Annotated in this window: 54 protein-coding genes, 1 tRNA gene and 3 pseudogenes (1 of these 58 cut by a window edge); 39 read left to right on the top strand and 19 right to left on the bottom strand. The window is 63.7% G+C overall.

Features of this window, described 5'->3' with window-relative positions; all coding sequences use genetic code 11:
- Positions 1–2,016 (top strand): annotated as a pseudogene (locus QJT78_RS15100) (ATP-binding protein) (it extends 377 nt beyond the left edge of the window).
- 332 nt (positions 2,017–2,348) lie between these two features.
- Positions 2,349–2,422 (top strand) — tRNA-Gly (locus QJT78_RS15095).
- 289 nt (positions 2,423–2,711) lie between these two features.
- Here the strand turns inward: QJT78_RS15095 and QJT78_RS15090 are convergent.
- Positions 2,712–3,677, bottom strand: a complete 966-nt coding sequence (locus tag QJT78_RS15090) for a hypothetical protein (protein ID WP_038942336.1) — start codon at positions 3,675–3,677, stop codon at positions 2,712–2,714.
- A gap of 110 nt (positions 3,678–3,787) precedes the next feature.
- On the opposite strand from QJT78_RS15090, the gene QJT78_RS15085 reads away from it, so the two are divergent.
- From QJT78_RS15085 to QJT78_RS15065, 5 genes are read left to right on the top strand one after another with little or no spacing between them, the layout of a single operon-like run.
- Positions 3,788–4,198, top strand: a complete 411-nt coding sequence (locus QJT78_RS15085; RefSeq protein ID WP_038942335.1) for a hypothetical protein — start codon at positions 3,788–3,790, stop codon at positions 4,196–4,198.
- The gene (locus QJT78_RS15080) at positions 4,195–4,491 is read left to right on the top strand and encodes a hypothetical protein (RefSeq protein ID WP_028149871.1); all 297 of its coding nucleotides are present in this window, start codon (positions 4,195–4,197) and stop codon (positions 4,489–4,491) included. Before QJT78_RS15085 ends, QJT78_RS15080 begins: the two co-directional genes overlap by 4 nt.
- Complete coding sequence (locus tag QJT78_RS15075; RefSeq protein WP_038953015.1) at positions 4,488–4,706, top strand: hypothetical protein; 219 nt, start codon at positions 4,488–4,490, stop codon at positions 4,704–4,706. Before QJT78_RS15080 ends, QJT78_RS15075 begins: the two co-directional genes overlap by 4 nt.
- Positions 4,707–4,721: 15 nt before the next feature.
- Positions 4,722–4,895 (top strand): hypothetical protein, encoded by a 174-nt coding sequence (locus QJT78_RS15070; protein WP_155257824.1) that lies wholly within the window; start codon positions 4,722–4,724, stop codon positions 4,893–4,895.
- Between the two features lie 21 nt (positions 4,896–4,916).
- Entirely contained in the window at positions 4,917–5,264 is a 348-nt protein-coding gene (locus QJT78_RS15065) for a hypothetical protein (protein ID WP_155257823.1), read from the top strand.
- 255 nt (positions 5,265–5,519) lie between these two features.
- Here QJT78_RS15065 and QJT78_RS15060 read toward each other — a convergent pair whose 3' ends face one another.
- The 3 genes from QJT78_RS15060 to QJT78_RS15050 form a co-directional block, all read right to left on the bottom strand.
- Entirely contained in the window at positions 5,520–5,774 is a 255-nt protein-coding gene (locus QJT78_RS15060; protein WP_038942334.1) for a hypothetical protein, read from the bottom strand.
- Between the two features lie 353 nt (positions 5,775–6,127).
- Positions 6,128–6,250, bottom strand: a complete 123-nt coding sequence (locus QJT78_RS15055; RefSeq protein ID WP_264653549.1) for a hypothetical protein — start codon at positions 6,248–6,250, stop codon at positions 6,128–6,130.
- A gap of 99 nt (positions 6,251–6,349) precedes the next feature.
- Positions 6,350–6,586 (bottom strand): hypothetical protein, encoded by a 237-nt coding sequence (locus tag QJT78_RS15050; protein ID WP_028149869.1) that lies wholly within the window; start codon positions 6,584–6,586, stop codon positions 6,350–6,352.
- Between the two features lie 167 nt (positions 6,587–6,753).
- Between QJT78_RS15050 and QJT78_RS15045 the strand changes: the two genes are divergently transcribed.
- Complete coding sequence (locus QJT78_RS15045) at positions 6,754–8,070, top strand: c-type cytochrome (RefSeq protein WP_080587000.1); 1,317 nt, start codon at positions 6,754–6,756, stop codon at positions 8,068–8,070.
- 31 nt (positions 8,071–8,101) lie between these two features.
- On the opposite strand, the gene QJT78_RS15040 is transcribed toward QJT78_RS15045, so the two are convergent.
- Positions 8,102–10,072: a 4Fe-4S binding protein gene (locus QJT78_RS15040; protein ID WP_028149867.1), complete on the bottom strand. Its 1,971-nt coding sequence runs from the start codon at positions 10,070–10,072 to the stop codon at positions 8,102–8,104.
- 147 nt (positions 10,073–10,219) lie between these two features.
- Here QJT78_RS15040 and QJT78_RS15035 point away from each other — a divergent pair, with 147 nt between their 5' ends.
- From QJT78_RS15035 to QJT78_RS14990, 10 genes are all read left to right on the top strand, one after another.
- The gene (locus QJT78_RS15035; RefSeq protein ID WP_244433400.1) at positions 10,220–10,975 is read left to right on the top strand and encodes a biotin/lipoate--protein ligase family protein; all 756 of its coding nucleotides are present in this window, start codon (positions 10,220–10,222) and stop codon (positions 10,973–10,975) included.
- Entirely contained in the window at positions 10,972–11,511 is a 540-nt protein-coding gene (locus QJT78_RS15030; protein ID WP_028149865.1) for a DUF6505 family protein, read from the top strand. The genes QJT78_RS15035 and QJT78_RS15030 overlap by 4 nt, the downstream gene beginning before the upstream one ends.
- The gene (locus QJT78_RS15025; protein ID WP_028149864.1) at positions 11,508–12,515 is read left to right on the top strand and encodes a DUF6352 family protein; all 1,008 of its coding nucleotides are present in this window, start codon (positions 11,508–11,510) and stop codon (positions 12,513–12,515) included. The genes QJT78_RS15030 and QJT78_RS15025 overlap by 4 nt, the downstream gene beginning before the upstream one ends.
- Positions 12,512–13,030 carry a DUF3305 domain-containing protein gene (locus QJT78_RS15020; protein WP_038942331.1) on the top strand — a complete coding sequence of 173 codons (519 nt, stop codon included), beginning with the start codon at positions 12,512–12,514 and terminating at the stop codon, positions 13,028–13,030. The genes QJT78_RS15025 and QJT78_RS15020 overlap by 4 nt, the downstream gene beginning before the upstream one ends.
- A complete protein-coding gene (locus tag QJT78_RS15015) occupies positions 13,008–13,667 on the top strand; it encodes a DUF3306 domain-containing protein (protein ID WP_312016876.1) in 660 nt (219 codons plus the stop codon). The genes QJT78_RS15020 and QJT78_RS15015 overlap by 23 nt, the downstream gene beginning before the upstream one ends.
- Positions 13,668–13,777: 110 nt before the next feature.
- Positions 13,778–14,557, top strand: a complete 780-nt coding sequence (locus tag QJT78_RS15010) for a molecular chaperone TorD family protein (RefSeq protein ID WP_028149861.1) — start codon at positions 13,778–13,780, stop codon at positions 14,555–14,557.
- A gap of 29 nt (positions 14,558–14,586) precedes the next feature.
- Positions 14,587–14,805, top strand: coding sequence for a twin-arginine translocation signal domain-containing protein (locus QJT78_RS15005; protein ID WP_028149860.1), 219 nt, complete (start codon positions 14,587–14,589; stop codon positions 14,803–14,805).
- 2 nt (positions 14,806–14,807) lie between these two features.
- The gene (locus tag QJT78_RS15000; RefSeq protein ID WP_028149859.1) at positions 14,808–17,750 is read left to right on the top strand and encodes a formate dehydrogenase subunit alpha; all 2,943 of its coding nucleotides are present in this window, start codon (positions 14,808–14,810) and stop codon (positions 17,748–17,750) included.
- An 11-nt stretch (positions 17,751–17,761) separates the two neighbouring features.
- A complete protein-coding gene (gene fdh3B, locus QJT78_RS14995; protein WP_028149858.1) occupies positions 17,762–18,358 on the top strand; it encodes a formate dehydrogenase FDH3 subunit beta in 597 nt (198 codons plus the stop codon).
- 35 nt (positions 18,359–18,393) lie between these two features.
- The gene (locus tag QJT78_RS14990) at positions 18,394–19,401 is read left to right on the top strand and encodes a formate dehydrogenase subunit gamma (protein ID WP_028149857.1); all 1,008 of its coding nucleotides are present in this window, start codon (positions 18,394–18,396) and stop codon (positions 19,399–19,401) included.
- A 220-nt stretch (positions 19,402–19,621) separates the two neighbouring features.
- Here the strand turns inward: QJT78_RS14990 and QJT78_RS14985 are convergent, their stop codons facing one another.
- The 8 genes from QJT78_RS14985 to QJT78_RS14950 form a co-directional block, all read right to left on the bottom strand.
- The gene (locus QJT78_RS14985) at positions 19,622–20,596 is read right to left on the bottom strand and encodes an HlyD family efflux transporter periplasmic adaptor subunit (RefSeq protein WP_028149856.1); all 975 of its coding nucleotides are present in this window, start codon (positions 20,594–20,596) and stop codon (positions 19,622–19,624) included.
- A complete protein-coding gene (locus QJT78_RS14980; RefSeq protein ID WP_028149855.1) occupies positions 20,583–22,913 on the bottom strand; it encodes an ABC transporter permease in 2,331 nt (776 codons plus the stop codon). The genes QJT78_RS14985 and QJT78_RS14980 overlap by 14 nt, the downstream gene beginning before the upstream one ends.
- The gene (locus QJT78_RS14975; protein WP_028149854.1) at positions 22,910–23,971 is read right to left on the bottom strand and encodes an efflux RND transporter periplasmic adaptor subunit; all 1,062 of its coding nucleotides are present in this window, start codon (positions 23,969–23,971) and stop codon (positions 22,910–22,912) included. Before QJT78_RS14975 ends, QJT78_RS14980 begins: the two co-directional genes overlap by 4 nt.
- A gap of 329 nt (positions 23,972–24,300) precedes the next feature.
- Entirely contained in the window at positions 24,301–24,576 is a 276-nt protein-coding gene (locus QJT78_RS14970; RefSeq protein WP_028149853.1) for an AraC family transcriptional regulator, read from the bottom strand.
- A gap of 21 nt (positions 24,577–24,597) precedes the next feature.
- Entirely contained in the window at positions 24,598–25,209 is a 612-nt protein-coding gene (locus QJT78_RS14965) for a HupE/UreJ family protein (protein WP_028149852.1), read from the bottom strand.
- A complete protein-coding gene (locus QJT78_RS14960; RefSeq protein WP_028149851.1) occupies positions 25,206–25,811 on the bottom strand; it encodes a HupE/UreJ family protein in 606 nt (201 codons plus the stop codon). The genes QJT78_RS14965 and QJT78_RS14960 overlap by 4 nt, the downstream gene beginning before the upstream one ends.
- 16 nt (positions 25,812–25,827) lie before the next feature.
- Positions 25,828–26,820 (bottom strand): HupE/UreJ family protein, encoded by a 993-nt coding sequence (locus tag QJT78_RS14955; RefSeq protein ID WP_038942328.1) that lies wholly within the window; start codon positions 26,818–26,820, stop codon positions 25,828–25,830.
- A complete protein-coding gene (locus QJT78_RS14950; RefSeq protein ID WP_240537507.1) occupies positions 26,817–27,590 on the bottom strand; it encodes a peptidylprolyl isomerase in 774 nt (257 codons plus the stop codon). Before QJT78_RS14950 ends, QJT78_RS14955 begins: the two co-directional genes overlap by 4 nt.
- Positions 27,591–28,012: 422 nt before the next feature.
- On the opposite strand from QJT78_RS14950, the gene QJT78_RS14945 reads away from it, so the two are divergent.
- The 3 genes from QJT78_RS14945 to QJT78_RS14935 all read left to right on the top strand — a co-directional run bounded on the left by QJT78_RS14945 (position 28,013) and on the right by QJT78_RS14935 (position 31,173).
- Positions 28,013–30,019: a hypothetical protein gene (locus QJT78_RS14945; protein WP_038942327.1), complete on the top strand. Its 2,007-nt coding sequence runs from the start codon at positions 28,013–28,015 to the stop codon at positions 30,017–30,019.
- Between the two features lie 36 nt (positions 30,020–30,055).
- Entirely contained in the window at positions 30,056–30,448 is a 393-nt protein-coding gene (locus tag QJT78_RS14940) for a hypothetical protein (RefSeq protein ID WP_312016848.1), read from the top strand.
- A 101-nt stretch (positions 30,449–30,549) separates the two neighbouring features.
- Positions 30,550–31,173 carry a putative 2OG-Fe(II) oxygenase gene (locus QJT78_RS14935; protein ID WP_038942325.1) on the top strand — a complete coding sequence of 208 codons (624 nt, stop codon included), beginning with the start codon at positions 30,550–30,552 and terminating at the stop codon, positions 31,171–31,173.
- 9 nt (positions 31,174–31,182) lie between these two features.
- Here the strand turns inward: QJT78_RS14935 and QJT78_RS14930 are convergent, their stop codons facing one another.
- Positions 31,183–33,813, bottom strand: coding sequence for a spermidine synthase (locus QJT78_RS14930; RefSeq protein WP_249151641.1), 2,631 nt, complete (start codon positions 33,811–33,813; stop codon positions 31,183–31,185).
- Positions 33,814–33,947: 134 nt separating this feature from the next.
- Entirely contained in the window at positions 33,948–35,831 is a 1,884-nt protein-coding gene (locus tag QJT78_RS14925) for a TonB-dependent receptor (RefSeq protein ID WP_240537505.1), read from the bottom strand.
- Positions 35,832–36,808: 977 nt separating this feature from the next.
- Here QJT78_RS14925 and QJT78_RS14920 point away from each other — a divergent pair.
- On the top strand, positions 36,809–37,114 hold the full coding sequence (locus QJT78_RS14920) for a hypothetical protein (protein WP_049807459.1): 306 nt from the start codon (positions 36,809–36,811) through the stop codon (positions 37,112–37,114).
- Between the two features lie 866 nt (positions 37,115–37,980).
- Here the strand turns inward: QJT78_RS14920 and QJT78_RS14915 are convergent.
- A complete protein-coding gene (locus QJT78_RS14915) occupies positions 37,981–38,115 on the bottom strand; it encodes a hypothetical protein (protein WP_264653548.1) in 135 nt (44 codons plus the stop codon).
- A 407-nt stretch (positions 38,116–38,522) separates the two neighbouring features.
- On the opposite strand from QJT78_RS14915, the gene QJT78_RS14910 reads away from it, so the two are divergent.
- The 14 genes and pseudogenes from QJT78_RS14910 to QJT78_RS14845 all read left to right on the top strand — a co-directional run bounded on the left by QJT78_RS14910 (position 38,523) and on the right by QJT78_RS14845 (position 50,792).
- Entirely contained in the window at positions 38,523–39,113 is a 591-nt protein-coding gene (locus QJT78_RS14910) for a sigma-70 family RNA polymerase sigma factor (RefSeq protein WP_028149845.1), read from the top strand.
- Entirely contained in the window at positions 39,103–41,250 is a 2,148-nt protein-coding gene (locus QJT78_RS14905) for a VWA domain-containing protein (protein WP_028149844.1), read from the top strand. Before QJT78_RS14910 ends, QJT78_RS14905 begins: the two co-directional genes overlap by 11 nt.
- A 54-nt stretch (positions 41,251–41,304) precedes the next feature.
- Positions 41,305–41,466 (top strand): annotated as a pseudogene (locus tag QJT78_RS14900) (GDP-L-fucose synthase); the annotation flags it as partial.
- A gap of 63 nt (positions 41,467–41,529) precedes the next feature.
- Complete coding sequence (locus QJT78_RS14895) at positions 41,530–41,982, top strand: DUF2231 domain-containing protein (protein WP_028149843.1); 453 nt, start codon at positions 41,530–41,532, stop codon at positions 41,980–41,982.
- Complete coding sequence (locus QJT78_RS14890; protein WP_028149842.1) at positions 41,979–43,313, top strand: sorbosone dehydrogenase family protein; 1,335 nt, start codon at positions 41,979–41,981, stop codon at positions 43,311–43,313. The genes QJT78_RS14895 and QJT78_RS14890 overlap by 4 nt, the downstream gene beginning before the upstream one ends.
- 18 nt (positions 43,314–43,331) lie before the next feature.
- On the top strand, positions 43,332–43,535 hold the full coding sequence (locus tag QJT78_RS14885; RefSeq protein WP_028149841.1) for a hypothetical protein: 204 nt from the start codon (positions 43,332–43,334) through the stop codon (positions 43,533–43,535).
- Between the two features lie 357 nt (positions 43,536–43,892).
- The gene (locus QJT78_RS14880; protein WP_028149840.1) at positions 43,893–45,290 is read left to right on the top strand and encodes an MFS transporter; all 1,398 of its coding nucleotides are present in this window, start codon (positions 43,893–43,895) and stop codon (positions 45,288–45,290) included.
- Positions 45,291–45,410: 120 nt separating this feature from the next.
- Complete coding sequence (locus QJT78_RS14875) at positions 45,411–46,238, top strand: 3-keto-5-aminohexanoate cleavage protein (RefSeq protein ID WP_028149839.1); 828 nt, start codon at positions 45,411–45,413, stop codon at positions 46,236–46,238.
- A gap of 145 nt (positions 46,239–46,383) precedes the next feature.
- Complete coding sequence (locus QJT78_RS14870) at positions 46,384–47,589, top strand: MFS transporter (RefSeq protein WP_028149838.1); 1,206 nt, start codon at positions 46,384–46,386, stop codon at positions 47,587–47,589.
- Positions 47,590–47,726: 137 nt separating this feature from the next.
- On the top strand, positions 47,727–48,152 hold the full coding sequence (locus tag QJT78_RS14865; RefSeq protein WP_281460260.1) for a hypothetical protein: 426 nt from the start codon (positions 47,727–47,729) through the stop codon (positions 48,150–48,152).
- Positions 48,149–48,415 (top strand): outer membrane beta-barrel protein, encoded by a 267-nt coding sequence (locus QJT78_RS14860; protein ID WP_281460259.1) that lies wholly within the window; start codon positions 48,149–48,151, stop codon positions 48,413–48,415. The genes QJT78_RS14865 and QJT78_RS14860 overlap by 4 nt, the downstream gene beginning before the upstream one ends.
- Positions 48,416–48,633: 218 nt before the next feature.
- Positions 48,634–49,863 carry a CaiB/BaiF CoA-transferase family protein gene (locus QJT78_RS14855; RefSeq protein WP_028149837.1) on the top strand — a complete coding sequence of 410 codons (1,230 nt, stop codon included), beginning with the start codon at positions 48,634–48,636 and terminating at the stop codon, positions 49,861–49,863.
- Positions 49,864–50,088: 225 nt separating this feature from the next.
- On the top strand, positions 50,089–50,304 hold the full coding sequence (locus QJT78_RS14850; RefSeq protein ID WP_028149836.1) for a hypothetical protein: 216 nt from the start codon (positions 50,089–50,091) through the stop codon (positions 50,302–50,304).
- 95 nt (positions 50,305–50,399) lie between these two features.
- Complete coding sequence (locus QJT78_RS14845) at positions 50,400–50,792, top strand: RidA family protein (RefSeq protein ID WP_038942317.1); 393 nt, start codon at positions 50,400–50,402, stop codon at positions 50,790–50,792.
- Positions 50,793–50,795: 3 nt separating this feature from the next.
- On the opposite strand, the gene QJT78_RS14840 is transcribed toward QJT78_RS14845, so the two are convergent.
- Complete coding sequence (locus QJT78_RS14840; protein ID WP_028149834.1) at positions 50,796–51,458, bottom strand: TetR/AcrR family transcriptional regulator; 663 nt, start codon at positions 51,456–51,458, stop codon at positions 50,796–50,798.
- Positions 51,459–51,667: 209 nt separating this feature from the next.
- Between QJT78_RS14840 and QJT78_RS14835 the strand changes: the two genes are divergently transcribed.
- Positions 51,668–52,903 carry an acyl-CoA dehydrogenase family protein gene (locus tag QJT78_RS14835; protein ID WP_014494478.1) on the top strand — a complete coding sequence of 412 codons (1,236 nt, stop codon included), beginning with the start codon at positions 51,668–51,670 and terminating at the stop codon, positions 52,901–52,903.
- 148 nt (positions 52,904–53,051) lie between these two features.
- The gene (locus QJT78_RS14830) at positions 53,052–54,110 is read left to right on the top strand and encodes a phosphotransferase family protein (RefSeq protein WP_028149833.1); all 1,059 of its coding nucleotides are present in this window, start codon (positions 53,052–53,054) and stop codon (positions 54,108–54,110) included.
- Positions 54,111–54,456: 346 nt separating this feature from the next.
- On the opposite strand, the gene QJT78_RS14825 is transcribed toward QJT78_RS14830, so the two are convergent.
- A complete protein-coding gene (locus tag QJT78_RS14825; protein WP_028149832.1) occupies positions 54,457–54,762 on the bottom strand; it encodes a hypothetical protein in 306 nt (101 codons plus the stop codon).
- Between the two features lie 192 nt (positions 54,763–54,954).
- Positions 54,955–56,142 carry an acetylornithine deacetylase gene (argE, locus tag QJT78_RS14820; RefSeq protein WP_028149831.1) on the bottom strand — a complete coding sequence of 396 codons (1,188 nt, stop codon included), beginning with the start codon at positions 56,140–56,142 and terminating at the stop codon, positions 54,955–54,957.
- A 199-nt stretch (positions 56,143–56,341) separates the two neighbouring features.
- Between argE and QJT78_RS14815 the strand changes: the two are divergent.
- A pseudogene (locus QJT78_RS14815) lies at positions 56,342–56,602 on the top strand (hypothetical protein); the annotation flags it as partial.

The raw sequence follows: 56,602 nt of genomic DNA, 5'->3' as shown, positions 1-56,602 counted from the left end.
CATCCGCGCCGCCGAGGTGCGCGAGATCGCCGATCGTCCCAATCCGATCCGTGTCGCGGTCGGCGAGCCGAGCACCCGCTCAGCCGTGACACGCGACTATCCGCTGAACTACAGCGTCCAGGGGACGTCACGCCCGATCGGCGTGCTCCATGTCGAGGCGACGCTGGCCGAGGTCTATCAGCAATTGCTGAACCGGGCCCTCATCATCCTGGCAAGCCAGGCCGCGAAGACCTTTGTCGTCTCGCTGTTCATCATCTACATGTTCCATCTGCTGGTGACGAGGCATCTGGCCGCCATCGCCGAGTTCGTCGGCCAATACAGCCTGTCGCGGCCGCCGCCGCCTTTGCACCTCGAGCGCCGGCCGCCCCGCGATCCCGATGAGCTGGACAAGGTGATCGACGCCTTCAACGGGATGTGCGCGAAGCTCGGGCGCGCCTCGCAAGTCTCGAGCGCGACCTGAATATCCGCCGGCGCGCCGAAGAGGACGCGCGTGCCAGTGAAGAGCGCTTCCGCGACTATGCCGAGACCGCGTCCGACTGGTTCTGGGAGACCGGACCGGATCATCGGTTCACCTACGTATCAGACCGGGCCGGCGCCTTCGGCATGGACAACAAGGCGCTGGTCGGCAAGCACCGCGTCGATGCCGCCTCCGACCGCGACGCCGAGCCTGAGAAATGGCGCGCGCACGTGGCGACGCTGGACCGCCACGAGCCGTTCCGGAAGTTCGAATATCGTGGGCGCGACGTTGCCGGCCGCATGCATCATTTCAACGTCAACGGCCAGCCGATCTTCGCCGCGGATGGACGCTTCATGGGCTATCGCGGGTCGGCCACCGACCTCACGGCGCAGCACGAGGCCGAGGAACGGCTGCGCCAATCCCAGAAGATGGACGCGATCGGTCAGCTCACCGGCGGCGTTGCTCACGACTTCAACAACGTGCTCACGGTCATCACCGGCACCATCGAGATCATCCAGGAGGGGCTTGCGGACAAGCCCGAGTTCGCCGCGATCGCACAGCTGATCGACGATGCGGCGGCGCGCGGCGCCGAGATCACCTCGCAGCTGCTGACCTTCGCGCGCCGCCAGCCGCTCGAGCCCCGCGACATCGACGTCAACGCACTCGTGGTCGAAACCGCGAAGCTGCTCAAGCCGATCCTCGGCGAGCATATCGAGATCGTGACCCGGCTCGCGGACGACGCCTGGTCCGCGATGGCAGATCCGTCGCAGCTCTCGTCCGCGATCGTCAATCTCGCCGTCAATGCGCGTGACGCGATGCCGGGCGGCGGCCGGCTCACGCTGGAGACCGCGAACCGCGAGCTCGACGGCACCAGCGGTGCCAGCGACGGCGACATCATGCACGGCGCCTTCGTGATGATCGCGGTGGCCGACACCGGTCACGGCATCCCGGCCGACATCCGCGAGCGGGTGTTCGAGCCGTTCTTCACCACCAAGGGCGTCGGCCGCGGCACCGGGCTTGGGCTGAGCATGGTCTACGGCTTTGCCCGCCAGACCGGCGGCACCGTCGTCATCGAGAGCGAGGAGGGGCGCGGCACGGTGATGCGGCTGTTCCTGCCGCGGTCGGAGGGCGAGGCGCCGGCCAGGACGGCGCCGGTTCAGCCGCCCGCATCGGCACGCGGGCACGAGACGATCCTCGTCGTCGAGGACGATCCGCTGGTGCAGGGCTATGTCATCGCCCAGCTCGGCACCCTCGGCTATCGCACGCTCGCCGCCAGCGACGGCGCAGCCGCGCTTGCGCTGGTCGACCAGGGCGTCAAGTTCGATCTCCTGTTCACGGACATCATCATGCCCGGCGGCATGAACGGTCGGGAATTGGCCGAAGCCGTCCGGCTCCGTCGGCCGGGGGCGAGCGTGCTCTACACCTCCGGCTACACCGACGACACCATCGTCCACGAGGGACATCTCGATCCCGGCCTGGCGCTGCTCAGGAAGCCGTACCGGAAATCGGAGCTGTCGCAGAAGATCCGCGAGGTGCTTGCAAGCGAGCCGCCGGCCTGAGCGGAGCTCATCCATGCGGGCGCCACCCACGAAAAAGGCGCGGCGGGGAGACCCCGTCGCGCCCGATTTCTTGCTCGCTGGTCCAGGGCTGAGAGCGCCCCGATGCCGGGCCTTTCGTCAAAGCCTAGCGGGCGATCCCAGCGAGGTGACAGCGCTTGAGATAAGACACTGGATCACCTCCTTTCGTTTGGTTTCGGGACTCTGAATATAGGACGAAATCCCGCCGCCGTTAAGAGGCGCCCCGGGGGCGGGAACTGGCCTGTCCGCAACACGGGAAAGACCGGTCCGGAGCAGTTGAGACTGCCGCCCGGTCGTGTTAGGGAGCCAGTAATGCGGGTGTAGCTCAATGGTAGAGCAGCAGCCTTCCAAGCTGAGAACGGCGGTTCGATTCCGCTCACCCGCTCCAATTTCCCCATCCCGAAAATCACTTACGATTCAATGAGTTGCACGGGGTGGAATCGTCGTCAAGAGTCCAAAATCAGACTGTCCACGACATTCTTAGGGCGCTCCTCGGGCGCACTCTAAATCGACTGCACGAACAACAACTTGCGCGCAGTTTTGTTTACAGAATTCCGAATCGACCTGTTTTCAAAGTGTTTGCGTGAAGTGCGATGATGTTCGTGTGCTTACATCAACAGATTAGGCGGCTGTTTTTGATTCGATGATGAGCGCGCGCATCGGCATCACTGCTTCAACTAAGGAAGAGACTTTTCAGACTCAGCCAGAAACAGAACTGTCGAAGCAGTCATGTGTAAGACGTAGGAAATGAGCTCATCAGGAATGACGGGGGCGGGTGCTGCTCCTGCGCCATGACCGCCTTGTCTATTGCGCGGCGTTGAAATTGCTGACTCCAATATGCTCCTGAGTCCTCCAATGTGCGTCTGCCAATACGGAGGGATTAGACCGTTGTCGAAAAGGATTCTAACCAGCTCTGAAACTGTTGCCCTGTTTGGATCGTAGGGCCAGTTTCGTTTGGTGCAGATCACTTTCATCGTGCTCTCGAAGCATTTGCAGCAGTCGACAAGTGCCTCTTCTTTATTGCCGTGCCGGAAGTGCTCGTACGCGCCCAAGAATTCTTCTTGGGCGTTCTTGAAGGCCGGATCTCGCAATACAGTCAGAGCGGGAATAACCGCTTCAGTGTGAATCAGTTGGGAATCGATGCGGATAATGCTTCCATCCGCGTATTGGTAGCCGACGCCGCTCTCTTTGAAGCGAATGTTCAACTCTGTAATTGCGTCCTTACAGATCTCAGCGCTGTTCCGCCGACGGGGTATATAATCGTTGCGCGAACAAATCCGCTCGATTGTTCTGGCAGTAATTTCAACTGCGTCCAAAACTCGATCAGTGTTGCTTTCGCTGAGGAACCATTGTTTCAGTTCGTCGAAAGCGTACTGCTCATCGTTGGGATCGCGTTTCGTTTGCAGCAAATTGAAAACCCGGTATTCACGCCGGAGAATTTTCACGATCTGCTGGTAAATTGATCGGATTTTCTGGCCCGTGCCATCGGGTCCAGGGGTGACAAAGGGGATACCAATAGCGTCTCCCCAGATGTGGATGATTTGGGTTCGAAGGCCTTCAGGAATTTCATCGTAGGTGAAAACGTCAGTGGCTTGCCCCAATTCGCGAGCACGCCGTTTTGAATACAGATCGTAAACCGGCATTCCTGTCCCTCAATCGCTTTTGTCGCGTCAGCGCGACACGAATTGCTCAAATCTGAGTTACAATACAACCTGAAATCAACCGAACAACTTAACACTCACAAGGGAGGTGTATGGATATCGATATTGATGCGCTGGAGGCTGCGGCGCTGGCGGCGACGCCGGGGCAGTGGGAGTGGAACGGCGACACATTGATGGCGGGAAAAGATTACGTGCTTTGGCCAGGCAACGTTCTGAACCCTATTGATGGCATCCCGCTGACTTGGGCTGAGCGGCTAGGCTCCTGTGGGGAAACAACGGAGTCGCGTGCCGAAGCTAACGCCCGCCTCATCGCCGCCGCTTCGCCGGCCGTGGTGCTGGAGCTGGTACGCCGGCTGAAGGCTGCCCGGTCGCTGCTGAGTGAGGTCGACGAACACAACGAGGCCTGCACTATCTATCTGCAAAGCCTAGGCATGGCCGGCATGAGCGAGCCGAAGCGTAATCTGGCTGACCGCCTGCATAACTTCCTGCAAGGAGGTGCATGATGACCACCGACCGCGAACTGCTGGAGCTGGCAGCGAAGGCCATCGGTCTGAATCTGCGCTACAATTATCTCGGCGGGCGTGACGCCAACCAGCCGTGGGATCCACTTACTGACGACGGCGACCGCTACCGGCTGATACGCGATCTCGGCATGTCGATTTGCTTCAAGGAATGTACCATCTACAAGCGCCAGATTAATGGCGACTTGATCCAGGAGTGGTGGGGCGGCGACTGCGGTGATGAGGAGCATGCCGTGCTGCGCGCCGCCGCCGAGATCGGTCGGAGCACGTCATGAACGACCGCGAACTTCTGGAGTTGGCGGTCAGTGCTCCACACGACGAGCTAGACCTACCTCGTTTCTGTCCCGAAGATGTGCGCAACTACCTTGGCGAGAGATCCGCATACGGCGAATTCCCCCGAGGCGACTGGAAGGAACGCGTATATGCAAAGGCTCGCCTGAAATGGGCAAAAGCAATTGTCGCCGAGATCGGCCGGAGGACGGCGTCGTGACCATATCCTTGCCCCATGATCCTCTTCCTAAAATCCTCCACCCCCGACGGCAGCAACAACAAGATGCCGCTGCACGACAAGCTGGTCCTGATCTTCAAGGAGCGGGTGGAGGAGGCTGAGGACGACCAGGACCGGGCGAGGGCGGAGCGGGATTTGGCGAAGCTGCAGGCCGTGGCCGGGGTCGACTGAAAATATCGAAAGGACAATAAAATGAGTGATACCTACCAAGCAGTTTATGATGCCGTTCGTAGCAAAATCAGTGGCGGGGATATCGGAAGTGCTGTGGAAAGTGCAGTTCGTGATGCCGGCATAGGGGATCAAGTTCATTCATGCCGCTTAGCTGTAGAGAATGCATTGGCATATTACGTAGACCCCAGTGTTCTATACCGACCAAAGCTCAGCGTTGATGGCAATCAGTGGTGTGCTTTGTACGGTGAAAACCTGCAAGATGGTATTGCTGGTTTCGGCGACAGCGTCGAATTGGCGATGCGCGATTTCAACAAGAACTGGAATGCGAAATTGTCAGTGCGTGTAGTCGGACAGGTTCCTGCTGCATAGAACCTAAAACGGCTGATAGAGTGCGAGGCGCCGGTTGACACGGCGCTTTTTTTATTGGCTGGCGCCGCCAAAAGTTCCGTTTTTCAGGGCGCTCCTCGGGCGCAATAGCCAGTGATTTGGGGGTGTTTTGGAGGATCTGGCGTGAAGTCTGGAATACAGGAAAGTGCTTGTTTTACGCTGTTTGGTGAACTTCGGTGATTTTGCGTGCTAGATATGGTTTTGACTTCCAAGCTGAATACGAGGGTTCGATTCCCTTCACCCGCTCCAATGATTCCAGTTACTTATATCAGTCTCCGTTTCCGTTCGGACAAGCACGCTGTTGTTGGGCTTTGGCCATGTCAGCCAGGGCAGGCGGCGGCCCCAATCACGGACCAACATCAACCCACCGATCCGCTCCCGTTTGATTGCGTCGAGTTCGCTCGTCAGCTCAGGATAGAGGGCTGCCCCGTCATCGTCGAAGAGCGGCACCCAGCCTTCGGCGCGAGTTTTCTCGTCGACGATCCTGACCATGTCCGACTTGTCTTGTGGCCTGTAGTGCGACACATCGAAGGTTGCGAAGATGTCGGTTTCGCGCTGGAGCTGGCGATATCAAATCTACTTAAGGTGCAGCCCTCGGCAGGCAGACCACCGAGGGCGTGTACTCATAAAAGCGGCCGGCGAGACCTCGGCATCGGTTCTGTCCGTATTTGACCCCCAGTGTCGGCCGTTAACTTACGTAAATGCCATCTCGCACTGGGGGGCCGAAACTTGAGCTATCACCGCAAGGCCCGCCTGGGCGGCTTGGAGAGTTGTGTCGCAAGGGTAGGGTGCTCGCGTACGACTTAGGGAGCTGATCGCGGTCTTCGCGCGCAGGGCGGACCCTCTTAGAGACGGACACCGGTTGTCGCGAACGCCTGGTCGACGGGTTCCTGCACTTGGTTCAAGATAGCCATTGCTGCAATTGCGATCACGATGGCTGCTGCGCAGCCGAGCAGGAAAGCCTTCATCTGCAAACTCCATTCTTCAAAGGCGGCGCGTATCTTACGATGTGGCCTGTCGCGAGCACCTCCGACGATCGATTCAAAGTTCGCCCCAGTTCGACCGGCTTAAGGACCTTTAAAGATCGGGGCAGCCGAAAACGAATCGCCCATCAACCCCCAGGACTCAAGGTCGGCGCTGTGCAGGTCCACTTCCAGGATTGCAAGCAGCAGCGCGAGCACAATCGTTGTGAAGACCAGGAGAGGCGAAGCTTCTCGCGCGGCCGAATCTGGCGCGGTCATGAACGCGCGAGCGGCGCATAGCCGCGCGATCATCCGCAGCAATGGTCTCGATCGCCCCTGCATGTCGTCTTCCTTGACGCGACGAGCAAAGACGTAACGTGAAAAGGCTAGGACTCGCGCCGCCGGCATTCAAGCGAAGAATGTCTGAATGAGTCCTGATGCAGCGCACACAATAGGCGTAATCGCCGCGGACATTTATCTTGGTTATCCTGTCGGGCATTCTCGAGACCATGGACCAGGGCCGGCAAAGATCGATCGCACGGGCGTCCGGCGCATGGGCTGCGGCCGCCTTCTTGGCGACTGTTTTTGTTGCGTCAGCGTCGCAGGCGCAGCTGGCAGGTCACGGCGGACCCATCCGGGCACTCGCGGTTTCGCCGGACGGTGACAGTCTGCTGTCAGGGAGCTTCGACACCGCCGCCATTCACTGGTCGCTGAAGAGTGACACGGCCACTGAGGTGCTGCGGTATCATGCTGATGCCGTTGATGCGGTCGCCTTCCTGAAGGACGGTCGGATGGTAACCGCCGGTGCCGACGCGCGGATCGCGGTCTGGACCGCAGGCCAGCAGCAGCCCGACCTCCTCCTGGAAGGGCATTCCGGTCCGGTCGTCGCGCTGGCGGTCTCGCCGGACGGATCAAAGCTCGCCTCGGCCTCCTGGGATCACAGCGTGCGACTCTGGTCACTGACGGATGGTGCGGCCCGCGTGCTTGAAGGTCACCAACAGAATGTGAACGGTGTCGCGTTCGCGCCAGACGGCATGTCACTCGTAAGCGTCGGCTATGATCTTGCGTTGCGCATCTGGCGCCTACCTGACGGTCAGCCCGAAGTGGTGACGTTGCCCGCGCCGTTGAACGCGGTCACGGTCGCGCCCGATGGCGAGATCGTCGCCGGCGGATCGGATGGCAAGCTGCGTATGCTGACGACGGATGGAAAGCTGTCCGGTGAGATGGCGGCAGGCTCGAAACCGATCGTTGCCTTGGCGCTTTCCGATGATGAGGCACTGATCGCCGCCGCAGGCATCGACGGCACGGTCACCATTGTCGAACGCAAGTCCCGGAGTGTACTGCGGACATTCGTGGTCCCCGGTTCCCCGGTCTGGTCACTCGTCTTCCTCCATGATGCCACGACGCTCGTGACCGGAGGCGCGGAGGGGAAGATCCGGCGATGGAATGTGCAGAACGGAGAGCCGGTCGGCTCGAACCAGTTCGGGACGCCAGTGGATTCGCTCGCCGCCTATGCGGGAGACCATGGTGCCGAGGTCTTTCGCGCCTGCGTTGCCTGTCACACGCTCTCGGCGAAGGGGGTACAACGCGCGGGGCCGACGCTTGCCGGATTGTTCGGTCGGAAGATGGCTTCACTTCCCGGCTATCGGTTTTCCGAGGCTCTCAAGAAGATGGATATTATTTGGACGCCCGAGACCCTCGCAAAGATGTTTGAAGTGGGCCCCAATGCCTACACGCCGGGAACGAAGATGCCGGAGCAGCGTATCGGCTCGGCCGAAGACCGCCGTGCGCTAACGGACTTCCTGGCTCGGGCGACCTTGCAATGAGAGCTGCAATCGGATCGAGCAGGTTCGCATCCTAAGACTTGCCGTTCCGCCCTCGCAGATAGTCCTCGGTGGTTCGAGGCGGCGCGCGTTCCGGAACGGACTGGAACGGATCGAACTGCTGCTCGCTCATCACGGTCACGCGGCAATCTGCGCACATCCTGATTGCGTCGAGACGCTTGTCGCCGGCCGGATACATCCAATGCCGGCCCTCCAGCTTCGCTGCGATCCGATCGATCGTACTCTTGACGCCGAATGCGGCACCGCAGCGGATGCAGAGCGCAGGCTCCTCCTCCTTGATCACTTGTGCCGGCGCGCGGCCGGCGCGGAAATCAATCTGCGGCTTGAGCGTGATAACCTTCTCGGGGCAGGTGCTCTGGCACAGCCCACATTGCACGCAGGCATCTTCGACGAATCTGAGCACCGGACGCTCGGGATCGTCGCGCAGCGCGCCGGTCGGACAGGCGGAGACGCAGGAGAGGCACAACGTGCAACCATCCGTATCGACGCTCACCGCGCCGATCGGCGCGCCTGGCGGCAGGGCGATCACGTCGACGGGCTTGGGCGCCAGGCGGTGCAATTCGCTCAAGGCAAATCGCAGCAGGTCGCGCCGCTTGCCGACTGTCTTGAAGGTTGCCGGCGTCGCGACGGAGGCAAGCATCTCGAGCCCGCGCAGTTGCCCGCCGAGCGCGTCGGGATCGTCGGTTTCGATCGTGGTCACACGGTGCCCGTCAAATCCGAGGCCCGCAAGAATGGCCTCGGCGAAGGCGATCGTCTGCGACAGCCCGGTCACCTCGTGCCGAGGCTTTGCGCGCAGCAGGAACCGCACCGCGGACGCGCCGTAGGCGAACGCAGCGATGACCGTTTCCAACCCGACCTGTGTCAGCTCATTAACGGCGAGGGGAAGCACGTTGGCCGGCAGTCCGTCGCCGTGCCGGGCGAGCGCGTCGATCAGCGCGGTGCCGTGTGGACCGTCATGCAGCAGCAGCACCGGATGCGTGCCGCCGGCCTCGCGATAGGCGAGCAGGATGGCACGCACGATCTGCAACTGGGTGTCGGGCGGTGGCAGCGCGTAGGACGCCGCACCCGTGGGGCAGGCGGCTGCGCACTGCCCGCAGCCAGCGCAGATTTCCGCATTGACAGCGACATGGTCGCCGGCCGGCGTGATCGCACCCGTCGGACACAGATCGAGGCAGCGACGGCACCCGGTCAGCTTCGAGCGCGAATGCGCACAAAGGCTGGGCGTGAAGTCGACATATTTTGGCTTGTCGAAGCTGCCGACGAGATCGCGCGCGGCGAGCACGGCGCGCAGCACGGCGGCGGGATCTCTGGGGTCCGCGCGCTGGTAGCCGTCGCGCAGGTCGTGCGCGGGAAATAGGGGCATCTCGCCGGAGAGGTCGAGCACGAGATCGCAGCGCGAGGTCGCCCCGTTGCGCGGAGCTTCGAATATGAAGCGGTCGCGCGAAGACGGGCGTGGCTGGGCGTAGTCGTCGATGATGAGTTCAAAGGCGCCAAAGTGTCCACGCGCGCTGCGGATCGTGCCCTTCACGATCGGGAAGTCCGTCGCCGTCGGCGGCGCGATGTCTGCCGGCTGCTTGAGCATAACGGTGACATCGAGGTGGTCCGCGAGCAGCCGGCCGGCGTCGATCGCGGCGTCGTCGCGCCCGTAGATCAGGATGATGCCGTCGCTCGATAGCGTGACCAGCGGATAGTCTGGCCTGGGAATAGCTGCCGCCGCAAGCAGCGCAGCCATCTTCGCGCCCGCGTGCGCGCCGTCGCGCGACCAGCCCGCCGTCTCGCGGATGTTGACAAAGGTGATCCCGTCAGGGCGCTCGCCGGCCTCATCGGTGAACTGCGCCGCCTGCTGCGTGCAGGCGACGGTCAGCGCGCCGTCCGCCTTTGCTGCGTTGCGGAAATGATCGAGCTCCGCGCCGCAAAGGTGACGAAAATTCCTGATCTTGCAGTTGGGGCAGCCACGCCGGATCGCGGCCGTGTCGAGGCGCATCGTGTCCTCGCACGAGCAGATCAGGACGGTCTTCGCTGGCTGCTCCAGGTGAATCCCTCCGTCAGTGCGGCGCAGAGCGGACTCGCGCCGTTTCTACACCTCGTATAGATATTCCCTATCGGGAAGAAAAGGAAAGTGGAGGCGGCCTTGCCGTCGACCCCTACCATCCATGTTTCCCTGGCGGAACCGATCCATCTGCCGCCGCCATTCGCGCTCGTCCGGCTGCGCGAGGGGGGAGACGCCTTTGCCCACGCTTGCCGCATTGCACACGATAGCGGCGCCGGCACGCTGGTCTATGTCGGGCGGTTCGATCTTGCCGAATTTGCCGTGGTGCTCGAGCCGGCCGAATGCTTGAGCACAGCGCGGTTCGCCTTCTATGCAGGCATGGTCGCGCTCACCGATGCGCTTCGCGCCTATGCGCCGCCGAACAAGACAGTGGCGATCGACTGGCCCGACGCGGTCCGGATTGATGGCGGCCTGGTCGGTGGCGGACGGCTGGGATGGCCGTCGTCCGCGCGCGAGGACGATCCGCCGGCCTGGCTCGTGTTTGGCGCCATGATCCGGACCGTTGCGATGACGGACCGGGGGGGAGGCGTTCACCCGCTTGCGTCCGCGCTGGACGAGGAGGGGTTTGGCGAAGCTGGGGCCGTGCAGGTCACCGAGAGCTTTGCGCGGCACCTGATGCGGGCGATCGACACCTGGCGGGTCGATGGTTTTGACAGCGTTGCGCGCGACTATCTGAGCCGCTTGGCTCGCGAGCGGCAAACGCTGCAGCGGATCGACGATCGCGGCGATCTCCTCACACGGCGCATCGGCACCGACAGGACCGAGCGGGGCGAACTCGTCGAAGCACTCGCTACGCCGTCCTGGCTCGATCCGAAGCTCGGAGGGCCGCGGCTGTGAAACTCTTGCGCACCATCGCGCTCGATCCCTCCGACACTTTCGTGTTCGACGCGGCAGCCGACCCTGGCGAATGGGCCGTCTCCGGCGCCTTCCGCTTCTGCGATCAGGATCCGGCGAAGTTGGCCGGCAAGGCGCGCGCCGCCTTCCGGAGTGGCTTCCTCGGCGTGAAATCCTGGGGCTGGTCGACATTGACGCAGATTGTCCCGGCGACAGAGGACGATTGCCGGGCGCTGATCGAGCTCCTCGCCAGGCAACTCGTCGATCGCTTTGGCGCACCGGACGTTGCGACTGCGAGAGCTGCTGCGGAGGAGGAAGTCGCCTTCGTGCAATCGCTCTGCGCCCATCCGATCAGCTCGCTGATCGCGGTCCACCGCTCGGCAAGCGGTGGCGAGGTCCGCGAGGCGTTCCGCAGGTTGCAACTGCGCGAAGGCCAGGGACACGGCAAGGCATTCTCGTTCATGGAAGTGGAGGATGACGTAGAGCCAGACCATGATCTCCACCTTGCCGATATGGGGCGGGAGCCGCGGCCGCGATGAAGGATTTCTGGATCGCGTGCGGCCACCATCTGCTCGATCGCGACGAGAGCGGCGGGCTTTGTGTCACCGATGAGTTCCTCAAAGCCTGTTTTGCCCGTCCGGAGCTGATGCCGCCGCGCGATGCATGTCCGGTCGAACGAAGGCTGCACCGCGAGCTGCTCGGCGACCCACGCCAGGCTGTCAGCGCGGACGAGATCGCGGCGGTCGCCGATGAGGACGCACGCGAAAACTGGCGGTTCGTGCTCGCCTTTCGCGATCTCCTCTTGCGGCATCCAACGCTTGAGGCGGCCTACCTCGCAACCGTCCGGTCGCGGGTCAACGATCTGCCGCCGCTATTCGTCAATCAGCTCGTGCACGTGATCCTGCGCAATGTGCTCGATGGCTGCGGGGACCCCTTTGTGCTGCGTGCGGCCGAGCTGTTCTTCCGTCCGCAGCGCATCCTGCCGCATGACCAGGCCTTGCTGCTCGGCGACGAAGAGGTCGTCGGTGGGCAGAGCCCGACGCCTGTGCTCTCGTTGATGTCGATGCTGGGGGCAATGACCGATGCCCAGCTTGACGTGCTGCGCGACGAGAATGCCGGTGATTATTGGCAACGAAGCGACCAATTCGACATGGCGTGCGACCTCACCGCGGGTGGCCGAGGACCAATTGCGCTGGCGCAGGTAATGGTGCGCTGGATCTCCCATTTGCTGGCGGTCGATGTCGCCGTCGAGCCGCTGCGCGAGCTGCATGATGCGCGGCTCACCTGGTATGTCGGCCTCGACGCCGATGCCACGAGAATAGGCGACCGTCTCTGGCATGGCGAGCGGCTCGACGAACACAGCGCCGGGCGCGTGCTCGCCCTGTTCCGCCTGACGTTTGCGGACACGAGTGCGGCTATGGACGATCTGCGAGGCGAGCCGGTCTATCTCATCCTCGCGATGACGCCCGACCAGAAGCTTCGGATGAAGCCGCAGAATCTGCTGACAGGGCTACCGATCAAACGCCTGGAGATGGTGACGTGAACCCCGCCGCGCTGCCGCTTCTCCGCTTTCCCGTCGGCATCGTGGTCGAGCGACACAAGGCGGGCTCGGCGTGGACCGACTTTGTCTGGCGCGCTGTTGCTGTGCTGCCGGACGAGCCGGGTACAAGGCCGTGGACGGTTCTCCGCGAAGAGGACAGGACGACGCTTTTCTACGCCGGGAGTGCCACGGTCGATCTCTATCCGTCCGAGACGGCACGCTATCGCGACAATCTCGCTTCGGGCAGTCCGAGCATTTGGACTGTGTTGTCGCCCGCAGAAAGCGCCTGGCCCTATTCGGTGACCGCCGCCACCGCAGATCCCTCGGAAGGCGAGGCATTCACCGAGGCCGGCGCCAATCTCGTCGAGGCGGTGCCCATGCCGGAGATGCTGCGCGAGGCGATTGAAAGTTTCGTCGCCGAGCACCATGTCGAACGGGAGTTCTTCAAGCGCAAGCGACGGCAGGCCGATCCGGAGGCGCTGGCGCGCCGTCAGCATGAAGGCGGACGCAATGAGTGAGGACGAGTTTCTGGCGCGGTGGTCACGCCGCAAGCAGGAGGCGAAGGCGAACGCCACGCCGCCGGACAAGGTAATGCACGACGACGTGCAGTGTGCACCAGAGCCCGCCGTCAAGGACGACGAGATGGACGTCGACCTGTCGAGCCTGCCTTCGATCGAGTCGATCACATCAGCTACGGACGTCAGGGCCTTCCTGCGCAAAGGGATTCCGCAGGAGCTGACGCGTGCGGCGCTTCGTCGCGCCTGGAGTGCCGATCCCACCATTCGCGATTTCGTAGGGCTTGCGGAGAACGCATGGGACTTCAATGATCCGGCGGCGATGCCGGGCTTTGGTCCGCTGGATTGCTCCGAGGGAGAGCTGGCCGCGCTCCTTGACAGGATCGTCGGCGGCCTCCGCAAGTCAGCCGAGGCGCGGTCAGAGACGCCGGCTGAAGTTGCGGATTCTTCGCAGGAATTGCGCCAAGCCGAGACGCCAGACGTTGTGATCATCGCCGAAGAAGCCGCGACCACCGAACCGGCGGTTCCTTCCGCAACGCAACCAACGCAGTTTGTAAGCACCGAAAGCGAACGAGTCTCGGTTCGGCGCCGGACGCATGGTCGTGCATTGCCCCGCCAGGGACCCGACGAAAGATCATAGCCTCAGGTTATGGGAGGCGATTGACCCTCCGCGGAACCGGGACTACGCTTCGTCTAGCGCTTTGTAACTAAAGCAAAAATCAAGCACCTCGGACTTTGATGGAGGTCCATGTGCGTGATGATGGTCTCGATCGCGCCATTGACGCCGCTGGCGGCGTTGCCCAGCTTGCGCGCAAAATCGGGATCAGCCAGCCTTCCGTTTCGAACTGGAGCAAGATACCCGCACAACGGGTGATTGCAGTCGAAGCTGCCACCGGCGTATCGCGCAGTGACTTGCGGCCTGATCTGTATGGCGAGCCGCTCTTGTCCGAAGAGCCGATTGACCCCGTCGATGCGGCGCGTGCGCAGGAATATCGGCTGCTGGCGACACTCTTGTCCGCGGCGCCGTCAGAATGGCTCCTCGACCAACTGACCAGATTGTCCGGCGACGCGACGCCGCTCGAGCGCGCGCACGCTGCGCTAGCCGCAGCCGCCGCCGAGCCCGACGCAGCGAAGGTCGAACGTGAATATTTCGACCTGTTCGTCGGGCTCGGCCGCGGCGAGGTCTTGCCCTATGCCTCCTACTACCTGACCGGCTTTCTCAACGAGCGGCCGCTGTCACGCCTGCGCGCCGATCTTGCTGCGTTGGGAATCGAACGCGTCGCGAACAATTCGGAGCCGGAAGATCACGCGGCCATCCTGTGCGAGATCATGGCAGGCTTTGCCGGCGGCCGCTTCGAGGCGTCGTCTGACGTACAGCGCGCCTTCTTCGAGAAACACGTTGCTCCCTGGATGGGGCGGCTGTTTGCCGATATCGAGAGAGCAGAGAGCGCCACCTTCTATCGTGCGGTCGGCGCGTTCGGTCGCGCCTTCATCGAGATCGAGACGGAAGCATTCACGTTCGCCAACTGAGCCGCACGTGCAGGTCCTGGAGAGATGCGATGAGTGAAAACGGGAAAACCACAAACGGGCGCCGTGCCTTCTTGCGCAAGGTCGGAATCGGCACGGTCGGCGCCGGTGCGACGCTCGCGATGCCCCTGGTCGGCTCCGCGCAGGCCGATAGCGAAACCAACGATGAGAAGCGAAAGGCTCGCTACAAGGAAACGGATCACGTCAAGGCCTTTTACCGCGTCAACCGTTATCCGGCCAAGGGAGGCTGACCGTGCTGATCAGGCGAACACACCAGCATTCTTCACGCCACGGCTCCGTCGCGGAGTCCCTTGCGGGTCAGGCTAGCGGTCTCGACCGCCGCAGTTTTCTGCGCAAATCCGGTCTTGCCGGCGGCGCGCTCACAGCTCTTGGCACTCTGCCGATTGGCAGCGTGCGCAAGGCAGAAGCGGCCGCTGCCGGGCCGCTCACTGCGGGCGCGACCATCCGCAAGAGCATTTGCACCCACTGTTCGGTCGGATGCACGGTGACAGCGGAGGTCCTGAACGGGGTGTGGATCGGCCAGGAGCCGAGCTGGGACTCCCCGATCAATCGCGGCTCGCATTGTGCCAAGGGCGCCTCCGTGCGCGAGCTCGTGCATAGCGAGCGGCGGCTACGCTACCCGATGAAGCTTGTGGGCGGGCAGTGGACCCGCGTTTCCTGGGACACCGCGATCAACGAAATCGGCGACAAGCTTCAGGCCGTGCGTGAGAAGTCCGGCCCCGATTCCGTCTACTGGCTCGGCTCGGCCAAGATGACCAACGAGGGAGCCTATCTGTTCCGCAAGCTCGGCGCGTTCTGGGGAACCAACAACACCGATCATCAGGCCCGCATCTGCCATTCAACAACCGTCACCGGCGTCGCCAACACCTGGGGCTACGGTGCGATGACTAACAGTTACAATGATATCCGCAATGCGAAGACGCAGGTCATTCTGGGCGGCAATCCGGCCGAGGCGCATCCGGTATCGCTGCAACACCTGCTCGAAGGCAAGGAGTTGCAGAAGGCCAACTTCATCGTCATCGATCCGCGCCTGACGCGCACCGCCGCACACGCGACAGAGTACGTGCGCATGCGGCCGGGCACCGACATCCCGGTGCTCTACGGCATCATGTGGCACATTCTCCAGAACGGTTGGGAGGACAAGGAGTTCATCCGGCAGCGTGTCTACGGATTCGACGATCTCCGCAAGGAAGTGGAGAAGTGGCCTCCGGAAGAGGTCGAGCGCGTCACCGGCATTCCCGGAGAGCAGCTCAAGCGCGTCGCCAAGATGTTTGCCACCGAGAAGCCCGCGACGCTGATCTGGGCCATGGGGCAGACCCAGAAGACGGTCGGCACCGCCAACGTGCGGGCGAGCTGCATCGCGCTTCTGATGACAGGCAATGTCGGCGGAGCAGGCATGGGCGCCAACATCTTCCGTGGCCACGACAATGTGCAGGGCGCGACCGATGTCGGGCTCGATATCGTCACGCTGCCGTTCTACTATGGCCTCACGGAAGGCGCCTGGAAGCACTGGTCGCGGGTTTGGGAGGTCGACTACGACTTCCTGAAGTCGCGCTTCGATACCAAGCAGATCATGGAAACTCCCGGCATTCCGCTGACCCGCTGGTTCGAAGCGGTGACGCTGCCAAAGGATCAGGTGGCGCAGAAGGACAATGTGAAGGCTGTGTTCGTGCAGGGGCACGCCTCCAACAGCATCACCCGCGTTCCGGAATCACTGAATGGCCTGAAGGCACTCGAGCTGCTCGTCATCGCCGACCCGCATCCGACGACCTGGGCCTCGCTCTCGGTCGAAGCCGGACGCAAGGATGGTGTCTACATCCTCCCTGTCGCCACGCAATTCGAGTGCAAGGGGTCGCGCGTGGCCTCGAACCGCTCGTTGCAATGGGGCGAGCAGATCGTGAAGCCGATCTTCGAGTCGAAGGATGATCTCGAAATCATCTATCGCTTGGCGAAGAAGTTCGGATTCGCCGACCAGATGTTCAAGAACATCAAGGTCGAGAACAATCTGCCCGAGGCGGAGGATGTGCTGCGCGAGATGAACCGCGGTAGCTGGTCGACCGGCTATTGCGGGCAATCGCCAGAGCGCCTCAAGGCGCACATGAAGAACCAGGCGAAGTTCGACCTGCTGACGATGCGGGCGCCGAAGGACGATCCCGAGGTCGGCGGCGACTATTACGGTCTGCCCTGGCCATGCTGGGGATCGCCGGAGGTCAAGCATCCCGGCACGCCGCTGCTTTACAACACCAATCTGCATGTGATGGATGGCGGCGGTACGTTCCGCCCACGCTTCGGCATCGAGCGCGAGGAGAAGCTGCCGGACGGCACGACGCGGAAAGTGAGCCTGCTCGCCGACGGCTCGTACTCGCTGGGATCGGGGATCCAGGACGGCTATCCGGAGTTCACGCTGGCGAGCCTGAAGAAGCTCGGCTGGGACAGCGAGCTCACCGAAGCGGAGATGGCAACGATCAACAAGATCAATCCCGCCAATCCGGACACGGTGTCGTGGTCGCTCGACCTGTCGGGGGGTATCCAGCGCGTGGCGCTGGCGCATGGTTGCGTGCCGTACGGCAACGGCAAGGCGCGGATGAATGCCTTCGGCTTGCCCGATCCCATTCCGGTCCACCGCGAGCCGATCTACACGCCGCGCGTCGACCTCGTCGCCAAATATCCGACGCTACCCGACGCCCAACAGTTCCGCATGCCCAATATTGGGTTCTCGGTGCAGAAGGCGGCGGTGGAGAAGGGACTTGCAAAACAGTTCCCGCTCATCCTGTCGTCCGGCCGTCTGGTCGAATATGAGGGCGGCGGCGAGGAGACCCGCACGAACCCGTGGCTCGCCGAATTGCAGCAGGACATGTTCATCGAGATCAATCCTGCCGATGCCGCCGACCGCGGCGTCAAGGACGGCGGCTGGGTCTGGGTCACGGGCGCGGAGAACAATTCCAGGGCGCGGATGAAGGCGCTCGTCACCGAGCGTGTCGGCAAGGGAGTTGCCTGGATGCCCTTCCACTTCGGCGGTTGGCTCGCAGGCAAAGACCTTCGCGGCAACTATCCGAAGGGGACCGACCCGATCGTGCTCGGCGAAAGCGCCAACACGATCACCACCTACGGCTACGATCCCGCGACAGGCATGCAGGAGCCCAAGGTCACTCTCTGCCAGATCGCGGCGGCATAGGAGCAACGACGATGGCACGTATGAAATTCCTCTGCGACGCCGACCGTTGCATCGAATGCAATGCCTGCGTCACCGCTTGCAAGAACGAGCACGAGGTGCCCTGGGGCATCAACCGGCGACGCGTCGTCACCATCAATGACGGTAAGCCTGGGGAACGCTCAGTCTCGATGGCCTGCATGCACTGCACGGACGCGCCCTGCGCGGCAGTGTGCCCGGTGAACTGCTTCTATACCACCGCCGATGGCGTGGTTCTGCACTCCAAGGACCTCTGCATCGGCTGCGGTTACTGCTTCTACGCTTGCCCGTTCGGGGCGCCGCAATATCCGAAGGTCGGTAATTTCGGCTCGCGCGGCAAGATGGACAAATGCACCTATTGCGCCGGCGGCCCCGAGGCCGATGGCAGTAAGGAGGAATACGAGAAATACGGCGCGAACCGGCTTGCCGAAGGCAAGCTGCCGCTCTGCGCCGAAATGTGCTCGACGAAGTCGCTACTCGCTGGCGACGGCGAGATCATCGCTCAGATCTACAAGGAGCGCGTGCTGAAACGCGGCTACGGCTCAGGTGCCTGGGGCTGGAAGACGGCCTATCGCGAGATGATCGAGTCCTGATGCGAGTTGCGACGGAGAACATCCAGGAGGAGCTCATGGTGTCATGTGGAAAGTTCGTTCGGCTTGCCTTCGGCGCCTGGGCTCTGCTCCTGCTCGTCATGGCGGCGCCGGTCCCGGTGAGCGCCCAGCAGGTCAACCCGACCGCGAGCTCGGTGAAGGAGCAGCAGTTGTTGCAGGAATTCGACCGCATCCAGGGCCGCGTCAGCATCCCCGACCAACGCTCCAGTGTGCTGGTGCAGCCGCAGGGGCGCGAATGGCGCGAATTCCGTACCGTGATCCTGCTCTGGATCGGCGGCGTTGCCATTATCGGCATGCTCGCGGCGATCGTGATCTTCTATCTGACACGCGGCATGGTTCGTCTGGACAGCGGACGGTCGGGCCGGACTATCGTGCGCTTCAACGTCTATGAGCGTTTCGTGCACTGGATGACCGCGACCTGCTTTATCATTCTGGCGATCTCCGGATTGAACATTACCTTTGGACGGCCGCTGCTCTTGCCGTTGATCGGCTTCGAAGCTTTCTCCGAATGGTCGCAATGGGCGAAGTACGCCCACAACTATCTGAGCTTCCCATTCACCGTCGGCGTCGTCTTGATCTTTCTGATGTGGATCGCCGGCAACATCCCGAACAAGGTGGATATCGAGTGGGCGAAGCGGGGAGGCGGCATGTTGGGCCATGATCATCCGCCGGCCTATCGGTTCAACGCCGGGCAGAAGGCGATCTACTGGATTGTCGTCATCGGCGGAGGGCTGATCGCCGCGAGCGGCTATGTCCTCATGTTCCCGTTCTACACCACGGGTATCGAAGGCATGCAGATGGCCCAGATCGTTCACGCCATCGTCGGCGTGTTGTTCGTCGCCGCGATGCTGGCGCACATCTATATCGGCACGATCGGAATGGAGGGCGCCTTCGAGGCCATGGGCTCGGGTGACGTCGATCTCAACTGGGCACGCGAACACCATAGCCTCTGGCTCGACGAGCAGATGGCGCGGACCGGATCGGACGACAAACAGTCGAGATCCGCAACAGCTGCGGCGGAATGAACGAGAGAGGCTGGCGCGGGCCCTATTGCGTCCGCTCCTTGGCAAACACAACGGCGCCGCATATTCGCGCAGCTATCTGCGGCTTATTCGATCGACGATGAGCATCCTGGGATGGGAAGCAACTGGCTCTCAATCAGCGGGTCCCAGGTTGGAGCTTGGTGCGCACACCGTTTGCAAATGGTCGGAATAGTGTAGCTCTGCGATTTCAATCGCTGGGGTGCTAGCGGTCGATCCAGACGGTCATGCCCGGCTCAAGGCCGGCCATCTCTCCCTTGGGATCGAGGCGAAGGCGAAGCGTGTTGCGGTCATGATCGCCAATCACCCGCTCCGCCTGCCAGGTGGCAAACACGCCGAGCGGCCGCAGCTCGGTGATGACCGCCTTCGTCGCGCTATTGGCACCGTTCCGCATCACATTCGCGGTTTCTCCCATCGCGAGACGATCGAGATGGTCCTCGCGCACGTTGAAGGAGAGCCATTGCCTGCCCGCTGCCTCGACCATCAGGATCGGTTGACCCGCGCGAACGTTCTCGCCGACCTCGGCGGCGATGACGCTGACCACGCCGTCGGCCGGCGCGCGCAACACCATCTTGTCGAGGCGGCGCTCGAGCACGGTGACCGCGGCGGCCGCGGCCTGCACCTGGGTGTCGGCGATAGCGCGCTCTTCCCGGGTCGGGCCCGCCACGGCCGCATCGTAATTGGCCTGGGCCTCGGCCACACCGGCGCGTGCGCTGGCGACGTCGTTCTCGGCCTGGTCGAGCGACTGCTGGGATTCAAAGCTCTGGCGCGCCAGCGTGCTGGTCCGGGTGAGCTGGGCCTGCACGAAGTCGAGGCGGGCGCTGGCCTTGGCGATGGCGGCTTTCAGCGAGTCGACCTGCTCGCGACGGACGCCGGCATAGACGTTGTTGCGGTTGGCGGTTGCCGACGCGAGCGCGGCACGCGCCTGGTCCGCCTGCGCCGTCAACTCCACCGCCGATAGCCGCGCCACGACGTCGCCGGCCTTCACAGAGGCACCCTTCTCGACCGCGATCGAGACCAGCTGGCCGTTGACCTCAGGCTCGACCCTGATCTCGGTCGCGCGCACGACGCCGACGATGGCTGCGGGCGGTGCCGAGTGGCGCACGACATAGAGCAGCGCGCCCGCCGCGACCAGCGCGAGCGGAATAGCGACGAAGGCGGCAGGTCTAAGGTTGGGCATGTCCCTGTCTCCTCCTGACTGCAAATGCCGAGATCACCGCGAGCGCGAAGTAGCCGAGCGCCAGGCACCACAATGCGAGCCAGTCATGCGCAACTTCCCAGATGCCGGCGCCGAGCTGGTTGACGCGCACGAGGCCGTCGATCGCGGAGTCGGCCGGGAACAACCGGCCGAACGCAAGGGCCACGTCCGGAATCGCTTCGCGCGGCCACGCGAAGCCGGCCATGAAGAACTGCGGCAGGCTGGTCGCCAGCAACAGGATGGTTGCGTTCTCCGGTCGCGTGAACCAGGCCCCGACAGCCTGCCCCATGAAACTCGTCGCCAGCAGGAAGACACTCGCGAGCGCGAGGATCTGCGGAAGATGGCCGAGCGTGGAAAAACCGTAGATGCGGGGCAGCACGATGACGTAGAGCGCGAGCGCAGGAAGGTAGACGGTCAGATGCGCGATGCCGCGGCCGAGCACGCCGGCAAAGGCTGCGCCTCCGCTCGCCAGCGCCGTGCCGGTCAGCATCGCGGCGCCGATCAGCAGGGTCTGCTGCAGGATCAGGATGAACGCCGCCGGAACGACGTAGCTCGCATAGCCGCCCACCGGGTTGAAGATCGGCTGCAGCAGCACGTCGGCCGGGCTCGAGCTTGCCAGCTTCGCCTTGACGAGGCTGCCATCGGAGCGCGCGCCGCGCGAAACGAGCTCGGACGTCAAGGTTCCGATGGCGGTCGCCAACCCGCTGGCGCTCGTTCTGAAGATGAAAAGATAGGTTGCGTCGGCATAGACGGGGATGTGGGCGGTGATGCCCTTGAGCACGTCGCGCTCGGTGTCGGGCGGAATCTCGACGACGGCAAAGGCCTGCCCGCGATCGATCGCGGCGCGCGCTTCGGCGAGCGTTCGGGAGCGAACCGTCACGCTCAATGCGCCGCTCGCATCCAGCGTCTCGACGATCTGCCGGCTGAGATCGCTGAGATCATTGTCGACGACCGCAATCGGAAGCTTGCGAAGGATCTGGTTCAAATAGGGTTGGGGATAGTAGATGCCGTAGACCAGCGGAGCGACAAATAGCAGAGTGAAGGCGCTCCGTGTTCCCAGCACGCGCCGCCACTCCGCCACGAAGGCGCCGCCGACGCCGCGTGGCGTGTCGCTGGCCTCGGATGGCTCGGCAGGGCGCGCCGTTGCAAACCAGCCCTTGCGGGTGACGTTCGCCATGCGCAGCCATGCCAGGCCGGCAAAGAGCAACGCCAGGCCCGCAAGCGCCGCGAAGGGAAGGGCGGAATCCGCGACCGGCAATCCCCGCGCGGCTTGTCCCAGCAGGACGGCCATGTACCAGCGAAGCGGCAGGATCGCGCTCCAGACTTGCGCAAACGCGTTCATGCCGATGGTGGGAAAGCCGACGCCGGCATAGCCGAATGCGGGCGACGCGATCAGGCCCGCAAGCCCGAGACCGGTGGCGAGATCGCCGACCAGAAGCTGGAGTAGGGCGCCGAGCGACAGATAGGCGATGATCAGCAGCGAGGCCGCGGCGATCATCAACGGCAGATCGCCCTTGAAGGGAATATCCAGCACGCCTTCTAGGAACAGCGGCTCGGCCAGCATGATCAGGACGAAGATGCAGAACAGCGGCGCGAGCTTGCCGGCCAGCGCGACAAGCGGATCGCCGCCGGCGCTTTCGAGCCAGGCCCGGGCGTCGCGGCGGCGGAATTCGGAGCCGACGGAATAGCCGGCGGCGAGGGTCATCACCACATGGATGATGGTCGGCAGCAGCGCGCGCAGCAGGAACTGCGCGTAGTTCTTCTGCGGATTGACGAGCGCCATGGTCTCCGCCTTGAGCGCACCCAGGGACGCCGGCGCAGGTGCCGCGCGACTGGCGGGAGCGGCCACCGCTGCCGCGGCGGAAAGCGAATCGCTCAGACCCGAGGATGCGATCCCCGAGGGAGTCAAAAACTGCTGGTTATAAAACCCGACGATCTGCGGGCGGCGCGCGGCCTTCAGGTCGCGCTCGAAATCCGGCGGGATGTGGACGGCCGAGATCGACTTGCCGGAGCGTATGTCCTGCACGGCCGTGGACAGCGTGCCGGAGCGGTCGACGATCTTCAGGCTTGGCGACGCCGCAATGTATTCCACCAGGGCGCGCGAGGCGTCCGACTTGTCCTCGTCGACGACAGTCACGCCGAGGCCGCGGATGACTGGACGGCTGAAGACCGTGGTGAGGACCACGAACGCGAACAGCGGCACGCCGAAGATCAGGAGCAGCGCCACGCGATCATGAAGCAGCCAGCGGCACTCGCGCCGCGCGACCAGCAGAAATCCGGGCTTTGGCGCCGGCCTCATGGCCGCGACCGCCAGTCGAGATAGGCGCTCATTCCCGGTCGCAGTTCGGGCACCGGCTGAACGGGATAGGCACGGATCGAAAACGTTCGCAGGTCGAAATCGCCCGAAGCACGCGTGGCTCGCCAGCTTGCATATTCGCCCTTAGTCGCGATGAGCTTGACCTCGACCGTGACGGGGCGGTCGCCGAGGGCGGGGATGCGGACATCGAAGCGATCGCCGACCTTCAGGCCTTTGACGAGATCCTCGCGAAGATCGAAATGCACCCAGAGGTCCGCCAGATTGATCAAGGTCACCAGCGGCACGCCGGGCGAGACGTATTCGCCGGGTTCCACATTACGCTGATAGATCTGCGAGGCTACCGGCGCATAAACCACGAGCTGGTCGATGATCGATTGAACGCTCTGGATATCGGCACTGGCCTTTTCGACATTGGTCTTGGCAATGGCCCGCTCCTCCTTGGTGTAGCCATTGACCGCCTGCTCATAGGCCGATTTGGCCTGGTCGACGGCGCGCTCGCTTTCGTGCAGCGCATCGGTTGCCTGGTCGAGGCGGGCTTGCGGCGCGTTGCCTTGCTCGGTCAAGGTGTGTGTACGGTCAAACGTCTTCTGTGCCAGCACCAGCGCCGCCTGCGCCCGCTCCATTTCCGCCTTCCGTGCCGCGATCACTTCCACCCGCGTTCCGACCAGCACGTTGGCAAGCTGCGCGTCCGCGACAGCCTTGGCCGCCTTCATCTGCTCGTGCTTGGCCAGCGTCTCTGGATTGTCGATCTGGACCAGCACCGCGCCCGCAGCCACGTTCTGGCCGCGCTCGACGGGAATCTTGCCGACCCGTCCGTCCACGCGCGCCGCGATATCGAGCCGCGTTGCATCGACCTCGCCCTGAACCAGCAAGGGCTCCGGGCGCAACAGATAGAAGACGGAAAGCCCGACGACAGCAGCTGCCACGACACCGACGATGATAGAGGGCGGGCGTGTCGGGTTGTGCGCGGCTTTCGCCGGTCCGTTACTCGGCACGTCGGGCGTGCTTTGAACGTCCTTGTCAGAGCTCGGCACGTTCATGCCTGACTCCCTCTCTGATGGCCGGATGGCCTCTAGTTTATTCGGTTGTCAGGCCCAGCCGCAATCGCGAGGCGATGAATTTTTTGAGTCGGAGCCGACCATGTAACCTGTCCGTTACCCACGCTTGGATGCGTGTGCGCGACGTGTGCACCGGAAGATCAAGAAAAATCTAACGACGGCAAGTATGGGCGATAATTCTTGAACGGATGTGACCGTCGCAGAAGCTCATGCGGCGCCGGGGGTGCGCGGGTAGCATCACCGACTTGAAACCGTCTCCACCTACCCGGGCTGCCGCCTGTAGACTCGGAGAAAACCCGCGTGAAGTGGCTTTAGTCGCCAAATCGTGCGGTCTTTGCAATCTCGGCAAGCGAAAGCCGCGACTCTGAGAGCGGCGACTTGGCCTTCTCAACTCGTTGCTGACGAAGCCATCGATGCGGCGGCGTGCCCATCGAATGTGCAAAGGCGCAGGGAACGTGACCGGCCGACCGATTGCGTTCGGCGGCAATGTCGGCCAGCGAAAGCTCGCCGTCGAGATTCTCGCTGAGCAATTCGGTCGCCAGCTTCTGCTGCCATGCCGCGAGCCCGCTGCGAACCGCGTCGTCCATGGCAGGGTTCTTCGCGGCCTCTCATGACGCGAGAACAAGGCTCGCCATCATCAGACCGATAGCCGCGATCCAGCCTCCAAGTGCACGGACGGCGATGGTTCGCCAAGACGCTACGCCGTCCGAATTCGTGAATACGGCGGTCAGCGCCATTGCCAGCGTGATGGCCCCGTAACCTACGCAAGCCAATCCTGCCGCAAACAGCAACCGGTCGGTTTCAGGCCCGAGGTCGGCGCCGTTCGCAGCGCTCCGTATCACGGCGACTGCGAAGGCAATCGCGCACAGCATGAATGTGGGCACCTGCGCCGCTGCCGCGAGCAGCAGGCCGATTGCGAGCATCATTGCCGCGTCCGAAAGCTGTGTGGAAGTCGCGCTGAAAACCTGTCCAAGAGACAACCCGACCAGTAGTCCAAGCGGAAACACCGCGATGAGCCAGCGCCCCTTGGCGGCTCCAAGCGTACCGGCCAGCACGCCGGTCGCAGTCCAGAGAACGACATCCTGAAGATCGGTGAGGGGATGTACGACACCCATGTAGAAATCGCCGAGGCGCGCCGCGACGATATGCGCCTCGGCGGTACTTGCGCCGGCCAGCAGCATCGCTGTGGCCATTAATAGGCGAGCGCAATTCAGCTTCATGCAAGGGCTCCGACGCCCAGTGCGAGGAAATAGCAGCCAATTCCCGCGATACCCGCCCCGAGTCCCTGAATGACGCGCTCGCCGGCGGGCCAGCGCGTCAACGCGCCGATCGCGATGCCGAGCAGGTGCAAGAGGCCGGTGGCGGTGACGAAGCCGACGCCGTAGGCCAGCGCATTCGCCGCGCGCGGAAGCTCGGCGCCGTGCGCATGACCGTGAAAGATCGCAAAGATCGCAACGACGACGGCAGCAGCGGAAAAGGGCAGACGCAGCCGGGCCGCAACGGCGACGCCCAGGATCACGGCCGAGACGGCAATCATCAGCTCCGGCATCGGAAGCGGAACATGCAGCACGCCCAAAACCCCGCCGACCGCCATGACGAGCGGGAAGGTGATCGGCAGGATCCAGATTGCGGGGGCGCCGAGCTGCGCGCCCCAGATCCCGACGGCCACCATTGCGATCAGATGGTCGATGCCGGTGACCGGATGGAGCAGGCCGCTGACGACGCCGCCCGCCACGCCGGCCTGCTCGTGTGCGAGAGCCGGCTGCGTCAGTGCGAACGAAACGATCACGGTCGTGAGGGCTCGGGGGATGCGTAAAGGCATTGTTTGCGACTCTCGCTTAGATCGCGGCGAACACGCGCGCCAGACGGCCGAAGAACCAGAACATCGATACCGATCCGATGAGGTAGGCCGGGAGGGCCTCGCCCCAGCGCGGCACGACGGCATCAAGCCGTCGGTGCGCCCAGATCAATGCGAGCACGAGCAGTACGAAGGCAAGCTGTCCGATCTCCACGCCGAGGTTGAAGAACAGCAACGCTGCAGGAAGGAGGCGGCGTTCGAGCCCAAGTCCCGCCAGGGCGCTCGCGAAGCCGATGCCATGAACCAGACCGAAGCTGAATGCCACGATCCAGGGATAGCGGGCGGTGAGTCCGATCTCGCCGCGCTGCTGCTTGACGATTTCCACCCCGACGAACGCGATGCTCAATGCGATACAGGCGTTGAGCGGGCGTTCCGGCACGCCGATCAGGCCGAAGGCTGCCGCGGCAAGCGAGGCGCTGTGCCCGATCGTGAAGGCCGTGATCGTCTTCACCAAGCGCCAGCCGCCGCCTACGATCCAGATCAGGCCGAGCACGAACAGCAGGTGATCGGCGCCGAGCAGGATGTGATCGATCCCGTAATTCACATAGGTTTTCGCCAGCTCGATCCACGCCTCGAGCGTCGGGGCGCCGGTGCCAAGAATGGAGACGACGGGATTGGCGGTCGAAATGGTGTAGCTGCGCGGCTCCCCGGTGATCGGGATGACCTTGATCAGGACAACCGACATGTTGGAGCCGAGATTGGAGATGGTGATCGAGCCAACCAGCCCCTTCTGGCCGCAATTCATTTCGGGCAGGCGGAGAAAACAGTGGGGCGGCACCTTGAGATCGACCCGGGATGCGCCGATCGAGGGCTCGATGCTCCAGCGGCCGACGAATGCGCCGGGCCGCACCTCGCGGAATTCGAGCACACCCATCGCCGCCTCGTGCGCATTCAGCGCCGAAGGCCGGACGAGCGCAGCCAGCACCAAAGTCAAGACCAGCAGCGCTGGCCGCAGATATCGGATCGCCGTCACGGCTCGTACCGCACCTGATAGGACGCCTTCAGCCGCGTGACCGCTTCCCAGGCCAGCTTGCGGGTCTCATCCGTGTGCCAGATCCTGGCGGCCTCGTCCCTGACCTTGTCGAGGCTGGCGAGGTTTCCCGGCCGCCGGGAATCCAGCCGGGCGACGTGCCAGCCGTCCTTGGATTGCAGCAGCTTCCATTCGCCCTCCGGCATCGCCAGCAGTCGATCACGGAAATCCTCGCCGAAGGACGCGGCGAGACTTGCGACCGGGCGAGCGAGGATCGCGCGCGTGAGATGCTGTAGCTCCTCGGATTCGCGCTGCCCGACGATATCGTCGAGCTGACGCTGCGCATTGGCCTGATCCGTGGGCGGGGTGATGTAGAACGAAACGCGCTCCGGCTCGTCGAAGCGGGTGTGGTTTTCGGCGAACCACACGCGCAGCTGCTCGTCCGAGGGGTGCGGAACGCGGATCTGGTCGAAGATCAGCAACTGCATCTTGTAGGCAATCCGGTCGCGGATCGTCTCGTCGCCGCGGTCCACGGCCAGCGCCTTGCCTTCGCGGTAGAGGATTTCGCTCGCGACCCAGCTGTCGATCATCTTCTGGAGCTGCGCCTCGGAAGGGGTGCGTTCCTTGTCCTCGTCGAAATTGTCGATGAAGGACTGGCGCATTGTCTTGGTGACGATGAGGACCTTCTCGTCCTTGGCGGGCGGATGCAACACGGCGTCGATGCCGAAGATGATCGCACCCAGCAGGGTGAAGTGCAGCAGCGGCTCGCGCAAGAACCGTGCAAGCGTCGAGGCGAGCGAACGTTTCTCTGCACCGCGGACGACATCGGCGCCCGCGGCCGGAGACCCGGTGCGTGATGGCGGAAAAGATTGCGCTTCTACTGGTGTCGCCGACATTGACATGCGGTTGTCACAAACTCTCACTGCACGCAGCGCCGCTTTATGCGGCAGCGCGTTTCATCTGTCATCTTCAATCGCTCACGTGACGCGGAAATGCAACGGCCGCGCGCGCGAGGCAAGATGCTTCACGAAAGTGCAGCGTTGCGTCGCGCGAACACAAATCCTTCACGAAGCTGTATCGGAACTCTGTTCATCATTGAGGTTGCAGGGAGTCCGCTGGCGTAGTTGGGGCCAATAATCTCCAATCCCCGGACTTTCTACCGTTTCGCGATAACTGACTTGAAATGAGGCGATAGATGTTTCCATCTGGCAAGACGATCCTGTTGACCGCTGCGTCGGCATCCTTGGCGCTGACTCAGAGCGCCGCAGCCGAGGGATTTGGGCGCGACGACCGTCGCGGCAATCCCTACGTTGCCGGTGACATGCACAACCACAACACCTGCACGGACGGCTCGGTTGCCGCCGGCTATACGATCGATCGCGCGGTCGGGCGCGGCACCGCGTCCGCCGGTGGAAACAATTTCGACCTCGACTGGTTCACGCTCGGCAACCACGGCGGTTCCGGCAACCGTGACTGCCGCTTCAGCGACACCAGCGCCAACCTTCCGGGGCAGACCACCACGACCTGGAGCCAGACGCTCGGCCAGACCATCGACGGAATCACGATCTCCAGCCTGAAGGGCACCCCGAACGGCAGCGGCACCGGCGCGCAGATGTGGCGCTGGCAGTCGATCCGCGAGATCGAGTATCCGACCATCGTCAATCGCTCGTCGCAGTACGAGAAGGTGCTGATCGAAGGACTCGAGTGGATTGCGCCCGGCCATGAACACGCCGACGTCGCCGTCATTACCGGCCAGCACCCGACGCACCGGAAGAAGGGACCCGGCAACGCGGACAAGAGGGCGGAATTCGAATACCGCTTCGACCGCGCCGACACCGATGCGATCGGCCCCGTCATCGACGCCGGCGGCAATCAGCTCTGGCCCGGCAAGGACAACGTCAACAACGCCGGCACCGCGGGCCACCAGAAGGCGCTCACAGGCATCAAGTGGTTGCAGACCAACTATCCGCTGCAATCCTATGTCATCCCGACCCACACCGAACGCCAGGGTCCGTTCAGTGCGACCGCCAACCGGGGCTACAACATCGAGCATTTCCGCGACTTCAACAACGCGGGTCCGACGGTTGCGTTCGGCATCGAATCGCCCGGTCACTTCGCCGAAGGCGGTGCCAGCGGTGGTTCCGGCTCGTACACCGCCAGCGCGGTCGGCGGCGGCACGTACGGCATGGCCGGCATCTACACCGCCAAGGTCGGCGGCCTGTGGGACGGACTGCTGGGCGAAGGCCGTAACTTCTTCATCTATGTCAGCTCCGACTGGCACAGCCGCGGCGCCGGCGGCGCCCGCGATTCCTTCACGACGGCCGATTTCATCCCCGGCGAGTACACCAAGCTCTATGTTCCCAATGCCGGACGGTTCTCGTCGCAGCACGTCGTCGACGGCATGCGCTCGGGCAACTCTTACTCGGTCAACGCCGACCTGATCGGTCCGGATCTGGTGTTCCGCGCCAAGACGCGCGGCGACGACTGGAAGACCATGGGCGAGACGCTGGTCGTGAGGCCCGGCGAAAAGATCACGGTCGAGATGGAGATGACCGTCCCGAAGGAGAACAACAGTCCCTACACGTTCGACAATCCGTTGCTGGTGTCGCTGGGCCTGAAGCAGCCGCTGAACAAGCCGTCGCTCGACCACGTCGACCTGATCACCGGCCAGATCACCGGCGTCGTTGCGCCCGACGCGCCGAACTACGCGGTGGCGAATGCCGCGGGCACGGCCGGCGCGGCGATCGTGTACAATTCGTCGGCGGCCATAGCCCGGCAGATCCCCTCATCGCAGATGCAGCGCGAGCATCGCGATCGTGACGGCGTACGGCTGAAGTTCACGACGACGTTCGTCGCTGGACCCAAGCCGTTCTATATCCGCGCACGCGGAACCAACATTCCGAACGGGACTCCGAATGTCAGCGACACCGCTGGAAATCCGCTGCTCGACGCCAACAACGCCCAGGTCAGCTGCACCGATCCGGCGTGCCCGGCGCACCTCGACGTGGTGAACGGCGCCAAGAAAGTGACCCACGACGTTCAGGCCTATTCGAACGTCTGGTTCTACGCCAATCCGATCTTCATCAGGCCGGAAGGCTCGCCGAAGCTCCTGGTCGAGACCAACACCGAACTGGCGCGGCGGCTCGGTCAGCGCGCTGACAACGACCACGATCACGACGACGATCATCACGACCACCACTAACGGGACGTGAGACCATCCGGCGGGGCGCAACGATCATTGCGTCCCGCCGCACTTTTCTGGAAGGCCGGTTTCGGCCGGCACCTCGACATGTACCTGCTTCGTATCACCGTCTGTACGCTGGGCATCATTGCCGGCCTTGGTTGGGCTATGGCCGCGTCCGACGCTGCCGCGCCCGTTTCCGACGAACCGACTCGGGAGGAATGCCACGCTGCGGTCGCGGAAGCGCGGGCGCTGGCGGCGGCTTTGCCCGCCGACCATCTCTCCCGCTACTTTGCCGAGCGGCACTTGCATCAGGCGCTGGTTGAGGCCGGCAATGGCGAGTTCGACGAATGCATCGACATGGCGGCGCGTGCCTCCGACGAGGTGCGCGAACGGCGCCACGAGCTGCGGCCGGGCGAAAAGCTGAAAGTGCTCGGGCCCCACGAGTAGCAATTTTCGAGACCCTCGAGACGCTGCATGCTGTCATCGCAGCGTCATCTTTGCGCGCGCATTGTTCGCCCGCGTTTCAAGACCAGGTGGACTATTGCGATATGGACCAGATCGAGCCGCTCTTCCCGATTCCTCTCCTGCGTTCGCCCCGGCTGCTCCCGCCATCTGTGAACGAAGCCGCCGTGGCTGCGATCCGGAGCACCAAGATCGAAGGTAATTTGCGCTCAGGCCAGCTCTTCCACACGGAAGTTGCCGATCCCCGCGACAACGAGCTGTTCCGCCAGATCGCCGAGCTTGCTGCCCCGAAGCTGGTCGATTTCGGCGTTCTGCTGTTCGGCGAAGAGCTGCGCTGGACCGTCAAGGAGATGTGGACCAACATGCTGGAGACCGGCGGAAACCAGACGCTGCACTCTCACGCAAACAGCTTCGTCTCCGGCATTTTTTATCTGACCGACTCGCACCCGTCCTGCAAGACGGTGTTCGTGCGACCGCCCGGCGGCTCCGATTTCTCTTTCCGCCACCATACGCGAACTGCCGCAATGGGGCCGTTCAATGCGGGCAAGTGCGTCCTGCCGGAAGCCGAACCGGGAGATCTCGTGCTGTTTCCGAGCTACCTTTACCATGAGGTGCCGCGGAATCCCGGCGGGCAGCGGATCACGATCGCTTTCAACGCGATCCCCGATCATCTCGATTGCTGGGGCTATCGCATCAACTTCACGCCGTGAGCCGGCCGATCACTCGTTCCTGAGGCCGAACTCCCGAAGCAGCAGGTCCCTGGCCTCGCGACGCGACGGCGCGGCGTCGTTGATCTTGCGTAGCAGACGCGCGGCCGCCGCGCGGTCCGAGCCGAGCAGGGACCTTGCCATCCCCATCAGCGGCCCGTAGGCCGGATCGAACTCGGGGCTCAGGCGAAGTGCGTCGATGAGGCCTGGCGAAGCCGCCTCGATCAAGGCGGCGCCGCGGGGATCGCCCGGCAGGGACGCGCCAGCTTCGAGAAAGCGGTTGCGCGCGGCCCAGTAGGCGGAAAGGCGTGAGCCGAGCGCGTTGCGCTCGGCTCCGTCAGCGAGCAGCTCATTCGGATCGGGCCGAATGTCCTTGATGATGGCGAGCAGCAATGACCAGGGCGCTGCGTTGAGTGCCCGGACGTTGCGCCGCGCATCGAAGGTCACGAACGGATAGTCGTCCGTGTTGCGCGGGCCCTCGCCGGCGAAGGCGGAGAGAGCGCGCGCGCCGCCAAGATACTGACCGAGCAGGTCGATCGGTGCCTCGAATCCGAGCGGGCGGACCGCTGATGCGATCGCGGGATTGCCAAGCCGCGCCGCCAGTGCCCCGGTATCGAGATGGCGGCCGCCTTGCGTTCCAATGAGCGCAAGCATCGGTGTGCGGACGCTGTAGTGATTGAGCCAGGCAGAACCGTCGGGATAGATGTCGAGAAAGCCGCGGACGATGGCACGCAGCGACGGCAGGTCGAGCTGGTACAGTGGCAGCCACTGGCAGAAGATGCCCCCTGACGCCAGGCGGCGTTTCACAGCGCCGAAATGCTCCACCGTGTAGAGCGCGCCGCTGCCATCGAGCGCGGGATGAAACAGGTCGGCGACGATCACGTCGTGCTGGCCCGTATCGGCGGCGACGTAGCGGCGGGCATCCGCCACGGTCACACGCGGCGCAGAAGTCGGCGGTGGATTGACGAACCAGGGCAGCAGGTCCACCACTTCCCGCGAGAGCTCGACGCCACGCACGCTCACGCCGGGCATCAGCGTTCCGCCAACCACTGTGGCGCCGGTGCCGATGCCGAGGAACAAGGCGCGCTGCGGGGCTTCGTGGAGCAGCAGCGGCAGCATCGCCTGCCGGTAGTCGGATCGCGTTGAGCTCGTTCCGCCCATCCGGAAATGCCCGTTGACCTCGAGGTAGCGGACGCCGGCGGCATCGTCGACGACGCTGGCCGTCGCCATCGGCCCTTCGCGGACCGCAAGCAGCTTTCCGCCCGATGGCACGCGCGTGAGCGAAGGCGCGGGATTGAGCCACAAGACCAACGCAAGCATCGCAGGTACCGCAGACCACAGCAACGCCGAGCGGCCGGGCGGCAGCAGCAGCAAATAGCCGAGTGCAACGGCAAGCAGTGCCGTCCACGCGCCAACGCCCGGGATCAGGACTTGCGCCGCCACCAGCGGCGCGATGCAGGCGCCGAGACTGTTGATGCCGATGGCCGATCCGACCGAGCCGCGCTGATCGCTCACCCGTTGCGCCAGCAGGCCGAACAGTGCGCCCATTGCGGTCGCGGGCACCAGGAACAGCGAGATCGCCACGGCAAGTTCGCCGAAGACGTCCGCAGTCGAGACGAGCTCGACCAGGCGGCCGGCATAAGGCGCAAACGCCGCGGTCGTGATGCAGGCGAACGCCGTTGCGGCGAGCAAGCCGCGCAGATTCCCATCATTCGCATCTCGCCCGCTCCGCTGCCAGAGCAGGCTGCCTGCGGCGGTGCCAAGCAGATAGGCCGCCAGGAGGCCGGCGAAGGTGTAGACGGTGTCTTCCATCACCTGCGCGGCGAGCCGGACCACCAGGACCTCGAATGCGATTCCGAACAGTCCGGTGGCAAACAAGGTGATCGTGAGCCGCAAGTCCCGAATTCGTTCCGGCCGGCGTTGTTCGGTATCAGCTTTTGCGGCTGGGCCGACGGCAAGCGCGCCCAGAGCGCAGAAGGCGTTGACAGCAGCGAGGCAGAGTAGCGTTCCCGAGAATCCCAGCGCCGGGATCAGGAGGAATGTGGAGGCGAGCGTGCCGGCCAGAGCCCCGGCCGTGTTTGCCCCGTACACGCCTGCCGTGACGCGGGCCTCGCCGCGCGCTTGCCTCGTCATCCGTTCCAGCGCGGCCAGGGTTCCACCCATGGCCATCGTCGCAGGCAATAGCACGAGTGTCGGCAGCGCCAGGCTGCCGGCCCAGAGCAGGACAGCAGACGGTTCGGTGCCGAGCAGCGGGGCCAGGGCGCGGCCGGCCGCGGGCAGAAGCCAGACGCTGATCAGGCCCCAGACGGCGATGACGGCTTCAAGGATCGCATAGATGCGCGATGGCGATTGCGAGCGGCGGATCGGCCGGTCGAGTGCGAACGCGCCCAGCGCCAGGCCGCCGAAGAATCCGGCAATGACCCCGAGCACCGCCATCATTTCGGTGCCCAGTGCAAGGCTCAACTGGCGCGTCCACACGATCTCGTAGCCGAGACCCGCAAAGCCCGACGCGGTCACGATCGGGATCAACGCCCACGCGCGGTTCGCAGCCTGACGCGCGCGCGCGAAACCCGCCTCGTCCTGGACCACATGCGTGAACCGGTCCGCCGAGGCGATCGCGGTGCCGTCCGGCTCAGATTGCATTCCCCTCACTCCTGCCGCGAACGCGCCCAGCCGGCCGCGTCCTTCGCGGACAGAAGCACTCGCTCCATGTCAGTTTTTTTCAGGATTTGTGACAGCCGGGCCGGTGCCGGCATTGATGCCCAAGTCCGCTGCGATCAGAATCTTGCCGCCACCGTCAGCCGCACCGCGAGGGGCTCGGCCGGATGGACGTGACGATCGGCGACGCCGTCGATGGGCTCTCCCGGCAATCGCGACAGATAGTAATATTCGATCTGGTTGGTCTGCGCATTGAAGAGGTTGAGCACGTCGAGTTGCACCCGTAGGCCATTGTCGAACCTGTAGCCGGCGCGCGCATTGAAAATCAGCGACGACCGCGAACGGACGCTGTCGTCTTCAATGAGAGGACGCGGACCGAAATAGCGCGCCTTCAGCGCACCGAACCAGCCGGTCTCGCCACCAAGGGTGATTGCGCCGCTTGCCACCCACGCCGGTGCGCCGGGGATGCGGGCCCCGGCTGGATCGAAATCGGTGAAGCGCGCGTGGGTCTGGGCCACATCGAGATCGACCGTCATCCACGGCAATGGCTTGTATTGGTTGGTCCACTCCACGCCGACGCGGCGGCTGGGCCGGCTCGGCTCGGTGGTGCCGGCGTCACCGACGAACAGCAGCTCGGAGTCGAAATCGAGCACGAAGACGGCGAGCGAGCTGGTGAGACCCTCGATCACCTTGGTGCGGATGCCGAGCTCGGCGCCGCGCGAGCGCACCAGCAGCGGCACGCGGTCGAGCGCGGTCGTCTTGTCGTTGGGATCGACGGTGATGGTCGCACCGCGGATGTCGTTGCTGTGCAGGCCGTAGCCTGCATTGCCGTAGAACTCGGTCTTGTACCAGGGGCCGAGCACGAGACCGGCCTTCGGGCTCGCCATCGACGCCTGGGCGTTGCCTGAATTCTCCGGCGTATCGCTGAAGACATGCCCGGCGAAGACATCTTCGCGGATGCCGACCGTGGTGTGCAGCCAGCTATTCCAGTGTGTGGTCGTATCGGTCCAGAGGCCGACATTGCCCTCCTGCACGCGATCATCGCGCACGGCCGAGAGCCATGTGCGCTGCTCGGTCTTGAACAGCCCGACATGGATGTCGTCGTAGCGGCTCTGCACGCCAACGCGGGTTCGCGATTCGAGGCCGGCAAAGCGCCAGTCGAACGCATGCCGGGCGTCAAAGCCGCCGAAGCTGCGGCGGTCGAGCTGGCTGAACTGGTCGCCATTGACGGGGTTGTCGAGAAAATAGGTGAAATTGTTGAACAGCCGCAGGTCGGAGCGCACCACATAGGCGCTGACATTGGTCTGTCCGTAAGCGCTCGATTGCGCCCAGTTGCTCGACAGGCTGAAGCGGCTGGAGGTGCCGCCATCGGTCGGATCGAGCGAGCCGAGACGGTTGATCAGACCCTGGTCGATCGCGCGCTGCGGGACCTGGTCGGTCGAATTCCAGCCGTTGGAATAGGCCATCGCCGTCAGCGTCAGGCCATCGGTTGCGGTGCCCTGGCTGTAGCGCAGGACGCCGTTCAGCTTGCGGACGTCGTCCGGCACTTCCCACGGTCCGTCATACTTGTTCGCTTCGACCGCCGCCAGCAGCGTGCCGGCACCCACGGCGGTCGATCCCGCGGCCAATGCGCGACGGTAACCGAAGCTGCCGAAGGTCAGCTCCGCGATGTTGTGCGGCAGCTTGTTGACATAGTCGATCGCCACGGCGCCGGCGGATGCGAAGTCGCCCTGGTCGGCGAAGTACGGTCCCTTGCGGACGTTGACCGACTGGATCAGCTCGGGGATCAGGAAATTGATGTCGGCGTAGCCCTGCCCATGCCCGTGGGTCGGCATGTTGACGGGCATACCGTCCACACTGATCGCGAGATCGGTGCCGTGATCGAGATTGAAACCGCGCAGGAAATATTGGTTGGCCTTGCCCTCGCCGGAGTGCTGCGTGACGATCAGGCCCGGCACTACTTCCAGCGCCTCGCCCGGCCGCGAAAAGGGGACCGCGTTCACCTCCGTGCCAGTGATGCGTATCGCACTGGCGGCGGTGGGTTGCAAGGCGGGCGAGTCGGCGGACGCCGCGCCGGTTGCACCGCCAGTCTCGGTCGGGCTGTCCGTGCGAGCGGCTGCCTGATTGCTCAGACCGCGGTCTTTCTGCGGTTTTCTGCGGGCGGGCTGTTTGGGATGCTGATTGTCCGCCGCTGCAACGGTGACCGGCGGGAGTTCGGCGGCCGCGTTGCGCTCGTGTGCTGCTGCCGGAAGCGCGCACAGGGCGGACGATGCGGCGGCGGAAAACACCCGCAACAAGGCCCCACGCACTACAACGTCTCCGCATCACAATCACAGCAATGCCACGCTTTAGCAGGCGAGTATGACGATGTGGCAACAATATCATACTGGCACCCGACAGCCATGCCCAGCCGCACAGTGCCGGGATCGCAACAGGCCGTGGAAGCATCAAGGAGGTGACCGCCGCTTCGCACGGCTGTCACATCGGCAACCGATAAGCTTGCTCCCCTCGGCGCCCGTTGCCCGACGAGCCCCGCTCGTATTGCATACGCGGGCCGCGGCCTTTCCTGACTTGAGAATCTTGCGCGTTGCTATCAACTGGTCGATGACGGGGAACATGAGAGGGCATCAGGCGACGCAGTGGATGTCGGTGCGGCTCGCGCTTGTGCTGGCGCCTTTGCTCGGTGTGTCCGCCTCGACCTCGGCGCTGCCGACGGATTTTTCGGATATCGACGTACCAGGCTTCACCGAGCCCGCGTCCAGCCGCCCGCTCGGGGAGTCTCCCGCAACGTCGGCACCGGAAGTCGATCCCGCGGCGCCATCGCCGCATCCCGTCAAGCGGGAGGCGATGCGCGGCAATCCGCTCTGGTCAGTTCCGCTCGCAGCGCTGTCGGAAACGAACGAACGGCCGATCCTTTTCGGCCTCGCGGCGGCGGCCGCCGCCACCCGTGATTTCAGTATCGGCGCCGAAAGCGCCGCCGATGCCGCCGAGCCCACCGCCGGCCGAGCTACGGCTTGTGCTGGTCGGAACTGTCGTCGGCAGCGATCAGAGTTTCGGAATTTTTGTCGACGAGACGAGCAAGGCCACGCTACGTCTGAAGCTCGACGGAGACTATCAGGGCTGGCGACTTCGCTCGGTGCATCGCCGCGAGGTGACGATGGTGCGCGATGAGCTGACCGAGACGTTGACATTCCCGAAACCGGATGGGGCCGCGCCCGCAACAGGGCCCGCGCTTGCGGAAAGTGCGGTGACGCGAGGCAGCTCGCACACGCCTCAGTATGATTGAGTGAGCCGATCCGATTGATGTTGGCGTAGAGGATCTGATGCACAGCGAGCGCAAGCCGTCAGAATCGGATCCCTAGAACGATTTCCCAAAAATGAAGCTACGACAAAAGGCGAAGAGACGGCCCCCGCTGCGGGGGATCAAGGGGTAGGTCGGGGCCGCTCCGCCAGCTCTGGCAGCGAGCTAGCGACGACTCAAATATTCGCCCGCCGTAGTGGTTCCTTTTCAAAACTCAAGCCGGCGCTGTCCGTATTTAACCCAGTGTACGAAGCTGATTTTGACGGGGCCTAACATGGTAGAGGGCAAGCCAGCGGGGAAGGGCGATCGCATGACCCGCGCAGGCAACAGGAAGGCTGAGACTTTGATCAACAGTGCTGAGTGCCAAGAACATGCTGACCACTACAAGAGACTTTCTGGCGCGGGTGGCATTTCCAAGGATCGCGCCGCCGCCCTGAAAAACATTGCCCGAAGCTATGTGGGTTTGGCCGGCCAACTCGATAGACTGGCGTCCCTCGCGAGGAAAGAGCAGAGGTAGGCAGCCTCAGCTGGCGGCCTCAGTTGAGTTTCCTGCGAAGCTTTCGAGGGCTGGCTGGCCTGGCACTCCCGGCGCTCTAATCCGCAATTGGATCGGCAGCCGGGAGCATTGGGGCTGGATCGCATGCCCGTGCCATGTTCGCCCTCTCACGGCAATGCTCGAACTTCGCGCGCCGGTATTCTTACGGAATCCATTTTCGGAACGGGGTGTTCTATTAAAAGAACACCGGCGAGATTTGAGCACCAAGATTTTTTGTTGTTCCGGGAATGCCGCAGTGGGGGCTGGAACCACGCTGCGGCTTTTCCCATTGGACCCGGGTCACAGATCACGCGGTTCAGGCCGGCAAGCCCACCACATCGTACTCGAAGGCTATGCCCTCCGGATCGTGCTCATCGAGCCAAACCTTCGCAGCTTCCTCCGTCGCGAACACCATCAGCTCTTTGCCTTGGTCGTAGATCCAGACGGTCATTGATCCCTCTTCAGCTTGCGCCGGCCCTAATGAGGCTTCTTTCCCTTCGGGTCAAACTCCATTCTGACAAATCGGCTGCTTGACACGTCCTGGTGCTCCTGAAAATCCTGGGCATGGTCGCCCGGATCGTGTTCGCCGCCACGATGCTTGCGTTGCCGCCGCCAAAGAGCGCTGTAAGGCCCTGGTGTTGCGCCGTCCGGAAATTTTTTCAAACCTGGCCCAAGGATTCCCGCGTCTCGTTCGTCTCAATTCGTGAATGCCCGGAAAATCTCCTCCCGGCGCCCCGGCTTATGGGTGGAACTACTATGGTAAAGCGCATGCGGTCGCGGTCCAGGACGGGACTGCCCGGGGGACCGGGTAACGGCCTCAATTGTTTTGCTCAATCCTGTCGGCTGTGAGGAAAGGGCATGGGGGGCGCCATTCAGCTTATGACCGCAGAGGCGACTGAGCCGCCGGATGGCGGCGCCACGGATGACGACCTCGTCAGTCTGGCCACGCAGGGCAACCGTGCTGCATTCGAAGCCTTGTTGCGGCGTCACTACGACCTCATGCATCGCGTCGCGTGGCGCATGACCGGCTCCCAGACTGACGCGCAGGACATTTGCCAGGATGTCTGCTGCGCGCTGGTGGAACGGATCGCTTCTTTCAGGGGGGAGGCGAAGTTCACGACCTGGTTGGTCGGTATCGTGCGCAACGCCTGCCATGACCACCATCGGCGCCATTCGACCTTGACGCGGCTGAAAGGCCATCTCGCCGTTCTTGCCGAAATGGCGGCGCCGCCGGATGGCCGGGATCTGTTTCGTCGCAGCTGGCTCGCGAGCGAACTGGCGCGGCTTCCGCCGCTGCTGCGGGAGACGGTCGTGCTTGTGGTCGGCGAAGGCATGACGCACGCGGAGGCGGCCACAGCCCTGGGCGTCTCCGAGTCGACCATCTCCGGCCGCATGCACGAGGTGAGGCGACAGGCGGGTCTCGCGAAGGACATTGGCGATGAGTGCTGATCACGACATCATGCGTTTGCCCGACCCTCCGCCGCCCGTGCTGGACGCGCGTGCCTCGGCTGTGCAAGAGGCGCTGCTGCGCTTCGATCAAAAAAGCGCTGAGGAAAAAAACGCCGACGACAGCCAAGGAATGCCGACCGACATCCGTCTCATCGAGCGAACCGCCGCGCCCTTGCGGCCGTCGCGCGAGAGGTTTGTCATGAAGCGTACGCGATATCTCCTGGCCGCCAGCCTGGCCTGCATTGTTGCCGGATCGGGTGTCTATCTCCATCTCATGTGGTCGCCGCAGCCGCAGGACATCGCTGCACCCGTCGAGCAGAAGGTGGCGAGCAACGACGTCGCTCGAGCTCCTTCGACAGTGCCAGCAAAGCAGGAAAGCGAAAGCCAGGCCCAGCCGCAAACGCAAATCCAAACCGCCACTCAGGCCAGAAAGCCCAGCCAGGAAGCCGCCGCGCCTTCAGCTGCCGCGGCGCCGCCTCCCGCCAGGCCGCGCGTGGAAAATCTGATTGCCAGCCAGGACGCTCCGAAGGCGCCTCCCGCGACGGCGTTGAGGGCTCCCATGCAGGGGGCACCGTCAGAAATGTACGCTCTTAGAGGCCGGAACGATCAAATGCACGCGCGCGCGCCGTCTGCGCTGCTGCTGTCGCAGGTCGAAGTCTTTCGGGACCAGCGCGAGCACGATCCTGCTGCGTCCGAGCCTGTCGGCCGCGACAAGTTTGCGAATGCGCCGGAAAACGCCTTCAAGGTTGCGCGCGGTGCACCCGTCTCGACATTCTCCATTGATGTCGATACGGCGTCGTATGCGTTCGTCCGCGCACAGCTCAACCGCAATGTCCTGCCGCCGGCCGCGTCCGTTCGGACCGAGGAGCTGATCAATTATTTTCCCTATGCCTATGAAGCCCCGGCATCGGCGAGCGAACCGTTCCGGGCCAACGTTGCCGTGTTTCCGAACCCCTGGGCGGAAGGCCGCAAGCTCATTCGCATTGGCGTCAAAGGTTATGCGCTGCAACAGACGAGCCGACCGCGCGCGAATCTCGTTTTCCTGATCGATACATCGGGCTCGATGGGGCCGCAGAACCGGTTGCCGCTCGTGAAGCAGTCGCTCGCCATGCTCGTTACCCAGCTGAAACCCGAGGACCGCATTGCGATCGTGACCTATGCCGGAAATGCCGGCACGGCGCTCGAGCCCACTTCCGTGTCCGAGAAAGCGAAAATCCTGGCGACGATCGATCGGCTCGAGGCGGATGGCAGCACGGCGGGTGCCGAAGGCATCAGGCAAGCCTATGCGCTTGCGGAGCAGAACTTTGACGCCAGCGGCGTCAATCGTGTCATCCTCGCCACCGACGGCGACTTCAATGTCGGAATTACGAACAAGGATGAATTGAAAGGTTTCGTCGAGCGCCAACGCGAAAAGGGCATTTTCCTGTCCGTGCTCGGCGTTGGTGCCGGCAATTACAACGACGCGCTGGCGCAGACGCTGGCGCAGAACGGCAATGGCGTCGCCGCCTACATTGATACGATCAACGAGGCACGGAAGGTGCTGGTCGAAGAGGCAAGTTCGACGCTGTTTCCGATCGGCAAGGATGTGAAGATCCAGGTCGAGTTCAATCCGGCAACCGTCGCCGAATATCGCCTCATCGGCTACGAGACGCGACTTCTCAATCGCGACGATTTCTCAAATGACAAAGTCGATGCCGGCGACGTCGGCTCGGGGCAAACCGTGACGGCGCTCTACGACATCGTGCCTGTCGGCGGGCCTCGCGTGGTCGACGATCTTAGATACGGTGCGCAAGCCCCAGCGAGCGACTCACCGTCGCCGGCCGAATATGCCTTCGTCAAGATCCGCTACAAGCTGCCGCGATCCGATCAAAGCGTGCTGGTCAGCACCCCCGTCGATCGCGCATCGGAACATGGCCGCTTCGAGGACGCGCCACTCGATGCCCGCTTTGCAACCAGTGTTGCCGCGTTCGGCGAGATTCTACGTGGCGGAAAGCACACTGGCCGGTTCGGCTATGACGACGTGCTCCGTATCGCCTCGGCCGCGCGCGGCGACGATCCTTACGGCTATCGCTCCGAGTTCCTTCAGTTGGTGCGCGCGGCCAAAACTGCGAGCGCAATGCAGCCGCTGCGACCGTGATCATTTTTCGATTTAGGCCAGCGCCCCATTCCGGCATCGACAGGCGACTGCGACGAGATCAGTTTCGATACCTCGCGTCCCGATGGAACGCCGTACGAGCTGCTCGACTTCAGCCGTCGCGCCAGGCCCGGCTGGTGCGCCGTGGCCTCGCTTCACGATGGCTTGAGGCGCCCCTATGCGGCGTATCACGTCTCGCCGGTGGCGGCGCGCGAGTAGGAACCTTCACCGCAAGCAAGAGTTGGCCGGTCGGGCAGGGCGAAAAGCCACACGAGGCCGACCGTGCAACAAGCTGTGCCCGTGCGCTCCACCGCGCAAATCGCGGGTCATCCGATTCATCCGATGCTGGTGCCGATACCGATCGCGTGCTTTATCGGGGCATTGCTGACCGACATCGCCTATGTCGTGAGCGCCGAGATCATGTGGGCGGATTTCTCCGCCTGGCTTCTGGTGGTCGGCGTCATCTTCGGCGTGCTGGCGGCGATCGCCGGCCTGACCGACTTCCTCGGCAATCGCCTGGTGCGGGCGCAGGCTCCGGCCTGGCCGCATCTGATCGGCAACGCCGTGGCGCTGATCCTGGCGACCGTCAATGTGCTGATCCACACGCGTGATGCCTGGACCTCGGTGTGGCCGACTGGGCTCATTCTTTCGGTGATCACCGTCCTGATCCTCCCGGTCACCGGCTGGCTCGGCTGGGCGATGGTGTACCGCCACGGCGTCGGAGTAGCGCGATGACGTCCTTGCTTGTCCGGATATTGCTGTGCTCTTCGCTTCTATGTCTTGCCGGTTGCGATGACGGCAGCGGTGATCCCAATGCGCAGATCGGCGCCAATCCAAAGCTGCCTGAGATTCAGCAATATCTGCTGCCGCCGATGCACATCGCGCGCATCGTCGGCTGGAAGAAGGACGAGACGCCGACCGTCGCGCAGGGCCTGCAGGCAAAAGCCTTTGCGACGGGCCTGCAGCATCCGCGCTCGCTTTATGTGCTGCCCAACGGCGACGTGCTCGTGGTGGAGTCCAAGGCGCCGAAGGGCGCCGCGATCAAGCGGCCCAAGGAGATCGTGATGGGCTATGTCGAGTCCTGGGCGACCTCCGGCGGCGACACCGGCCCGAGCAACCGCATCACGCTGCTGCGCGACACCAACGGCGATGGCGTGCCGGACACGCAAAGCGTCTTCATCGATCATCTCAACTCGCCGTTCGGCGTCGCGCTGGTCGGCAACGACCTCTACGTCGCCAACACCGATGCGATCGTGAAATATCCCTACACGGAGGGCGATACGAAAGTCATCGCGCCGGGCACCGTGCTGACGCCGCTGCCGGGCGGCCCGATCGACCATCACTGGACCAAGAGCCTGGTCGCGAGCCCCGACGGCTCGAAACTCTATGCCGGCGTCGGCTCCAACAGCAACATCACCGAGAACGGCATGGAGGCCGAGAACAATCGCGCCGCCATCCTCGAGGTCGATCGCGCCAGCGGCCGCTGGCGCATCTTTGCGAGCGGATTGCGCAATCCCAATGGGCTGTGCTTCGAGCCGCAGACGGGCGCGCTGTGGACGGTGGTGAACGAGCGCGACGAGCTCGGTCCCGATCTCGTCCCCGACTACATGACGTCGGTGAAGGACGGCGGCTTCTATGGCTGGCCCTACAGCTATTACGGCCAGCACGTCGATCCCCGCGTCAAGCCGCAGCGGCCCGACCTGGTCGCCAAGGCCATCGTGCCGGACTACGCGCTGAGCTCGCATGTCGCGCCGCTCGGGATGGCTTTCAACACCGGCACGAGTCTGCCGGCCGCTTACCGCGGCGGCGCCTTCGTCGGAGAGCACGGCAGCTGGAACCGGCAGGTGCTGAACGGCTACAAGGTCGTGTTCGTGCCGTTTGCGGACGGCAAGCCGAGTGGCCCTGCGCAAGACGTCGTCACCGGCTTCCTCAACAGCGACGATCAGGCACGCGGCCGTCCCGTCGGCGTTGCCATCGACAAGACCGGCGCACTGCTGGTCGCCGACGACAGCGGCAACACCGTGTGGCGGGTGACGGCGGCACATCCGCAGGTCACGCAGCGCTAGATATCGAGGAGTTGCACCATGGGCCTTGCTCAATACGCGATCGTGCCGGTCGAGGACGAATGGGGCGTGCTGCATGACGGCGACGTCAAAAGCAAATACGCGACCAAGGAAGCCGCGTTCGAATCTGCGGTGGCTGCCGCCTCGCTGGCACTTCGCCAGGGGCATGAGGTTCACGTCAGCGTGCCCGGGCGCGAGCCGAGAGAGACCACGTTGGGAAGCTAACTTCGTCTAACTTCGTCACCACAGCCGCCTGCGCCGCCGCGGGCGATCGGCGACACGCAATATGTCGCGCGTACCTTCAATCCGCGTGATTGATTTCCCGTGACGGCATGTCGATCAGGTCCGCGCGCACTGACCGCCGGGCGGAGCGCCCCGCGCGAAAATAACATCATGTTAGGTTTATCGAATAACTGGGTAATTGTGTTAGCCCCGCGAAAGCCTATTGTCGCGACCAATCGGATACCCATCGGCAGTGACAAGCGCTCGCGGAAGTCGGCAGAGCGCCCGGAGAATGCTGCCCAATTTCCAGCGAAGCCCGACAACGGGACGTCAGCAAACCCAGTGGAGGAATTTTCTGCGATGACCACGACTCGCACGATCCGTCACATGAGTCAGTCCAGGAAGGCCGCTGCGAGCGGCTGGATCGGTTCGGCTCTCGAATATTATGACTTCTTCATCTACGCGACCGCCGCGTCGCTGATCTTCCCGCAAATCTTCTTCCCGTCGGAAAATCCCACCGTCGCCATCGTCGCATCGCTGGCGACCTATGGCGTGGGATATGTGGCCCGGCCGATCGGTGCCTTCGTTCTCGGACATTGGGGCGATACCCATGGCCGCAAGACCGTTCTCATCGTCTGCATGTTCCTGATGGGCATCTCGACGATGGCGGTGGGTATCCTGCCGACCTACCAGCAGGTCGGTATCCTGGCGCCGATCCTGCTCGTCATCCTGCGCCTCGTGCAGGGATTTGCGGTGGCCGGTGAAATCTCCGGCGCGAGCTCGATGATCCTGGAGCATGCGCCGTTCGGCCGTCGCGGTTTCTATGCAAGCTTCGCCCTTCAGGGGGTGCAGGCCGGACAGATCCTCGCGGCAGCGGTCTTCCTGCCGCTGGCGGCCTTTATGCCGACAGATGCCTTCAACAGCTGGGGATGGCGGATTCCCTTCCTGCTCAGCTTCTTCGTCATCGTCGCGGGCTACATCATTCGTCGCGAAGTCGACGAGACCCCTGCGTTCGCCCGCGAGGGCGAGCGGGGAGAGACGCCGCGGGCGCCCATCGTCCAGGCCATCAAGCTGAGCTGGCGCGACATGCTCAGGGTCATCTGCATGGCGCTGATGAACGTCATTCCTGTTGTTGCGACCATCTTCGGTGCGGCCTACGCGGTGCAGCCGGCCTATGGCATCGGTTTTGCCAAGCACGTCTATCTGTGGATCCCGGTCCTTGGAAACATGCTGGCCGTGTTCGTCATTCCCTTCGTCGGCAATCTCTCCGACAAGGTCGGCCGCAGGCCTCCGATCATCGTGGGCGCGCTGCTCTCCGGCTTGCTCGCCTTCGGCTATCTCTATGCCATCAGCATCAGGAATGTGCCGCTCGCGATCCTGCTGTCGCTCCTGATGTGGGGTGTGGTCTACCAGGGCTATAACGCGATCTTCCCGAGCTTCTACCCGGAGCTGTTTCCGACTCGCACCCGGGTGTCGGCGATGGCGATCTCGCAGAACATCGGAACGACCATCACCGCGTTGCTTCCGGCCTTGTTTGCGACCGTGGCGCCTCCCGGCTCGGACAATATCCCCTTGACGGTGGGGGCGATCGCCTTCGGTATCACTGTTATCGCGGCGCTGGCGGCCGTCACGGCCCGGGAGACCTATCGGGTCAGCATCGACGATCTCGGCAATCCCAAGGCCGTTCCGATGCCGCGGGCCGACTATGAGCGGCAGCGTGCGGAGGCGGCGAGCGGTGCGGCCGCAATTCCGACCTGAAGGGCACGCAAGGAGCCTGCCGCTGCGATCGATGATGTTTGCAGCGGCAGGGCTCGATGCGTTACTTGATTGCCTATTCGAACTCCGTGCGCGCGAGCGCGATCATCATGAGGTCAAGGGATGAATCCCGTTGTTGTTGCTGTCGCCATCACCGGCTCCGTTCCGCGCAAGAAGGACAATCCCGCGGTGCCGATCCTGCCGTCCGAGCAGATCGAGTCGACGCAGGAGGCCTTCGAGGCCGGCGCCACGCTTGCCCATATCCATGTTCGCAACGATGACGAGACGCCGTCCTCCGACCCCGCGCGTTTCGCGCAGGTGCAGGAGGGGATCAAAAAGCATTGTCCGGGGATGATCGTTCAGTTCTCGACCGGCGGGCGGGGCCGCGATCCCTCGGCGCGGGGATCATCGCTTTATCTGAAGCCGGACATGGCCTCGCTGTCGACGGGATCGGTGAACTTTCCGACGATCGTCTATGAGAACGGCGCCGCCCTGGTCGAGACTCTCGCGACCGGCATGAAGACAAATGGCATCCGCCCGGAAATCGAGATCTTCGATCTGTCGCATCTACACGGTGCGCGGCGTCTGATCGAGGCGGGGCTGATGGACTCGCGTCCGCATGTGCAATTCGTCATGGGCGTCAAGAACGCGATGCCTGCGGACGAGCATGTCCTCGACATCCTCCTGGGAGAGCTGAAGCGGCTGATCCCGAAAGCGACGTGGACGGCGGCCGGGATCGGACGCCATCAGGCTGAGGTCATGGGCTGGGCGCTTGCGCGCGGCGCCGACGCGGTGCGCACCGGGCTCGAGGACAATATCAGGATCGACAAGACCCGCCTGGCCGCCAGCAACGCAGAGCTCGTGACCATCGCCTGCGAGGCTGTCGCGCGCCATGGCCGGCGCGTCGCGACCGCGGCCGAGGCGCGGCCCTTGCTCGGGCTCGCAGGGTAGGGGCTACTGCCTCCTGCTGACATGCTCCCGGCCGCCTTCTGCCATTCGGCGGCCGGCGTTCCGCTGCGCCAGGACTTCCGTTATCAAGACTCCGGCTATGACGTGTCTGTGCGCACGCATGCAGCTGGGGCAGGCGACGATCGGAATGCGGTTCTTGAAATCTGACGGCAGGCTCATCGGGGTCCTGCTGGTGCTTGCAATCACCCAGCTCATTGGATGGGGCACGATCGGCCTTCCGCCGATCGTCGGCCGTGACCTTGCGGCCGATCTCGGCATGAGTCTGCCGATGGTGTTTGCGGGCACCTCGACGCTCTATGTCACCATGGGCCTGTGTGCGCCCTGGCTCGCCAGGGCTTTTGCGCGGCACGGCGCCCGCAAGGTGATGATGGTGGGCACCGTCGTGGCCGTGCCGGGCTATGTCCTTCTGTATTTTGCGCACGAGCCGATGCTCTATTTCGTGGCCTGGGTCATCCTCGGCATGGGCGGCAGCGCCACGCTGTCGACCGGCGCCTATATCATGCTCAACGAGGTCGCCGGGCGACAGGCCAAGAGCGCGATCGGCGCGCTCATGCTGGTGACGGGACTGTCCGGCAGCATCTTCTGGCCGACCACCTCGTTCCTGAGCGGCCATTTCGGCTGGCGCGGCACCTGCCTCGTCTACGCCGCCATGCTGATTCTGGTGTCGCTTCCGCTTTATGCTTTCGCAACGCCGCGCCGGGCCGTCGCGAAGGAGGGGGGCGCTGCTCCCGCAAAGCAAGCCAGCGCGCTGTCAATTCCGCGGAGCACGTTCGGCCTCGTCGTCGCCGCGATCACCGTCAATGCCTTCGTCACTTTCGGCCTGAGTGCCGTTTTCATCGAATTACTGCGGGCCGAGGGGCTGGCGCCGGCGCAGGCGATCGCCTTCGGCTCGATGCTCGGCGTGATCCAGGTCAGCGCCCGCGGGCTCGATTTCCTCGGCGGAGGGCGCTGGGACGGCATTACGACGGGGCTTGTCGCCGGCACGGCGCTGCCCGTGGCCATGCTGCTCTTGATGCTGAGCGAGGGCGCGACCTGGGCGGTGGCGGTCTTCATCCTGCTCTACGGTGCCGGCAGCGGAGCCATGGCGGTGGCGCGGGCGACGATCCCGCTGGTGTTCTACGACCAGGCCGAGTTCGCCAAGGCGTCGTCAATGATCGCGCTCCCGCTCAATCTCGCCTCCGCCATCTCGCCGCCCGTTCTTGCCGGCCTGCTCACCCAGTACGGCAGTCGCGGCGCGCTCGGTCTCACCTTCGTCTGTTCCTGCGCAGCGGTGCTGATCCTGGTTCTGCTCGGCCGCCGCCGACCGCAGGTGGCCGCGGCCGGTGTGGTGTGAGGTCGGCGGCACGTCGGTTGCCGCGAGTTGCCGGTCGCTTCCTATTCGTTTTCACCGAGTGTCGCCCGGCCGCCACAGCAAAAGCGGGGGGAACCCGCTAGAGTTGGAATCGTCAATCCGATGGGCTGGAATTTGCAATGAAACGCACGCTAATCTGCCTCGCCGCGCTGGCCTGCTCCGCCGTCGCTGCGGATGCTGCCGACTTGCCCGTTAAGGCAGTGCGCTCTGTCGCCGTGTCGCCCTTCGCATGGACTGGCTTCTATGCAGGTGTTCAAGGTGGTTACGCGTGGAGCCAGGATCGCACTGTCGAATTCTTCTTGGGCGGGCCTCCGACCGGCTTCACGCATGGGTTCCGCGCGGACGGCGGCTTCGGCGGTGTCCATGTGGGCTACAACCATCAATTGGACAAGCTCGTTGTTGGCCTTGAGGCCGATGTAGACGTGGGCCCGGTGAACGGCGGATTCAACATCCCGTTTTCCGATACGACGCGCGCAAGGAGTGGGAGGCCTCCGTTCGCGGACGGCTCGGCTTTACACCGACTGAGCGCCTGCTGCTCTATGTGACGGGTGGCTTGGCGTTCACCGAGCTGAAGTACCGGTGGACGTCGACATTGGCAGTTCCCACGGTGGATGCCGACATTTCGAAGACCGGATGGACCGCAGGCGTCGGCGGAGAAGCGGCGCTGACCAATCGGGTTACGGCGCGCCTGGAATATCGCTATAGCGATTTCGGCACGTCCCGCTTCGACTGGCCCGACGTCGGGGCGAGCTACGAGCAGCATCCTCGCTTCCAGTCCGTGCGCGGTGGAATCAGCGTCAGGTTCTAGCCGTCATCAGCGGCGCGGATCGCCGTGGCGGAGCGCCGGCGCAGGCGTGATAGCCGTGGCGCGGAAATTCGCCCGCCGCAGGGCCGCTCCTGCTGCCGGGCGATGGATAGCCGTATGCCCCGAACGCAGTGCTCAGAACTCCAAAATGGTGTATCCGCAGGGAGCGCGGCCAGGGCTTAAGGCCGCCGCGCCAATATCAGTTCCCGGAGGAAATCGACATGTCGGCCTTGCCGCTCTCAGGCATCAAGATCCTTGACCTCACCCGCGTGCTCGCCGGGCCCCTGTCGGCCCAGATGCTGGGCGATCTCGGCGCGGAGGTGATCAAGATCGAGCGGCCGGGCACCGGCGACGACGCGCGCGCCTTCGGCCCGCCTTACCTGACCGATCCCGATGGCAAGGCCAACAACAACAACTCGTTCTACCTTTGCGCCAACCGCAACAAGAAGTCGGTCACCGTCAACATCGCCAAGCCCGAGGGGCAGGCGATCATCCGCGCGCTCGCCAAGGACGTCGACGTCTTCATGGAGAACTACAAGGTCGGCGATCTCAAGCGCTATGGCCTCGACTACGAGACGATCAAGGCGAGCAACCCCGGCATCATCTATTGCTCGGTGACCGGCTTCGGCCAGACTGGCCCCTACGCCCCGCGCGCCGGCTATGACGCGATCCTGCAGGCGATGGGCGGCCTGATGAGCGTCACCGGCCATATCGACGGCGAGCCCGGCGAGGGTCCGATGAAGGTCGGCCCGTCGATCGTCGACTACATGACCGGCATGAACACCTCGATCGGGATTCTCTCGGCGCTGTACCATCGCGACGCCAATGAGGGGCAGGGACAGCACATCGACGTCTGCCTGTTCGACACCGTCATCGCGTCGCTGTCGCACTGGCTCCAGATCTACCTCGTCAACGGCAAGATGCCGCCGCGCCGCGGCACCTGGGGCAATGGCGGCATGCCGGCCGGCGTGTTCCGCTGCACCGACGGCGAGCTGATGCTGGTGGTCGGCAATGACGGCCAGTTCCAGCGCACCTGCGCCGTGCTTGGCGAGCCCGAGCTCGCCAACGACAAGCGCTTCATCAAGAACAACGACCGCGTCGTGCATGGCAAGGAGATCATGGCGATCTTCGCCGGCCTGTTCCTGAAGAAGCCGGTGGCCTACTGGCTCGAAAAGCTGGAGGAGGCCGGCGTGCCGTCGGGCCCGATCAACAATTTCGAGCAGGTGTTTTCCGATCCGCACGTCCAGTCGCGCGGCATGCGGGTGAAGGTCGATCATCCGTTCGAGCCCGATCTGTCGCTGATCCGCAACGCGCTGACGCTCTCGGAGACCCCGATCGAGAACTACCGCGCCCCGCCGCTGCTGGGCGAGCACACCCAGGAGGTGCTCGGCGGCAAGCTCGGCTATGATGCCGGCAAGATCGAGCAGCTGAAGCAGCAGGGGATCATCTAGCTTCGCTTCCTGATCCTCCCAGGGGCGTGCCGGCGAAGACCAATGCGGTGCTGGCGCGCATGCGACAGCGATCCTGACCAGCCTGGGAGCGACGGTTGCGCGATGCCAGGCCTTGCCCGAGGCTTGCGCGCAACCCCCAGATAAACCCGGTCCGTACTCGCACAGGCTTCCGCTTTGCGCGCGACTCTGATGCGATCATCCCGACGCAAATCCGGGAGGGAACGCATGTCCTACACGATCGGGTTTCAGGCCAAGGACCAGAGGGCAATTCTGGCGACCGAGGCAGCAACGGCCAATCAGGCGGTCGCCATCGTCGCCGCGCTGCGGCAAAGCGCCGACGAGATAAAGTTCATCCGCTCGCCGCAGGAAGGCGACATGGGCATCGAGATGCTGCTGCTGCTCGCCAAGGAAGAGGCCGAGGAGATGCCGCAGCGGGTGTAACCCGCTGCCAAGACCACATTTCGATCAGAAGCGAAGCGTGCCGGCTGCAGAATAATGTAGCAAGGCGCCAGTCTCGCTCGAACCGAAGGTGGCCCATGAAACGCGAAGCGCTCCGCGTCGAACCGATCTCGTCCTTTCTCGACCGCGTCAAGGCGCCGACCTCGCCGGTCACGCGCGCCGGCAACATGATTTTCGTCGCGGGCCTGCCGCCGTTCGACCCGGAGACGGGCGAGATCGGGGGGATGCCCATCGCGCGGCAGAGCGAGATCATCATGGAGCAGATGAAGCTCTGCCTCGAGACGGCAGGCGCCTCGCTCGACAATGTCATGAAGTGCAACGTCTACTGCACCTCGACCAAACACTTCGCCGTCTTCAATGCGATTTATGCGCGTTATTTCCCGATCGATCCGCCGGCGCGCATCTTCGTCTGCACCCCGGAATGGTTCGGCCCCTTCGACGTCGAGATCGATTGCATCGCGATGATGTGAGCGCTAGCGCGCTACAACCCGTGACGGCGCCTTCGCCTCCGTCCGCCCCGCTGTCAGCGCCATCGTCGCGACGCTGACGACGCGCGCGACGACGTCCTCGACATCGTCGAGATCGCATTTGCCTTCCGACAGCTTCGTCAACCGCTCGCTCTCGCGGATGGTGTGGTGCGCCATGGCGAGCGCGAAGTTCAGGCCCCAATAGATATCGACATCGCTGCGGTCGGGCAGGGACCGTCGCATGGCGCCGGCGAATTTCCGCAAATGGTCGATCTCGCGGTTCTTGATGCGGCGGATCGGCGGCACGGATTCGATCGAGGCGCGGATCATGAAGCGCGCCGCGGTTGAGCGCTGGTTTTCCGGACCCAGGCAGCCGCGCAAGGTCGGGCCGACCAGCGCGCGCAGGATCACCTCGATCGGCGCGCGACCGCCGCCTTGCTCTTCCGCAGCCTTCAATTCGCGCAGGCGTTCGCGGTTGGTGGCGATCGAGCGCGAGACGAACAGCTCTGCGATCAATTCGTCCTTCGAGCCGAAATGATAATTCACCGCCGCGAGGTTGACGTTGGCCTCCGCGACGATGTCGCGCAGCGTCACGTCGCCAAAGCCGCGATCGGCGTAGAGCCGTTCGGCGGCGGCGAGAATGGCAGACCTCGTATGATCGCTGGCCATGGATGCCCCTCAGGGAGGGAGTTGCAATTCAAACACTTGTATGAAACTATCGTTTGAAGGCCGGAGAAAGTCAATCCGCAATCGAGACTGGTTCGCAGCGCGCGAACCGGTTCCGAGGCATCCGCAAGCATTCGCGCTTGCGGGCCGCGTGCGGCGGGAGGACAGTCCGGCGCAAAACAGCTTTGCAAAGAGAGACCGAGGAGCGTCCCATGGATTTCGATCTGTCCCCCAAGCAGAAGGAATGGCTCGACCGCGTGCAGTCGTTCATGACCAAGCACGTGCGTCCGGCGGTGCCGATCTATAACGAGCAGGATCACAGCGGCGAGCGCTGGAAGGTGATCCCGGTTCTGGAGGACCTCAAGAAGAAGGCGAAGGCCGAAGGCCTCTGGAACATGTTCATGCCGCCGAACGAGCATGAGGACGATGAATTCCGTGGCGCGGGATTGACCAATCTCGAATACGCGCTGCTGTCGGAGCAGATGGGCCACATCTCCTGGGCTTCGGAAGTGTTCAACTGTTCCGCGCCCGACACCGGCAACATGGAAGTGTTCATGCGCTACGGCTCCAAGGAGCAGAAGCGCAAATGGCTGCGTCCGCTGATGGACGGCGAGATCCGCTCGGCATTCCTGATGACGGAACCGGCGGTGGCCTCGTCCGACGCCACCAACATCGAGACCCGCATCGAGAAGGACGGCGATCACTACGTCATCAACGGCCGCAAATGGTGGTCGTCCGGCGTCGGCGATCCACGCTGCAAGATCGCGATCCTGATGGGCAAGACCGATTTCAAGGCGGCCAAGCATCAGCAGCAGTCGCAGATCCTGGTTCCGCTCGACACTCCCGGCATCAAGGTCGAGAAGATGCTGCCGGTGTTCGGCTTCGACGATGCGCCGCACGGCCACGCCCAGGTACTGCTCGAGAACGTGCGCGTGCCCAAGGAGAACATCCTGCTCGGCGAAGGCCGCGGCTTCGAGATCGCGCAGGGCCGCCTCGGTCCCGGCCGTATCCACCACTGCATGCGCACCATCGGCAAGGCCGAGGAGGCGCTGGAGAAGATGGTGAAGCGGCTGATGTCGCGCACCGCCTTCGGCAAGAAGATCGTCGAGCACAGCGTGTGGGAGCAGCGCATTGGCGAGGCCCGCACCAACATCGAGATGACGCGTCTGCTCTGCCTCAAGGCCGCCGACATGATGGACAAGGTCGGCAACAAGACCGCGCAGGCCGAGATCGCCATGATCAAGGTCGCAGCCCCCAACATGGCGCTGAAGATCATCGACGAGGCGATCCAGGCCTTTGGCGGCGCGGGCGTTTCGGACGAGGCCGGTCTTGCCAAGGACTACGCCGGCATCCGCACGCTGCGGCTCGCCGACGGTCCGGACGAGGTGCACAATCGCGCCATTGCCAGGCTCGAAGTTCGGAAGTATGCCAACTCTCCCAGTCATTAAGAGGGAGAGCCGCGCGGCGCTCCCGATCTGAAGAAACGACAGGGCATGATCCGCATTCGGAATGACCGCTTGACGCAAGTGCGTCAGCGGTTACCGATTAGGATCATGCTCGACCTGAAATGGTCAGGACTGAAGAGGGAGCGTCACCGTGGCTGACGGCGTCAGGAAAGACGAAGAGTTCTCGGGCACCAAGCCGGTCGAGGAGCGTCATCGCTTCGACGAGATGCGGCTCGAAGCCTGGATGCGCGACAACGTCGAAGGCTATGAGGGCCCGCTGGTTGTGCTCCAGTTCAAGGGCGGCCAATCCAATCCGACCTACCGGCTCAACACGCCAAACCGCTCCTACGTGATGCGCCGCAAGCCGTTCGGCAAATTGCTGCCGTCGGCGCACGCGGTCGATCGCGAATATCGCGTCATCGCAGCCCTTGGAAAACAGGGTTTCCCGGTCGCGCGCGCCTATGCGCTGTGCCAGGACGACAGCATCATCGGCGCCGCCTTCTACATCATGTCGATGGAGGATGGCCGGGTGTTCTGGGATCCGACGCTGCCGAGCCAGACGCCGGAAGATCGCCGCAAGATCTTCACCAGCAAGATCGAGACGCTGGCCAAGCTGCACATGTTCGATCCCGTCGCGATCGGCCTCGGTGAGTTCGGCAAGCCCGGCAATTATTTCGCGCGCCAGATCGACCGCTGGACCAAGCAGTATCGGGCGTCCGAGACCCAGCACATTCCGGAGTTCGAGAAGGTCGCCGAATGGCTGCCCAAGACCGTGCCGGAGCAGGCGCGCGTCTCGATCGTCCACGGCGACTATCGCCTCGACAACATGATTTTCCACGCGACGGAACCGCGCGTGCAGGCCGTGCTCGATTGGGAGTTGTCGACGCTCGGCGATCCCATGGCCGACTTCACCTATCTCCTGATGCAGTGGATCATGCCGGGTCTGGACGGCGCCGATCTCAAGGCGCTCAACATCCCGAGCGTGGAAGAGGCCGCGCAGATCTATTGCAACGTCACCAAGATGACGGTGCCCGATCTCAACTGGTATTTTGCTTACAACCTGTTCCGCCTCGCCGGCATCACCCAAGGCATTGCCGGCCGCGTCCGCGACGGCACCGCCGCGAATGCCAAGGCCCTGGAGTCAGCCAAGCGCACCGTGCCGCTGTCGAAGGCATCGTGGGAGTACGCGCAGAAGGCGGGCGCGGTTTGATAAATGTGAAGGCGCGGCCGATGGCCGCGCCTTTTGTTTGGGGTCTTACTGTACCCACACCCTCAGCGTCATTGCCCGCGAAGGCGGGCAATCCAGTACTCCGTGATCGATGTGATTGAGCCGAGAAGTCGCGGCGTCTGGATGCCCCGCCTTTTCCTTCGCGGGGCATGACACGTGTAGGGTGGGCAAAGGCGCGCTCTTCGCGCGCCGTGCCCACCGTCCTTGCGGATACCAACAAGGTGGGCACGCTTCGCTTTGCCCACCCTACGGAGCCAATGCTGAACGGTTGCGGCCCTTCTCCTTCGACACGACGGCGTCGAGCGCCGCTCTGATGGTGATCGGCCTGCTACCAGGCGCGAATGCTGAACCTCGGTCCGTAGTAGTAGCCGCCGTATCCGCGATTGTAATAGCCGGGACCGGCGTAGTAGTTGTAGCCCCTGCCGGGGAAGTAGCTGGGGTCGTCAAAGTAGCGCAGGACATAGCGTGGTCCGCGGGTCCGCCAGCAGCGTCCATTATACTCGTTGCAGATCAGACCGACCTGGTCGACGTCGGAGACTTCGGCGGAGCCGATCGTCGTTGCGTTGAGCGGCGCGGCGGGAGCGGCGGACGCAACCAGCGCGGCACCGAGTGCGCCCAGTGCGATGGCCTTCATGGAGTTCTCCCTTCGGTTAGGCGAGAGTCTGGAGCTTAGCAGAGGGGAGCCTTGCCTGTCGGGCAAATCAGCTCCCGCAGGGTGGGCAAAGGCGCATCATTGTCCGCCCTTCCCGGGGAAGCCTGTCATCGGGCTCACCGAAAGCGAGCCGGTGACGGGGCGTGACAATTCCTGTAGTATCCACCTTGCGGGTCAGCCCTTCACACAATGCGCAATCAGCTTTTCCACGAAGCCTGCGCATTTCTCCAACTCCGCCATCTCCACGAACTCGTCCGGCGTATGCGCCTGCGCGATCGAGCCGGGCCCGATCACCACCGATGGGATATCGGCCATGCTGGCAAACAGGCTCGCTTCGGTGCCGAATGCCACCTTGGCGTGGTCGTTGCGACCCGCAAGGCTCTTGGCGAGCGTGACGATCGCGGCATCGGCGTCGGTGTCGAGCGCGGGATAGTCGAGGATCTCCTCGAAATCGATGCCGCACTCCAGATGTTGCTTCTTCATCTCCGGCTCGAGCTCGGCTTTGGCCCAGGCGACGATCGCATCCGTCACCTCGCGCGACTCGGTGATGCCAATGCCGCGGCATTCGAAATCCACCGTGCAGGTGTCAGGCACGATATTCAGCGCGGCGCCGCCATGCACGATGCTGGTGAGCAGCGTCGAATGCGGAACGTCGTAGAGACTGTCATTCGATCGCGCGGCCGCGAGCTTCACGGCACGGCGGCGGATTTCGGTGATCAGCTCGGCCGCGTATTCGATCGCGTTGACGCCGTCGGGCGCGATCGAGGAGTGGCGGGCGAGACCACGGAATGTCGCGCGCACGCCGTGCTTGCCCTTGTGGCCGATGATGACCCTCATCTCGGTCGGCTCGCCGATGAAGGCGCCGAGCGGCCTGATCTTCTTCTTCGCGACCTCGCGCAGCATCGGCCGCACGCCGACGCAGCCGATCTCCTCGTCATAGGAGATGGCGAGATGGATCGGCGTCGTCAGCTTCGCCTCCAGCATCTCCGGCACCATGGCGAGGCACACCGCGACAAAACCCTTCATGTCGGTGGTGCCGCGGCCATAGAGCTTGCCGTCGCGCTCGACCAGCTTGAACGGATCGTGGCTCCAGTCCTGGCCCACGACCGGCACGACGTCGGTGTGGCCCGATAGCACGAGGCCTGGCCGGTCCTCCGGTCCGATCGTGACCCAGAGCGAGGCTTTCTGCCCGGTCTCGTCGACGATGCGCTCGCCCTTGACGCCGAGGAAGGCGAGGTAGCTCTCGATATGGGCGATCAAGGGCAGATTGGTGCGGTCGCTGACGGTGTCGAAGCCGACGAGGTCGGCGAGGAGGTTGCGAATGCGATCGGGTCGTGAACTCGGGAAAATCGGGTTGGGCATTGTCATTTCTTGTCGGGGGAGAGGGAGGCTGAGGTCGCGTGCACGAACCATACCAACGTGACGCTCCAATGAGCAAATCAACATGACGGTCCCGTAGTTTCGTAGCCCGGTTGGAGCGCAGCGCAATCCGGGGCCGCTCTTTCCGCTTGGATGGATTCCCGGATTACGCTTCGCTCCATCCGGGCTACAAGACCTCGCGTTGCCCGACGGGCAAAACACCCAAGATGCCGGTCAATCCGCATCGCCAAAAACATTCCACTTTACCGAAATTCGGAATTGGCGGATAGTGCGTCCACTCCGGCCCAAGGAAGAGGGGCGTATCGCGATCGTCACGAACGCGGGCCGGGCGGCGGTGGACGCGGGCCACATCGGCGCGAAGGGTTTTGCAGGGCGGGCGACCGTGAGCAAAGACCGCGCGCAAACGACCGGTGTGATCAGCGTACGGCCAAATCGTGTCGTC

The organism is Bradyrhizobium sp. Mp27 (assembly GCF_029953005.1).
GTDB lineage: Bacteria > Pseudomonadota > Alphaproteobacteria > Rhizobiales > Xanthobacteraceae > Bradyrhizobium > Bradyrhizobium barranii.
This window is presented reverse-complemented; position numbering and strand designations above follow the sequence as displayed.

Excerpts from the sequence above, each read along its gene's own strand:
- QJT78_RS15090 (WP_038942336.1), bottom strand. The coding sequence starts at position 3,677 with ATGCCGGTTTACGATCTGTATTCAAAACGGCGTGCTCGCGAATTGGGG.
- QJT78_RS15085 (WP_038942335.1), top strand. The coding sequence starts at position 3,788 with ATGGATATCGATATTGATGCGCTGGAGGCTGCGGCGCTGGCGGCGACG.
- QJT78_RS15080 (WP_028149871.1), top strand. The coding sequence starts at position 4,195 with ATGATGACCACCGACCGCGAACTGCTGGAGCTGGCAGCGAAGGCCATC.
- QJT78_RS15075 (WP_038953015.1), top strand. The coding sequence starts at position 4,488 with ATGAACGACCGCGAACTTCTGGAGTTGGCGGTCAGTGCTCCACACGAC.
- QJT78_RS15070 (WP_155257824.1), top strand. The coding sequence starts at position 4,722 with ATGATCCTCTTCCTAAAATCCTCCACCCCCGACGGCAGCAACAACAAG.
- QJT78_RS15065 (WP_155257823.1), top strand. The coding sequence starts at position 4,917 with ATGAGTGATACCTACCAAGCAGTTTATGATGCCGTTCGTAGCAAAATC.
- QJT78_RS15060 (WP_038942334.1), bottom strand. The coding sequence starts at position 5,774 with ATGGTCAGGATCGTCGACGAGAAAACTCGCGCCGAAGGCTGGGTGCCG.
- QJT78_RS15055 (WP_264653549.1), bottom strand. The coding sequence starts at position 6,250 with ATGAAGGCTTTCCTGCTCGGCTGCGCAGCAGCCATCGTGATCGCAATT.
- QJT78_RS15050 (WP_028149869.1), bottom strand. The coding sequence starts at position 6,586 with ATGCAGGGGCGATCGAGACCATTGCTGCGGATGATCGCGCGGCTATGC.
- QJT78_RS15045 (WP_080587000.1), top strand. The coding sequence starts at position 6,754 with ATGGACCAGGGCCGGCAAAGATCGATCGCACGGGCGTCCGGCGCATGG.
- QJT78_RS15040 (WP_028149867.1), bottom strand. The coding sequence starts at position 10,072 with ATGCGCCTCGACACGGCCGCGATCCGGCGTGGCTGCCCCAACTGCAAG.
- QJT78_RS15025 (WP_028149864.1), top strand. The coding sequence starts at position 11,508 with ATGAAGGATTTCTGGATCGCGTGCGGCCACCATCTGCTCGATCGCGAC.
- QJT78_RS15015 (WP_312016876.1), top strand. The coding sequence starts at position 13,008 with ATGAAGGCGGACGCAATGAGTGAGGACGAGTTTCTGGCGCGGTGGTCA.
- QJT78_RS15005 (WP_028149860.1), top strand. The coding sequence starts at position 14,587 with ATGAGTGAAAACGGGAAAACCACAAACGGGCGCCGTGCCTTCTTGCGC.
- fdh3B (WP_028149858.1), top strand. The coding sequence starts at position 17,762 with ATGGCACGTATGAAATTCCTCTGCGACGCCGACCGTTGCATCGAATGC.
- QJT78_RS14990 (WP_028149857.1), top strand. The coding sequence starts at position 18,394 with ATGGTGTCATGTGGAAAGTTCGTTCGGCTTGCCTTCGGCGCCTGGGCT.
- QJT78_RS14985 (WP_028149856.1), bottom strand. The coding sequence starts at position 20,596 with ATGCCCAACCTTAGACCTGCCGCCTTCGTCGCTATTCCGCTCGCGCTG.
- QJT78_RS14980 (WP_028149855.1), bottom strand. The coding sequence starts at position 22,913 with ATGAGGCCGGCGCCAAAGCCCGGATTTCTGCTGGTCGCGCGGCGCGAG.
- QJT78_RS14975 (WP_028149854.1), bottom strand. The coding sequence starts at position 23,971 with ATGAACGTGCCGAGCTCTGACAAGGACGTTCAAAGCACGCCCGACGTG.
- QJT78_RS14970 (WP_028149853.1), bottom strand. The coding sequence starts at position 24,576 with ATGGACGACGCGGTTCGCAGCGGGCTCGCGGCATGGCAGCAGAAGCTG.
- QJT78_RS14965 (WP_028149852.1), bottom strand. The coding sequence starts at position 25,209 with ATGAAGCTGAATTGCGCTCGCCTATTAATGGCCACAGCGATGCTGCTG.
- QJT78_RS14960 (WP_028149851.1), bottom strand. The coding sequence starts at position 25,811 with ATGCCTTTACGCATCCCCCGAGCCCTCACGACCGTGATCGTTTCGTTC.
- QJT78_RS14945 (WP_038942327.1), top strand. The coding sequence starts at position 28,013 with ATGTTTCCATCTGGCAAGACGATCCTGTTGACCGCTGCGTCGGCATCC.
- QJT78_RS14935 (WP_038942325.1), top strand. The coding sequence starts at position 30,550 with ATGGACCAGATCGAGCCGCTCTTCCCGATTCCTCTCCTGCGTTCGCCC.
- QJT78_RS14930 (WP_249151641.1), bottom strand. The coding sequence starts at position 33,813 with ATGCAATCTGAGCCGGACGGCACCGCGATCGCCTCGGCGGACCGGTTC.
- QJT78_RS14920 (WP_049807459.1), top strand. The coding sequence starts at position 36,809 with ATGCCGCCGAGCCCACCGCCGGCCGAGCTACGGCTTGTGCTGGTCGGA.
- QJT78_RS14915 (WP_264653548.1), bottom strand. The coding sequence starts at position 38,115 with ATGACCGTCTGGATCTACGACCAAGGCAAAGAGCTGATGGTGTTCGCG.
- QJT78_RS14910 (WP_028149845.1), top strand. The coding sequence starts at position 38,523 with ATGGGGGGCGCCATTCAGCTTATGACCGCAGAGGCGACTGAGCCGCCG.
- QJT78_RS14905 (WP_028149844.1), top strand. The coding sequence starts at position 39,103 with ATGAGTGCTGATCACGACATCATGCGTTTGCCCGACCCTCCGCCGCCC.
- QJT78_RS14890 (WP_028149842.1), top strand. The coding sequence starts at position 41,979 with ATGACGTCCTTGCTTGTCCGGATATTGCTGTGCTCTTCGCTTCTATGT.
- QJT78_RS14885 (WP_028149841.1), top strand. The coding sequence starts at position 43,332 with ATGGGCCTTGCTCAATACGCGATCGTGCCGGTCGAGGACGAATGGGGC.
- QJT78_RS14880 (WP_028149840.1), top strand. The coding sequence starts at position 43,893 with ATGACCACGACTCGCACGATCCGTCACATGAGTCAGTCCAGGAAGGCC.
- QJT78_RS14875 (WP_028149839.1), top strand. The coding sequence starts at position 45,411 with ATGAATCCCGTTGTTGTTGCTGTCGCCATCACCGGCTCCGTTCCGCGC.
- QJT78_RS14870 (WP_028149838.1), top strand. The coding sequence starts at position 46,384 with ATGCGGTTCTTGAAATCTGACGGCAGGCTCATCGGGGTCCTGCTGGTG.
- QJT78_RS14865 (WP_281460260.1), top strand. The coding sequence starts at position 47,727 with ATGAAACGCACGCTAATCTGCCTCGCCGCGCTGGCCTGCTCCGCCGTC.
- QJT78_RS14855 (WP_028149837.1), top strand. The coding sequence starts at position 48,634 with ATGTCGGCCTTGCCGCTCTCAGGCATCAAGATCCTTGACCTCACCCGC.
- QJT78_RS14850 (WP_028149836.1), top strand. The coding sequence starts at position 50,089 with ATGTCCTACACGATCGGGTTTCAGGCCAAGGACCAGAGGGCAATTCTG.
- QJT78_RS14845 (WP_038942317.1), top strand. The coding sequence starts at position 50,400 with ATGAAACGCGAAGCGCTCCGCGTCGAACCGATCTCGTCCTTTCTCGAC.
- QJT78_RS14840 (WP_028149834.1), bottom strand. The coding sequence starts at position 51,458 with ATGGCCAGCGATCATACGAGGTCTGCCATTCTCGCCGCCGCCGAACGG.
- QJT78_RS14835 (WP_014494478.1), top strand. The coding sequence starts at position 51,668 with ATGGATTTCGATCTGTCCCCCAAGCAGAAGGAATGGCTCGACCGCGTG.
- QJT78_RS14825 (WP_028149832.1), bottom strand. The coding sequence starts at position 54,762 with ATGAAGGCCATCGCACTGGGCGCACTCGGTGCCGCGCTGGTTGCGTCC.
- argE (WP_028149831.1), bottom strand. The coding sequence starts at position 56,142 with ATGCCCAACCCGATTTTCCCGAGTTCACGACCCGATCGCATTCGCAAC.